The sequence below is a fragment of the Gilliamella sp. Gris1-4 genome (assembly GCF_001690335.1).
Taxonomy (GTDB): Bacteria; Pseudomonadota; Gammaproteobacteria; order Enterobacterales; family Orbaceae; genus Gilliamella; species Gilliamella apicola_P.
Window position 1 is genome coordinate 1 of the sequence record NZ_LZHA01000047.1, and the last position, 57,671, is coordinate 57,671.

Consider the following 57,671-nt stretch of genomic DNA (forward strand, 5'->3'; position numbering starts at 1 on the left):
GCGCGGGGGTGGTTATGGTGCTTGAGAGGATAATATAACAAAGAACAAAGCCCCCGCGTAAGTTGGGGCGTTTTCCTTAGGGTTGCGCTGTGGCGCTTTAAAGCGGTGGTCTATTTTTAGTACGGCAAGGTTTCGGACGTTTTGACCTTTGGTGAACAAAATAGCTACAGTGACAACGTCCGATTTAGGGGATTTTTTGCGAAATCCCCTAAAAACCCCTCGCAAGGCTACAGAATGTGGCCTACGGCAATACTCGTATCATCCTGATACTCGCCTCTACGAGGCCATCTTCGCTATGCTCAGATGTTCAAATTTATTCCATGTCTAACGCCGTAACAAGACAGATAACATAACCTTAAGTGGCTTTTATAAGTCACTTTTTTATAAAAAACACTGCAAAAATCTCAAAAAATCACCTAGGTAGACTATTGATTTTATTGAATTTTTTATTTTGCCGTTTTCAAGCTAAATCAATCACTTACACAACCTAAGCAAAGCACCAACATAAAACAAACCAACAAAACCACGAACAGCGCCCTAATAACAACAAATTAACCGCTCTAAACCCTTTTTTTAGCGAAAATTTAAAATCAACATATTAAAAAACAGCTTAAAAAAAGGGTTTTCAAAGATGAAATTGTTGTTTATCTTTATACAGTAAGATTTATCAAATCTTGAGTTCTACCTTAACGCCGTGTAGGCGGTTTAGAAATCATTGTTACGACGAATAAACGCATTTATACGCCTTAACGCCGTATAGGCGGCAATAAAAATAGAATTAATCATATAATTACAAAAAAAACAATCGGCTGTACTGTCTGACTTACTCCGGCGTCAGAATGTGCCGACAACAGAGCGAGGTTAGCATGCCAAACAGGGATGGTTGGCGAGGCTATGCTTCGCTGGGAGCGAATCATAGCCGGTGCGTTAAGACCGAGCGCCGGCGTCGGGGCAGCCGAAGGCCACATTCTGCAGCCAAAGCGAGGGTTGTTAGGGAATTCGCTTTAATTCCCTGACTCGGACGTGGGCACGATAGCTATTTTGTTCACAAAAAGCCCAAACGTCCGAAACCACCGCACTCAATTTATTCTATTCACAAAAACAAAAAAAGTCCTTATTTTTCGCTAAAAAATCGGTCAGGAAAAGTATTATTTTAACAATACTGACTATTTCTTATCATTAAACTTGACAATAAATCAGCAACTGTTGATAATAGCGCCGTTTTTTTAACCTGAATTTTTTATTATAGCGAGGTGGCAAAATGCCTGTAGTTAACACTTTATCTTAATGCCGACTTGGTATCTTCTATCATATTGTCTTTTGCTTAGTATTATCTAAGCCCCTTCGTTGCAATTCAATCTATAGATTTTTGCCTTGTCGGTTTTCCCTTATTTTTTTTGGAGAAAACATTATGACAATGGAATCTTATATTCAAAATTTAGAATTAATTAAATATCCACGAACACCGCACCTAGAAAGCTCACGCTTACAGTTTGGTGATAGTGAACATGGACAACGTCCTTATAAGCAATTAGCTGGTCAATATATTGTTATTGAAGAAAAACTTGACGGTGCAAACTGTGCTATCAGTTTTTCAGCTAGTGGTGAGCTGTTGCTTCAATCTCGAGGACATTACTTAATAGGTGGTTCACGAGAACGCCAATTCAACCTTTTAAAGCATTGGGCTTGCGTGCATGAATATTGGTTACTTGAGCGTTTAGAAGATCGCTATATCCTTTATGGTGAATGGTTACACAAAAAACATGCTATTTTTTATGATGCTTTACCGCACTATTTTTGTGAGTTTGATATTTGGGATAGACAACAAAACTGTTTTTTATCTACCCTAAAGCGACATCAATTATTAGCTGGTGGTCCTGTTTTATCGGTACCTGTGTTATTTGCAGGAATTGCACCTTCTAAATTGAGCGATTTATTGGCGTTAGTCAAACCATCTTTGGCTAAAACTGCTAATTGGCGTACTTGCTTTGAACAAATCGTGATGCGTGAAAAGCTTGACTTAAGCAAAGCTTGGCAACAATGCGATAACTCTGACTTGATGGAAGGGTTATATCTTAAAATCGAATCGGAAGAACAAACCATTGATCGCTTAAAATGGGTTAGGCAGGATTTTGTTCAGGCCATTTTAGATGCAGGGCAACACCATAGTGAACAGCCTTTTATTCCAAACCAGTTGGCTCAAGGTGTTGAGTTATATACACCTCAATTAACAGTAAATTGGAATAATGGATGCCTAAAAGGGGGTAAATTATGAATTACCAAGTACTAAAACAACAAATAGCAAGCACGTTGGCAACAGATGATTTTAGCCCATGGTTAACCTGTATTCCTGAATTGAATAGTTTGATAATAACGCCACAAGATCCCTCGCATCATGGAGAGGGAAACGTTTGGGTTCATACGCAAATGGTTGTGCGTGCATTATTAACGCAAGAAGAGTTTACCAACGCAACAGAAGATGAGCAGTTTGTATTATTTATGACTGCTTTATTACATGATATCGCTAAGCCAGAAACCACCGTTATAGATGAGTTGACAGGTAAAATTACACAACCACGGCATTCCAAAAAAGGCGAGATCCGTAGTCGTATATTACTATGGCGAATGGGGGTGCCATTTGATTTGCGGGAACAAATCTGCCGAATCATTAGTGTACATCAAGTGCCTTTTTTTGCTTTAAGTGATGAGGGAAGAAATAAATCACCCGAATATTTAATTCACTGCTTATCGTGGCAATTGCCTATTTGGATGTTGTGTTTGCAAGCTAAAGCAGATATGGAAGGTCGTATTTGTGCTGATAAACGCCGAGCGCTTGATGAAGTTGAACTCTTTAGGCAATTGGCACTTGAAGAAGGGTGTTTATATCGCCCTCGTCAATTTGTTGATGATTATACTCGTATCCAATATTTTCGAGGTAGTAATGTATTACCCGATTATGCATTATATCCTCAAGAAGGATCTAAGGTGATTATGCTAGCTGGTTTACCTGCATCGGGTAAAAATAGTTGGGTGAGTAAACATTATCCAACATGGGATGTTGCTTCTTATGATGATGCTAGATCTGAGCTAAAACTAAAGCACGGTGAAAACGAAGGGCTGGTTATTCAGTTTGTGTTAGCGAAGGTTAAACAGTGGTTAAGAACAAAACAACCTTTTATTTGGAATGCGACCCACTTATCGCAAGAGATGCGTCAAAAAGCACTCGATTTACTTTATGCTTATCATGCGAATGTGGAAATTGTCTATCTTGAACAACCAGAAAAAGAGTTGTATCGCCGTAATTCAGCACGAGATACTACGTTGCCAAATAAAGCAATTCAGCGGTTATTAAATAAATGGGAAGTTCCATTACCGACTGAAGCACATAAGGTGAGTTATTTTATTAATCAATAATTATTACTCATCTTTGGTTATATTAATTGGGGCCGATATTAAAGCCCCAAAATTAATTGGAGAATAGTGTTAAATATTAAATTCTGTTATTTTTAATTACTTTTTATATCAATAAATCTTATCTTTTTATTGTCTTGTTTTATCCATTATATTGAGACAAAAACCAAGTAATCGCAATTAAATCCGCTGAGCCGCCAGGGCTTAAATTACGTTTTATTAATTCACTATCAAGATGATATAAATTTTCTCGTACTTTGGGATTGATTACGCCACCTTGTTTGATGAGTTTTTTCGCTTGTTCTTGGACAAAGGTCAAGCCATCAAGTCCACCTCGTGAAACTACATTAGTGTCTTGATTAAAAGCAAGTAAATGTAACATCGCTTGTAATAAGCAAGTTTCTTCATCATAGCCGTTCTTTTGCATTTGTTGAAAGATAGGCAGTGAGATATTTCTAACTGTTGCATAACCTGATTCTGCTTCTCCTCTTGCTCCTGTAAGGTTATGGAGTTTAAATAGCTTTTCACCAACAGAATTTGTTAGATTATTTTGTTTTAGCTCGCTTTGAACAATGCCTTGGCAAATGGATGAAACTCCGTTACAAATGCTTTGTATATTGATTGGTAAGTTTAATTGCTCTAACTTGCCAATAGCGCCGAGCAGCAAACCAAAGGCAAATATCCCGCCTTTATGAGTATTAACTTGATTGGTGGCTTTAAACATCGCTTGTTCGCAATTAATACCAATTGGTCTAATGCCAGCTAAAAAAAGTTGATTTTTATGCAAAGCTGATGTTTTACCATATTGGTAAAAACGTTCAAACCAGACACAAATAGCACTAATACTTTGAATAAAGGTTTGGAAATCCATATCACGATGTGCTCCACTATTATTCATATCAACTAATCCGGGTTTTGGTGATAAGCAAATTTCTTTGATTAATGCTTTAGTTGCTAATTGCGCAGGTAAACATCGGTTAGGGTCATTATTGAGTTGTAATTCTAATAATGCTACTTGCTGAGAATAATCACTCATTACTATTGGTTACCTATAGGGATTCGATTTAATTAATTTGCATGATGCTATGATGAAACACCAAGCCACTCTTTTAAATGGATTGGTGTGTGATAAAACTAATAATCGTTATGTGTTGATACAGCTAGTACTTCCCGATTTCCATTATGGCTTGGGGCGCTAATAATGCCTTCTACTTCCATTTGTTCGACAATTCGGGCTGCTCGGTTGTAGCCAATTCTAAATTTTCGTTGTACGCTAGAGATAGAAGCTCTTCGTGTTTCTATGACAAAAGTAACAACTTGGTCAAATAATGGATCAAGTTCTTCATCTGACGAGTTGGAATTGCCATTTTCGCTATCATCGGTCGCAACTGTGACATTTTCAACGTATTTTGGTGTGCCACGTGCTTTCCAATCTTGCACAACAGCATGCACTTCTTCATCACGCACAAATGCACCGTGAACACGAATTGGAATGGAGCTATTAGGGGCTAAATAAAGCATATCTCCCATACCAAGTAATGATTCTGCTCCCATTTGATCTAAAATAGTGCGAGAATCAATTTTGCTTGATACTGTAAAAGCGATACGAGTTGGTATATTCGCTTTGATTAATCCCGTAATGACATCCACCGATGGACGTTGTGTGGCTAAAACTAGATGAATACCTGCTGCTCGCGCTTTTTGAGCAAGCCGTGCAATTAGTTCTTCGACTTTTTTACCGACAGCCATAATCAAATCAGCAAATTCATCGACCATAACCACAATATATGGTAATTTTTCGAGTGTCGGCATATTAAGATCCATACTATCAGTTGGTTTCCAAAGTGGATCGGGAATTGGTCTGCCCATTTGTTCTGCTAGTTTTATTTTTTCGTTATAACCAGCAATATTACGCACACCTAATGCTGACATTAGACGATAGCGTCGTTCCATTTCGTTAACACACCAATTTAATGCATTAGCGGCATCTTTCATATCAGTAACCACTTGTGTTAATAAATGTGGTATTCCTTCATAAATAGATAACTCTAGCATTTTGGGGTCAATCATAATAAACCTGACATCTTCAGGTTGCGATTTATATAAAATGCTTAAAATCATCGCATTAACACCAACTGATTTACCCGAGCCAGTAGTACCAGCAACAAGTAAATGAGGCATTTTAGCAAGATCAGCAACCACTGATTGCCCAGCGATATCTTTTCCTAATACGACAGTTAACGGCGATTGAGCATCTTTAAATTGAGGGCTGTCTAAGACTTCTCTAAAATAGACTGTTTGACGATTTTTATTGGGCAATTCTATACCTACATAAGGTTTTCCCGGAATAACTTCAACTACACGAACCGATGGCATTGATAATGATCGTGCTAAGTCACGATCTAGCGTTGAAATTCGTGCCGCTTTGATACCCGGTGCAAGTTCAATTTCAAATCGAGTAATCACAGGTCCCAGTAAATAATCAACCACTTTAGCCTTAACTCGATAATCCGATAAACTTTTTTCAATCAGTTCCGACATTGCGTTTAAGGCACCATGATCGACTTCGATTCGAGCTGTTGGTGGCGCAGTTAATAAGTTCAGTGACGGTAGTGGCGTAGTCGGTTTAGGTAACGGTTTATCATTACGTCTTAATAACGGATGAATTAAGCTATCTTCGTCATTTTCATTAAAATGATTATGTTGAATATCTTCAACACGATCTTCTTCAGGATAGATATCGTCAATAATTGGATTTGCTTTTTTTAGCGCTTCAGTGTCAACATATTCTAGTTGCTCTACGTCTGCTTTCACTTCTTTTATTTCAGTTTCAGTTTCAGTTTCAGTTTCAGTTTCAGTTTCAGTCTCTGTATCTGTTATGTTTTCTATATCTTCTATAGATGCAGTGTCTTTTGTACTTGTAATAACCTGTGGTTCTTGAATAAATGGTTGTTTGGTTTCAGTTGTTTCTATAGCTGAAATGCCGATGGATGATTCAAACGGTGTTTGTTCATTAGTAAAATTAATTTTGGGTTCGTTGTGTAATGATGTAAACAGTGTTTTACTTGGTGAATCTGAAATTGTGTATTTTTCTGATTCATCAAATGGTAATTTTTCTTCTGATTTTTGTGTTTGTATTACCTGTTTTATTTGTTCTATTGATGAAGACAAGGTTTGCTCTTGATCTGGAGTAGCTTTGTTTCCATTCATGTTTTGAATAATTGATTCAAGGCGAGATAAAATCTCGTTAGGATCGAGCTCTTTATTTGGTGGATTATCACTTGTTAGAGGCGCTGTTGTTGACTGTGGTACTTGAGTATCTTTGTGGGGTGATTTGATTAATTCATCGGTTGTTTTTATTGAGATTGTTTTATCGTCAGTCGATATGATGGTATTTGCAGTCTGATTTTGAGTTGTTTCAACACTAGAGATAGTATTTGATGTTGGAATGATATTGGTATCATCATCTGATTTTTTATCTAGTTTTGTATCAAAAGGTATTGTAAATTGAGGATCTTTTATTTCCTCATTAGTCTGTGCTATTGGTTTTTCGTTTAGTGAATCTGGTTGTTTAAGTTTATTGGCTGTACGAGGCTTAATTAACCATCTAATCGGTAGTAGTAAAATCATGACAAAAGCACCTAATTTTTCAATTAGATTCAACCATGATAATCCAGTTAATAATGTGACACAGGCCAAGCAAGTTGCAAGAAGAATTAAGGATAAAGTAATACTATCTATAATTGGTAAAAGGCTTTCGATGACAATCGCACCTAAATAACCGCCCGCTTCAAATTGTTCAGAATCAGCAATATTTAAAGCAAAAAATCCTGTAGCACTAAATATAAATGCTAACACACCAATAATCCGAAATGAAAGACTAAAGTAGTTTATAGGATCATTAGCATGTTTATAAAAATAAACGATTGACTGTAAACAAATAAAAATAGCGATAAAAGGTAGGCTATAAGCAATAAAGCCTAAAAATTGAAAAAGAACGTCACAGATGTATGCACCAATATAACCGCCAAAATTACTAATAGGGTAGTGCCAAGCCGTACGAGACCAACCGGGATCGGATGGATCGTAACTGAACTGTGATAGAAATAAACAAACAGATAAACCTATTATTGTTAGTAGAATCAATTGAGTGATGATCTGTTTTTTTGTCATTTTGGGCTTTTTCAAACAAGTACCTAAAAACTATTGCTATTAAAATAGCTAGTATTTTATCATAAATTGTGCTTGCTCACAGAGCCAATACCGTCTAAAACGCAATTTATTGTTGGGTTATTATGCAACAGGAAGTAGGCTAGTTTTAAATCTTATACCATTTTGTACATATCGTTGTGCATTAGTGATATTTGCTGTAATGTCAGCTTTAGTTAATTTGCGGATAATTTTTGCGGGTGATCCCATAATTAAACAACCTTCTTTATAAGGTATGGTGTGTGTTACTAGCGAGTTGGCGCCAACAAGGCAATTTTTTGCAATTTTAGCATTGTTTAATATAGTACTACCCATACCAATTAATACATTATCTTCAATGGTGCAACTATGCAGGATAACATTATGCCCAATAGTGACATTCTCGCCAATAATGCAAGGGATATTTGTTTCAATATGGATGGTAGTGTTATCTTGCACATTGCTATTTTTACCAATATGTATGGGAGCAATATCACCGCGTAAAACAGCGTTGAACCAAATAGAAACACCTTCTTGTAAAACGACATCACCAATGATATCAGCAGATTTTGCGATAAAACAATTTTGATGAATTTGTGGATGTAAATCACCTAGTTGATAGATCATAATTATTACCTTTTATTATTTTTGACACTCAAAAATAAGCTCACAGAAATAAAATTACATAACACCATAGAGCCAACCATTAGCCACTCTGTTGTATTATTGACCGTTATGGATTGTGCAGTTGGAGTTGATACCAATAATGATAATAATATGCCTATTGCTCCAGCGATTGCAAAACGAATTGTACCGGCAAGAGATGAGGCTGTACCTGCAATATAGGGATAAAAGTCTAAAACGATTGCCATACTATTTCCACCAATGGTTGACATACAACCAATATATCCTGCAATACAAATAACAAGATAGGCAAATCCGAGATTAAATAATGTTACGATGGTAAGGCCTATTGCCATAACAAATTGGACCAAAAGACCGAACTGCGTCATTTTAATCGAACCAACATGTTTAACAAAACGGCTATTTAATGTATTCATAAACACCATAACTATTATATTGAATGCAAAGTAGTAGCCAAAATTAGTTGATGCAACACCGTACCGTGTAGATTCATATATACAAAAGGTCCTAAGCTTAAAAATGAAAATAATCCAGCTCCAGAAAATGCACCTAACATCATATAAGTTAATACTTGGCGATGCCTGAACAGTGTAATAAAATTACTTAAAATACGAATTAAACTGAATTTATCGCATTTTGTTTTTGTAAGTGTTTCAGGAATAAATGCGATCACTAGACCAAAGCAAGTCAAAGCAATTAGGCTAATAGTGTAGAAATTGGCTTGCCAATTAAACCAATATAAAATAAATCCACCAATAATTGGTGCGAGTAATGGTGCTACGTTGGATATCAGCATGACAAACGACATCATTTTAGAAAATTCGTCACGATCACGATAAATATCTTTCATTAACGCATTAATGACTATTGCTGTAGCCGCTGCCGCAATGCCATGGAAAAAGCGAGCTGTAATTAATTGATTAATATTGTTGGCAATACCACAGCTTAACGCCGCAACTATAAAAATAATTAGACCCAAAATGAGAACATTACGACGGCCATAACTATCTGTGAGTGGTCCAAATAAAAGTTGTCCAACAGAAAATCCTAATAAATAGCAACTAATTGTTAGCTGTACCGTGCCATCGGTTACATTAAAGTCGCGTGCAATAGTTGGCATACTAGGTAAATACATATCTATGGATAAAGGCATCAACATAGAAAGTAATCCAAGGATAAAAATAAGCGCTTGTTTGGAAACTTTAATATCACTTAAACAATCTTGAGTTGGCACGTCATACTTCCTTCAAATTTTTTAAAATGCACCTAAAAATATGTCATATAAATGAGATAAAATTATTTAAAAAATATTTATTTATCTATCTAAATGGAAAGTTGCTATTAAGATTAATGTAAATTATATGTGTCAATTAAACGAGTCGATTTCATCTTGTGTAAGTGGTCGATATTCACCTTCAGGTATATCAAGAATTATCTTACCTATTTGTTTGCGATGCAATTCAACAACATGGTTATTGACTGCTGCAAACATGCGTTTAACTTGATGATATCGTCCTTCACTAATAGTTAATTCAGCGTGAAAGTCATCAATAATATTTAATTCAGCTGGTTTGGTAAGTGATTTCTCATTTTTTAATTGGATACCATTTTTAAATATATCAATCAGTTCAATACATAATGGCTGTTCAACCGTGACGGCATAGACTTTTTCGCAATGATGTTTGGGTGATGTAATACGGTGTGACCACTTACCATCATCAGTAAGTAGAACAAGTCCTGTAGTATCAAGATCAAGTCTACCTGCTGCATGCAATTTTTCAGGCATCGGTTCATCAATAAAATAAAGTATAGTAGGGTGGTCAGGATCGTCAGTCGAGCAGACATAGCCTTGCGGTTTGTTGAGCATGAAATAGCGTTGAGCTGTAACTTGCTCAATTTGGTAACCATCATATTGAATAATCTGCTCTGGCGATAATTGATAAGCACCTGATTTTATAATTTCACCATCGACAGTCACTTTTTTAGCTTTGAGTTCTTTGGTTACAATAGTGCGGCTAGCGCCTAAGTGATGAGCGAGAAATTTATCTAATCGCATAATTTAAACAATATCCTTGTATTACTCTAGAGGTGTATATATATCAAAACGGTGATTTTTAGTTTTAATTTCGGCCGTTGGTTTTTGATTAGCTAAAAACGGTGCATAATCGGGTCTTTTCACTACAATCCGTCTTTTTGCTAATTTTCTTGCTGGTTCTAATAGGCTATCTGCATCATTATCACTGCCCACTAATTGTTGAAAAATGCGCATCTCTTTTTTGACAAGCGCACTTTTTTGTCGATGTGGGAACATTGGATCGAGATAAATAACATCAGGTTTTTCAGGGTAAGTACTCAATCCCTCAATGCTTGAATGATAAATTAAACGTAAATGTTGCTCAATCCAACTACCGATTTTGGGATCTTGGTAGGCACGCTGCAAGCCATCTTCTAGCAATGCAGCAACAATAGGATGCCTTTCAAACATAGTGACATGGCAACCGATTGATGCTAAAACAAATGCATCTCGACCAAGACCTGCTGTGGTATCAAGAACTGTAGGTAAATACTCGCCTTTGATACCTACTGCTTTAGCAATCGTTTCGCCACGTCCACCACCAAATTGGCGACGATGAGCCATTGTTCCAGAAACAAAGTTTACGCATATTGCCCCTAGTTTTGGTTCGTCAGTTTTTTGTAACTCAAGTTGATTGTTTTGGGTAACAAGAGCGAATGGAAGATCAGCATGTGTGGATAACCACTGCTCAGCTAATAATTTTAGCTGAGCAAAGTTAGAATTAGTGGATACCATAATGACGAAGTAATGCTTCAAGTTGAGGTTCACGCCCTCGGAAGTTTTTAAATAATGTCATAGGCTCATCGCTACCACCTTGTGACAAGATGTTATCAAGAAATGCATTGCCTGTTTTAGCGTTGAAAATACCTTCTTCTTCAAAACGTGAAAATGCATCAGCAGATAATACTTCTGCCCATAAATAGCTATAATAACCTGCAGCATAACCACCAGCAAAGATATGGCTAAATGCGTGTGGAAATCTTCCCCATTCAACGGCAGGAACAACGGCAACTTGCTTTCTTATTTCAGCCAATGTATTTAAAATATCAGGATCTTTTTGGGTATGTAATTTAAAGTCAAAAAGACCAAATTCCAATTGGCGTAAAATAAATAGTGCTGCTTGATAGTTTTTAGCATCTAGCATCTTTTCTAACATATCAGTTGGTAGCTGTTCACCAGTTTGATAATGCCCAGATATGAATGCAAGCGCTTCAGGCTGCCAGCACCAGTTTTCTAAAAATTGACTTGGTAATTCAACAGCATCCCATGGCACCCCATTAATACCAGAAACTGACGAAGTATCAATTTCGGTTAACATGTGGTGTAAACCATGACCAAATTCATGGAAAAGGGTTGTGACTTCGTCGTGTGTAAATAGTGCTGGTTTATCACCAACAGGGCGATTGAAGTTACAAGTTAAATAGGCAACGGGTTTTTGTACATGACCATCAGCAAAACGCATACGACCAATACAATCATCCATCCAAGCGCCGCCACGCTTATGTTCACGTGCATATAAATCAAGATAGAAACTACCTTTTAACTCACCATTTGCGGCAAATAGATCATAAAATTTAACTTCAGGATCCCAAACTTCAACGCCTTGTCGCTCTTTGGCTGTAATACCAAAAATGCGATGCACTACTTCAAATAAACCATTAATAACTCGTTGTTGAGGGAAATAAGGACGCAATTCTTCATCGTTGATAGCGTACAAATGCTGTTTTTGCTTTTCACTATAATAAGCTATATCCCATGGTTTGATGTCACTTGCGCCAAAAAACTCATAAGCATAACGTTTAAGATCTGCTAACTCTTTTTCACCTTGAGGTTTAGCTTTAGTTGCTAAATTAGTCAAAAATTCAATCACTTGGGTGGTTGAGCTTGCCATTTTTGTTGCTAATGATTTATTAGCATAATTATCGAAGCCTAGTAATAGTGCAAGCTCATTACGAAGCGTTAAGATTTGTTTGATAATTTTAGAGTTATCCCACTTACCTGCGTTTGGTCCTTGATCTGACGCACGAGTATTATAGGCTTGGTAAAGTTCAAATCGTAAATCACGATTATCACAGTAGGTCATGACGGGAAGATAACTTGGTATATCTAAGGTTAGTAACCAACCCTCTTTATCTTTTAATTTAGCCTGTTCTTTTGCGGCAGAAAGCGCACTTTCAGGCATGCCAGATAGTTCTTTGATATCGGTAATTAATTTTGACCATCCCATGGTGGCATCGAGCACATTGTTACTATATTTTGAGGATAATTCTGATAATTTTGCGACAATTTCACCGTAACGTTTCTGTTTGTCATCGGGTAAGCCAATTCCAGATAATTCAAAATCACGTAGTGCATTATCAATCACTTTTTTCTGTGCTTTGGTTAAAGTAGCATATTGTTCGCTTTCTTTGAGTTGCTTATAAGCTTGATATAAAGGTCTATGTTGCCCAACCCATGTACTGTACTCAGATAGTAATGGCAGACAAGCTTCATAAGCTTCACGTAATTCAGGGCTATTTTTAACTGAGTTAAGATGACTAACTGGAGACCAAGCTCGTCCAAATTTTTCGTCTGCTTCATCAATTGGTTGAATTAAGTTATCCCAAGTATATTGGCTATTTTGCTTTAATACTGCTTCAATGGTATTTCTGCAGTTTTTTAAAGTTTCTTGTATAGCAGGCAAAACATGTTCGGGTTTAATTTGTGAAAAAAGGGGTAATGGTGCATCTGTTAATAATGGATTAGTCATGTAGCGATACCTTTATACAAATGGTGTTGTCTATTGATACAACATAATATGGTGGCGAAAACAATTAATTCAAGGGATTATCATGCTAAGAAATGGTTATAACCCCATAAGTTTGCGTTCACGTTGCCATTCAGTGGGGGTATAAGTCTTTATAGAAAGCGCATGAATACGGTTATCATTAATAAATTCAGCCAAAGGGGCATAGATTGCTTGTTGTTTTTTCACTCGATTTAAATCGGCAAATAATTCTCCTACAGCAATAACTTGGAAATGGCTTCCATCATCGGTTAGGACATGTACATCATCAAGTTCAAGCGAATTTTTTAATTTGTTTATAATTTCTTGTTTATCCATTATTCATACTCATCATTAATGTAAATTATGGGGGAGATTTTTTGTTAAAAAGTTTCCGGTAACTATGTGTTTCAGTATAAAAATTAACATTTTTTAAATATTAATTACAGGTTGTAGATCATACAATGTAATTAATGTTTGTAGCTGAGGATTAATACCTTTGAGCTTTACATGATATTTATTGCAAAAATAAATTAAAGTTGCGAGCCCTGAAGAATCAACCCGAATAAGTTGCGCAACATCAATGCATTTTACACCATTTAAAATAGTATTTTGTGTTGACCACAAATCGTTTAAAGAGTGAACATCAAGTTCACCCTGTAAAGATAATATTTCTTGTTGTTTTTCTGTTTTTATTCGCGACATTATGGCTAGCCTTTTGGTTTAGCGTTTGGGTCAATATTGCGATTTGAAAGATCAATTAATTGTTTAGTTAATGCGTCAATACCATCTTGACGTAAAATTGTAGACCACTCATTTTGCTTGGTGGTGATCATGCTGACGCCTTCTGCAACTAAGTCATAAGCTTTCCATTCGCCAGTGACAGAGTTTTTACGCCATTGGAAATCAATTCGCAATGGTTGTTGGTTTTTATTAGGTTGGTTTAATAAAACACGAATAGAGATAAGCGTTTTGCCAGTTAAATCTTTTGGCGATTCAACCTGATAAGTTTGGCCATTATACATAGATAATGCTTGAGCAAAAGTTTGTACCAAATAGTTTTCAAAAGCAGCGAAATAAGCTTTACGTTGCGCATCTGTAGCACTTTTATAATAATTACCTAAAATTAATGCGCCAGCATACTTTACTTGTACATAAGGTAATAAATCTGTTCTTACGATCTCTTTTAGTTTGTTAGGGTTTGATTTTAATGTCGCAGATTGTGCATTCATGGTGCTAAAAATCTTATTAGCAGCAATTTCCATCTCTTTATAAGGATCATTTTCAGCAAACGCATTAGCACTAAATATTAAAGCTAATGCAAAAAAAATAGTGTGTTTAAATCTGGTTAACATAGTAACAAAACTCCTTAATTTTCATTTATATCTTGTGTATTTTGTTTCTTATTTTTATCATCGGTCGAACCTCCAGTACTATAAAGGAATTGACCAATTAAGTCTTCAATAACCATTGCTGGTTTAGTGTTGTATATTACAAAACCATCATGAAAATAAGCTGGTTCATGATTATTTGTTGGCAAGTTGTTGCTTGTACCTTCGCTATCCAATGAATCAAGTTCTAATTCAGTACTTTTATCAAGTCCAAAGTTAATATCAATAAATTGTTCACCTAATAAACCTGATGTTTTAATTGAAAGCGAACTTGAAACTGGAATTTGATTGTATTGTGCATCAATATCTATTGTTACATAGGGTTTATATACATCAAGATCTGATGATTTTAGAGTTATATTACTGACTCGACCAATCACAACGCCACCGATTTTGATTGGAGAGCGTGCTTTTAGTCCGCCAATATTATCAAATACAGCATAAACTCGATATGAATTATGACTAGCAAATGATGTTGGATCAGTTACACGAAAACATAAAAAAAGTACCGAGCAAATGACCAGTACCATAAATAATCCAACTGTGATTTCAACTTTACGACTCATGTTTAATGACCTCAATGACTAAACATTAATGCGGTTAAAATAAAATCTAACCCCAAAATTACTAATGATGAATAAACAACAGTGCTTGTTGTTGCTCGACTAATTCCTTCTGATGTTGGTACACAATCATAACCATTGAAAAGAGCAATCCAAGTGCTAGCAATGGCAAATGCAAAGCTTTTTACAAAACAGTTACCTAGATCATGCCACCAATCAACATTACTTTGAATAGATGACCAAAAAAAGCCCGCATCAATACCTTTCCAATCAACACCTACAATAACACCACCTAAAATACCAACGGTAACAAAAATTGCAGTTAAAAATGGCATACTGAAAAAACCAGCCCAAAAACGAGGTGCAATAATACGTCGTAATGGATCAATTGCCATCATTTCCATACTTGATAGTTGCTCAGTTGCTTTCATTAAGCCGATTTCAGCCGTTAATGCAGAGCCAGCACGACCTGCAAACAGCAAACCAGCAACAACAGGACCTAACTCACGAAGTAGAGCAAGGGCTACCATCATTCCAAGGCTGGCTTCAGCACCAAAAGTGGTCAGAATAAAATAACCTTGTAAGGCCAAAACCATGCCAATAAAAAGACCAGAAACAATAATAATAGTGAGTGATTGTACACCAACAAAATAAAATTGCTTAATGAGTAATGGGAATTGTTTATTAAATTGTGGCTTACCAATTAATGCCCTAAAGAGCATCACACCAGAACGACCAATCATCGCAATGATATCAATAAACCATTGTCCTAATTTTGCCAGTAAATTTAACATTATTTTGTACCTCTGCTTAGGTCTAATTTGTAATCTTCAGCAGGATAATGAAAAGGTACTGGACCATCAGCCAACCCGTCAAGGAATTGTTTTACTCGTAAATCATCATTATCACGTAATTGTTGTGATGTACCACCTGCAATAATATGTTGTTCGGCTACAATGTAAGCATAATCTGCAATACTGAGCACTTCGGTCACGTCATGGCTAACAACGATACAGGTTAATCCTAATGATTGGTTTATTTCAGATATCAGTTTAACAATAACACCCATGGATATAGGATCTTGCCCAGCAAAAGGTTCATCAAACATAATTAAATCGGGATCAAGCGCAATGGCTCTAGCTAATGCTGCTCGCCTTGCCATACCACCAGATAGTTCCGATGGCATCATTTGAGCTGCACCACGTAAACCAACAGCTTGTAATTTCATTAAGACTAAATTATGCAATATAGGTTCAGGTAATTTGAAGTGCTCACGTAGTGGGTAAGCAACATTATCAAACACAGTTAGATCGGTAAATAAAGCTCCCGATTGAAATAACATGCTAATGCGTTTGCGTACTTCATAAAGTCGGGAGCGAGACATGCTTGGAATGTCTTCACCATCGAATAAAATTTTTCCTGACTGGGGTTTTAATTGACCACCAATGAGCCTTAGTAGTGTGGTTTTACCAATTCCTGAAGGTCCCATGATTGCTGTCACTTTTCCTTTCGGGACATTCAAACTCATATTTTTATAAATAGGCCTTGTTCCACGATAAAAAGACATATCGTGAATTTCAACCAAATTTTGTTGTAATGCGTTTGTCACATTGATTTCCTAGATTTCTAGAATGGTAAAATTTTGCTTATTTTACTTGATATTTGTAAATAAAGAAATCAATTAAACGTTTTGCCTATTTGTGTATAACTGCTCAATAAATAGTTTTTATACTCGATGGCTGATTTTTATAGGCAAACAGAGGTTTTACGTAAAATATCTTATTAGAGAGATAAAAGATAATTAAGGCTATTTTTCTAAATAATAAATGGGGAAAGTTATATTTTAGCTCCCCCCATTTTTTACTGATCATGCATAACTAAAAGTGATTATGTGTTTTATTCATGCCGTGCTTTACGAGCTAAATAATTACCAGTGCTTTGAATAAATTGTATAGCAATAACTAATATCACCACGCAGATATAAGTAACAGTATTATCAAAACGTTGATACCCGTATGACACAGCTAAATCGCCAATACCGCCAGCACCAATAGCACCAGCCATCGCTGTAGCACCAATTAAACCTATAGTAGCAGTTGTAAGCGTTAAAATTAAAGAGCTAAATGCCTCTGGTAACATAAAATACCAAATAATTTGTATTGGCGTCGCTCCCATTGATTGAGCCGCTTCAATAATACCACTATTCACGTCAAGTAATGAATTTTCAACTAATCTAGCAATGTAAGGAGCAACATAAAATGTTAACGGAACAATCGCTGCTATAGTGCCAATAGAGCTATTTACAATGACCTTTGTTAAAGGTTGGATAGCAACTAATAAAATAATAAAAGGCAATGAGCGAACTATATTAATAATCGGATTGATAATACGAAACACTCGACTATTTTCTAATAGTCCATAAGGTCTTGTTGTAACTAAGCAAATACCAAGTGGAATTCCGATTAATGAACCTAAAATTAAGGAGAAAACTACCATAATTAGGGTGTCATAGAATGCTTGAACAAATTGTTCAGTGGTTACTGATGTTGCAAAGCAAGAGGCCAAATAGTCAATTATAGTATTAAATATTTCCATTTTTACTCATCTCCCAATGTTTAATTTCAGTGACTTGTACACCGCGCTCACGTAAGTAATGTACTGATTCTTTGATATTACTATCGTTACCTTTTAGTTGAACAAACATACTACCTAAAACCGTTTTTTCGATTTCTGACATATGGGCAAACAAAATATTGACGATAACTTTTTGTTGCAGTATAAGTGAATTTATCACGGGTTCTGACGCAGATCGTCCTAAGAATTCGAGCTTAAATAATTTAATATTTTCTTTTTTACCTTCTATTTCTAACAAATTTTCGACAACACCATTTGGAATTTGATTGTTGATCACTGAGCTAACAAAATTTTGAGTAGTTTGGTGTTTTGGTTGTCCAAATACGTCAAGTACGTTACCTTGTTCTATAATCTTGCCTTTTTCCATTACTGCAACTTTATGGCAAATTTGTTCAATTACATGCATTTCGTGAGTGATTAACACGACTGTTATTTTATATTTTTCATTGATTTTTTTGATTAAATCTAAAATAGCTTGAGTGGTTTGTGGATCAAGTGCTGAAGTTGCTTCATCACATAGTAAAATATCAGGATCGTTGGCTAAAGCTCGGGCGATACCAATGCGCTGTTTTTGCCCACCAGAAAGCTCTTTGGGATAGCTGTTGGCTTTATCACTTAATCCAACAAATTCCAAAAGTTCATAGACTTTTTGTTTAATCGAATGTTTATCTTTTTTGATTAAAATTAAAGGAATAGCAATATTTTCAAATACGGTTTTTGATTCAAGCAAATTAAAATGCTGAAAAATCATACCAATTTTTTGACGGGTTTGACGTAATTCGTTACTAGATAATTGATTTAATAGTTTATTTTGAATAATGACATTGCCTTGTGTTGGTTTTTCAAGAAAGTTAATTAAGCGCACTAAGGTACTTTTACCTGCGCCGCTGTAACCAATAATGCCGTAAATATCACCTTTACTGATGGTTAAATTAATATCGTTTAAAGCTTGTGTTGTGACGCCATTTCTTTCATATTGTTTTGAGACATGTTCAAATTTAATCATTGTTCATCACCTATTTATTTTGTTCTAGTTGAATAAGTGCTTGCTTAGGCAATTTGGCTGAATCATTTATTGCAGGTGTTTATATGGCATATTCAACGATTGACAATAATTGATATATCTAACGGTATCACAGGTTAAATTGTTGCTCTAATAATCGTTTTTTATATCTTATTCCATATAGTTATAAGATAGAATTACTTGGAATAAATGAATGCTTTTTTCTGTGTTAGAGTGTATTTAATGCTTATAGCTTATAGAGGATAGCTGAAATGAAAAATGCGTTTATCAAACAAAAAATATTTAAATACATATCAGTCGTTTTAGTTGCTAGTTCAGTGTTTTTGACTATTGGTTGTGATAATTCGTCTAAACCAGTCGATAATCAGACAAAAAAAGAAATTAGCATGGGCGTATCACCAGGTCCATATAACGATCTTTTTAATGATGCTGTTAAACCCATACTTGAATCAGAGGGTTATAAGGTTAAATTAGTGAATTTTCCGCATTTACTTGAATCAGATGTAGCTTTAAGTGAAGGTAGTATTGATTTAACCGTTGCACAGCACACAGCTTATATGAATGTGTTTAATGCCCAGCGTAAAGCAAATTTAAAATCGGTTGTGCATGTACCATCGGTACCTGCGGCAATATTTTCAAATAAGTTCACCTCATTAACGCAAGTTTTTTCAGGAGCAAAAGTTGCTATTCCACAAGATGCTTCTAATGCAGCTCGTTCATATAATCTACTAGAAAAAGCTGGTTGGATAAAATTAAAAAATAATACAAATCCTATTATTGTTAGTAAAAATGATATTGCTCAAAATATTGCAGGTATTGAAATTATTGAAATGGATTCGGCCAATATTCCTAGAGTGCTTAATGAATTAGATTTTGCGGTAATTCCAGGTAGCATTGTTTATTCTGCTAATATTGACTCGAACAAAGCATTACTTTCTGAAACCATCATTCCTGATTTGGAAATTATGGTTGTAGTGAATGAAGGAAACGAAAATAGTCGATGGGCTCAAGATGTGAAGCGTATTTATCAATCTCAACAATTTAAAGATTATATGAAAACGCATAACCAAAATGGTTATTGGGTGATGCCTCAAGAATAAGCATAGCAAGGTAAAGTAATGAAGAAAAGCCCGTTTGATAACGGGCATTTTAGTATCGTGCCATCTGTTTATCAATTGTTAGCGCCCAAGCATCAATCCCTCCTGTAAGATTATAGAGAAAGTTAGGATCAAATCCGTTTTCTGCTAAATAATGAGCAACAGTTAGGCTACGTCTGCCGTGATGACAATAAATAACAATATCGATTTCATCTGGGATTTTATCTAGATATAAAGGGATCATATTCATTGGAATATGAGTTGCGTTGCCAATACTGCAAATGGCTATTTCATTGGGTTCTCGTACATCGAGTAGAAATAGATTATCTTGCTGATTTAATTTTTGTGCAAGTTCTGTGGGAGTGATTTCTTTTATTGTCATTATTTAAAACTTATTAAAGTGCTTGTAAAAAAGTTTCAGGAAACTCTACGTTTTAGTATAAAATTTCAACTTCAATTTTAAATTTATTAATAGCATCCTACAACGATATTGCAGAATGCTATTTCCTACTTAGGCTTCTAGTGCCTTGTTAATTTTCTCAAATAAATCTTTAGATAAATTTTCAATTTTTAGCAATGCCTCAAGTGCTTTTTGCATCTGCTTTTGACGCTTTTTGTCATAACGTTTTAATCGAATTAGAGGATCGATAAGCCTTGCTGCAACTTGCGGATTTTTTTGGTTTAACTCAGTGAGAATTTCAACTAAAAATTGATAACCACTGCCATCTTCAGCGTGAAATGCCACAGGGTTATTATTTACAAATGCTCCAATTAATGCACGAATCCGATTTGGGTTACTGAGTGTAAATGAGCGGTGAGTTAATAATTTTTTCACGGTAGCAAGAACATTCTTTTCTGGGCTTGTTGCGTTTAGTGCTAACCATTTGTCCATAACAAGTCCATCTTGATGCCATTTGTCATCAAAGTTAGCCAATAACTCAGTTCGACAATCAAGTTCAGCTTTTACAGCAACACTCAAGGCGGCTAAACAATCAGTCATATTATTTGCTTGATAATATTGTTGGTTAACCAATGTATTGGCGTGCGAATTATCATCGGCATGAGCTAATAAAGTTAAACAACAGTTTTTAAGTGACCGCTTAGCAATGTCATTATGTTTAATTTGATATTGTGATGTTTTATTGTGGTGATAAACGGCTAATAATTCATCATAAAATTCGTTTGCAAAATTAGTTAACAAAAATAGACGCACTTGATGAATTGCGATTGGATCAACCACAGTAAATAAATTCGCCAACTCGTTTTCAGATGGCAAGGTTAATATTTGTGCAATAAGGAAAGGGTCAGTTTTTTCTGATAACAATACGGCTCTAAATGCATCTAATACTGAATCAGGCAACATTAAATTTTGATTTTCTTGATAATTTTCCACATTCAAGCGAACATATTTTGCTAATAACATTTGAGCTGCATCGTAACGGCTAAATGCGTTAGTAGCGTGTTGCATTAAGAAAATAAGATCATTATCTTGATAATCATAAGTTAACTTAACAGGTGCTGAAAAATCACGTAATACTGAAATAATCGGTTTTTGAGTTACGTTATCAAAGATAAATTGTTGTTTGTTTTGTATTAAATTTAAAACATGGTGAACAGATTTTCCTTGGTATTGTAGTGGAATTATTTCACCATTATGTTGATATAACTCGATATCAAGTGGGATATGCAAAGCTTGTTTTTGTGCTTGATCTTGAGTAGCTGGCGTATATTGTTCTACTGTTAAAGTATATTGTCGATTTTTCTCGTCATAATTATCGGTAATGGTTAGTTCAGGTGTTCCTGATTGGCTATACCATAATTTAAATTGAGTTAAATCAATACCTGAGGCATCTTGCATGGCTGCAACAAAATCATCACAAGTTGCGGCACTACCATCATGGCGTTTAAAATAAAGTTTCATCCCTGATTGGAATTTATCTTCTCCTAATAAAGTATGCATCATTCGAATAACTTCAGCGCCTTTTTCGTACACGGTGACTGTGTAAAAGTTATTCATTTCTATTACTTGTTCAGGGCGAATCGGGTGAGACATTGGGCTAGCATCTTCGGCAAATTGAACGGTGCGCAAAAGTTTGACATCCTCAATGCGTTTTACTGCACGAGATCCCATATCAGCGCTAAATTCCTGATCTCGAAATACAGTTAATCCTTCTTTTAAACTAAGTTGGAACCAGTCGCGACAGGTTACCCGATTACCAGTCCAGTTGTGAAAATATTCATGACCAATTACACCTTCAATACCTAGATAGTCATCATCTGTTGCTGTTTGTGGTTTGGCAAGCACATATTTTGAATTAAAGATATTTAATCCTTTGTTTTCCATTGCTCCCATATTGAAAAAATCAACCGCTACAATCATAAAGATATCTAAGTCGTATTCAAGCCCAAAGCGTGTTTCGTCCCAACGCATGGCATTTTTTAAGCTTGTCATAGCCCACTGCGAACGATCTAAATTACCTTTATCAACGTAAATTTCTAAATCAACTTTCCGCTTTGATTGCGTGATAAACTGATCTTTTAAAATATCAAAATCACCAGCAACTAATGCAAATAAGTAAGCCGGTTTCGGAAAAGGATCTTGCCATTGTACCCAATGACGTCCATCTGCAAGCTCGCCTTGCGCTATGCGATTACCGTTCGAAAGTAGATAAGGATAATGTTGTTTATTCGCGGTAATACGTGTTGAAAAGCGAGCAAGAACGTCAGGTCTGTCAAGATAATAGGTAATATGGCGGAATCCTTCTGCTTCACATTGAGTACAGAGCGCTTCGCCTGATACATATAATCCTTCAAGTGCTGTATTGTCAATTGGTTTGATTTCGTTAACAATCGTTAATGTAAATTCTGCTGGAACACGCTGAATGATTAAACCAGCTTTTGTGAGCTGATAATCATGCCATGGTTGTTCGTCAATATTAACAGAAATCAATTTAAGATCTTCACCATCTAAAATTAAATTGTCCGCTTCATTATTTTTCTTAACAACACGGCTACGAGCTGTGACGGTTGTTATTTCGGGAGCTAAATCAAAATCAAGATCAATGTCGGTAATGGTAAAATCGGGTGATTTATAATCAAGACGATTTTTGGCAATAGGCTGCGATTCAGGTGTTTTTATATTCATGTTGTTATGACCTTTTGGTTTGAAATCAATTTATATTTTATACTGATCGATATTATAGTCGATTAAAAACAATCTTATTACATAATTAATCTATATCTTCATTATTATTCTGCTATAATCTTTGAAATTTTTATTTAAAGCAATAGCACTAAATTTACATGTTACCAGCAATAATTACATCAATATTAGATACTGATGCTTATAAGTTGCATATGCAGCAAGCTGTATTTCATTACTACCCAGAGGTAACTGTCGTTGCGCAGTTTCGTTGTCGTAGTGATGATTTATTGGGACAATATATTGATGAAATAATACATCAAGTGAAATTAATGGAATCATTAGCGCTGTCTGATGATGAATTTAACTATTTATCAAATATTTCCTTTTTTAAATCTGACTATTTAAATTGGCTTAAAAAATGGCGTTTCAATAGTGATTTGCTCACTATAAAAAATGAAGATGGAGTGCTTTCTATTACAATTGAAGGTAAATGGCTAGATGTTATTCTATGGGAAGTGCCATTACTTGCCGTTATCAGTGAAATTGTTCATAAAGATCGTTCACCTAATATTGGAGTTTCTGAGGCACTAGCTCGGCTAAAAGATAAATTGGCGTTGTTTAATGAAAAAACAGCTAATATGGATATGTCGGGCTTTAATTTAATGGATTTTGGTACACGTAGGCGTTATTCGTTTGCGGTGCAAGAGGCAGTTGTCAGTTATTTGAAAACACACTTTCATAACTTTCATAGTACTAGCAATTATTTACTGGCTTATCGTTTAGGGCTTACTCCTGTTGGAACCCAAGCACACGAGTGGTTTCAAGCTCACCAACGTTTAAGTGCTAATCTTCAAGATTGCCAAAGAAATGCTCTTCAAGTTTGGTTAGATGAATATCCTCATGACTTAGGAATAGCATTAACAGATTGTATTACAATGGATGCATTTTTACGTGATTTTGATTTGCATTTTGCTTCCCATTATCAAGGGCTTCGTCATGATTCAGGTGATTCAATTCAATGGGGTGAAAAAGCAATTGCTCATTATCAGCAATTGGGCATAGATCCACAAACTAAACTTTTGGTTTTTTCTGATAGCTTAAATTTTGATAAGGCGATTAAAATCTATCAACATTTTAATCATCGCGTAAAATTATCTTTTGGCGTCGGCGGTTTTTTAGCTTGTGATATTCCATCTAAAGATGCCAATACCAAAGCATTGAACATTGTGCTTAAATTAACGGAATGTAATAATCAATCTGTGGCTAAACTATCAGATAGTCCAGGTAAAACGATATCTCAGGATTTAGATTTTATTGATGAATTAAAACGAACTTTTAGTGTTAAACAATGATAATAATTCATGTTTAACTTATTATTAATATTAGAAACTAAAAATTAGTAATAAGAAACAAGTTATTCAAGAATTCCATTTCGTTATGGGATAGTCTTTAGAATATATCTGTATTACTTTAAATATTACTTAAACAAATTAATGTAGAGATGGATAATTAAATGACTTCAGTTGCACCTATTGTTGATGTGTTACAAGGCAAAATTGCTGTTGGTAGCACTATTTCAGTTCAAGGCTGGGTAAGAACTCGCCGTGATTCTAAAGCAGGTATTTCATTTTTAGCTGTTTACGATGGTTCCTGCTTTGATCCTATTCAAGCTGTTATTGAAAATAATTTACCTAATTATGAACAAGAAATCTTGCGTCTAACAGCTGGTTGTTCCGTTAAAGTCACTGGTAAAGTAGTGGAGTCACCAGGTCAAGGTCAAAAATATGAATTACAAGCAACGCAAGTTGAAGTGTATGGCTTTGTTGACGATCCCGAAACTTACCCAATGGCAGCAAAGCGCCATTCAATTGAATATCTTCGTGAAGTGGCTCACTTGCGTGCAAGAACCAATATTGTTGGTGCGATAACGCGTGTACGCCATACGCTTGCGCAAGCAATTCATCAGTTTTTTAATGATCGTGGCTTTTATTGGCTATCAACTCCTATTATTACCGCATCAGATACTGAAGGGGCGGGCGAAATGTTCCGCGTTTCAACACTTGATATGCTAAATCTGCCTAAATCTGATAATGGTAAAGTTGATTTTGATAAAGATTTCTTTGGTAAAGAAGCTTTTTTAACCGTTTCTGGACAATTAAACGCTGAAACTTATGCTTGTGCACTTTCTAAAGTTTATACTTTTGGTCCAACATTTAGAGCAGAGAACTCAAATACTACTCGCCATTTAGCTGAGTTTTGGATGATGGAGCCTGAAGTAGCGTTTGCTGATCTAGATGATAACGCTAAGCTTGCTGAAGATATGTTGAAATATGTGTTTAAAGAAGTGCTAGAAAAACGTGCTGATGATATGCAATTTTTTACCCAGCATGTCGATAAAGAAGCAATTAATCGTCTTGAAAACTTTATTAATGCTGATTTTGCTCAAGTGGATTACACTGATGCTATCACTATATTACAAAATTGTGATGCTAAATTTGAAAACCCAGTCAGCTGGGGAATTGATTTAGCTTCAGAACATGAACGTTATTTAGCTGAACAACATTTTAAAGCACCAGTGGTAGTAAAAAACTATCCGAAAGATATTAAAGCGTTTTATATGCGTATGAATGATGACGGTAAAACGGTAGCGGCAATGGATGTTTTAGCGCCAGGAATTGGTGAAATCATTGGTGGATCTCAGCGTGAAGAGCGTTTAGATATGTTGGATAAGCGCATGGAAGAATTGGGACTCAAAAAAGAAGATTATTGGTGGTATCGTGATTTACGTCGATACGGTACTGTGCCGCATTCTGGTTTTGGTCTTGGTTTTGAACGTTTAATTGTTTATGTAACAGGTGTTCAAAATGTGCGCGATGTTATCCCATTCCCAAGAACACCGCGTAATGCAAACTTTTAGGTTGATTAAAATCCCTAACAAGAATTTATTGAAAGTTACAGCTGGTAGATATTCATCTGTTTTAGTTTAAAAAATAATCAAACAGGATTAAAATTAGACTTAGACACTAAATTTAATGAAAAGTTCGCTTGATTTTAAAAAAAATTTATACATAATTTACACTACTGTAAAAAGTAGAAAAATAATAGATAAAAATATTATTTTTTGGATGAATAATTATTGTACGAAAATTGACACTAAACTTATGAAAGTGTCTTTTTAAAAAATAACCATGAGGGTAAAAAATGAAACGTAATCTATTAGCAATCGCTATCCCTGCGCTTTTAGTCGCAGCTGGTGCAAATGCATCTATCGAAGTTTGGAACAAAGATGGTAATAAAGTTGACTTTTACGGTCGAGTAAAAGCAGCTAACAACATCACTGATCGTGGTCAAAAAGACGAAGGTGATGATACTTCAGCTCGTTTAGGTATGTCAGGCCAAACTCAAATCACTGATAGCGTAACTGGTTATGGCCGTTGGGAATATGAAGCGAAAGCGGGTAAAGATTCTAGCAACGAAGTACGTTATGCATTTGCTGGCTTAAACTTTGGTGATGCTGGTTCATTCGACTATGGTCGTAATGACGGTGTGTTAAAAGCAATTACTGCTTATACTGACGTATTACCACAATTTGGTGGTGATGCAGCAAACAACGATTGGAACGTACTTTCAGCTCGTACTAAAGCTGTTGCAACTTACCGTAATAATAACTTCTTCGGTTTAACTGATGATATCAGCTTTGCATTACAATATGCTGATAATGGTGATAACTCAAATGATTTTAAAGAGGATGCAGTCAGAGGTGAATCTCGTGAAGCTTATGGTGCAAACGTTCAATGGAACATCTTTGACACTGGTTTAACTGCTGGTGCTGGTTATGCACAAACTTCAAACAGCGATAATCGTCAAAGTACTTGGGCTGGTGGTCTTAAATATGATAACTATAATCTATATTTAGCAGCTAACTACTTCCAAAGTAAGTTTAAAGACGTAGTTGAATATTCATGGCCTAATGGTTATACAAAAAATGCTGATGGTAAAGTTAGAGGCTTTGAATTAGTAGCTCAATATGGTATTGATTTAGAAGTGGGTCGTATCACTCCATCTTTAGCTTATGTTCAACATAAAGTTAAAGCTGATTCAGTTCATTTCACTGATAATAATGTTCATTACCGTGGTCATGGATTTAATTCACCTGTAGCTAAATACGTATCTTTAGGTGCAACTTACGATCTAAACAAAAACTTCAGTACAATTGTTGAATACAAATTCAACTTGTTAGATCGTGATGATTACGGTGCTTATAAAAACACCAAAAATTCACACGGTCACGGTAGCAAACCAGGTACTAAAGACGTGTTAGGTGTTGGTTTAATTTATCAATTCTAATCTCTTAATATCTTATAAAAAGGCACTTAGTTGCCTTTTTTTTCGCCTCTTAAATTCATTCCTATCTAAAAAACATTTTATGTCTAAAAAAAATTATAATAAGTATTAAAATATTCGAAAATTCGCAGAATAAATCAAAATTTCATTGTTAAATAAGCAATCTATACAATAGAGTCAGTGTTTATCAGGCAAAAATGACTATCACAGTAATAATATAATTGCTAATTATTAGCAGTTATTTGTTAAACCAGAGCAAAGTAATTTGCATCTTTAATAATATAAAATACCTTTGAGGGTAAAAAATGAAACGTAATCTATTAACAATCGCTATTCCTGCACTTTTAATTGCAGGTACAGCAAACGCTTCTATTGAAGTGTGGAATAAAGATGGTAATAAAGTTGACTTTTATGGTCGTGTTTACGCATTAAACTATATTACTGATCGTAATAATCAAACGGGTGAAGGTGACAAAACCACTGCACGTTTAGGTATGTCAGGTCAAACACAAGTGACAGACAGCGTAACTGGCTATGGTCGTTGGGAGTATGAAGCAAAGACAGGTAAAAATGCTGATAATGAAACTCGTTATGCATTTGCTGGTTTAAACTTTGGTGATTTTGGTTCATTCGACTATGGTCGCAATGATGGTGTATTAAAAACATTAACATCTTACACTGACGTTTTACCAGAATTTGGTGGTGATGCTTCTGATAATGATCTTTATGCATTAACAGCTCGTACTAAAGCCGTTGCAACCTACCGTAATTCAGATTTCTTTGGCTTAGTGAATGGTTTACGTTTTGCCGTTCAATATGCGGATAACGGAGATAACAGCTCAACGCGTCATTTCGGTAATTATACTCTTAATGATAAACGCAATAGTGCTGAAGCATGGGGTTCAGTTGTTGATTGGGATGTGCTTGATACTGGTTTATCTGTTGGTGCTGGTTATGCACAAACTGGTGGTCATAAAGATGCTAAAGCATGGTCAGCTGGTATCAAATATGATAACGACAACCTTTATTTAGCTGCGTTATATATTCAAGGCAAGCAAAAATATGGTTGGGATAATGCCTCAACTACTCATAGCGCTGATGATTTAAAAACCAAAGGCTATGAATTAGTTGCTCAATATGGTATTGACTTTGAAGTGGGTCGCTTAACGCCATCTGTTGCTTATATCCAACATAAAGTTAAGGATGCATCTAGTTATTCAAGTGATGCAGGGCTTAAAGGTAATGATTTAGCTAAATATGTTGATGTTGGTTTAACTTATGACTTTAACAAAAACCTACAAGCTATTATCGATTATAAAATTAACTTGTTAGATAAAGATGATATCGGTGCACGCCGTGCTTTATATGAAGATGGTTCATTTACTAAATCACAAATCAAGGGCACAACAAAAGACACAGTAGCACTTGGTTTAATTTACCAATTCTAATTGATTGTATCTTTATTTTTAAAAGGCACTTCGGTGCCTTTTTTTATTATCTATTATCAATTAAATAACCCTTGCGCTTTGATTAATACTCTGTTAAAAATTAAAAAGAATATAATAATGAATTAGGATACGATGATGCTATATACCACACGTAAATTACTGGCTAAAAAAAATATTGCTTTAGTTGCTCACGATCACTTGAAAGATTCTTTATTAAATTGGTGTAAAAAAAATCGTGAAGAGCTTTCTCGTCATAATTTATGTGGCACGGGCACTACTGGAACATTAATAAAGCAAGAAACAGGATTAAATATCACGCCAATGTTAAGTGGTCCGATGGGGGGAGATCAGCAGATAGGTGCATTAATTGCAGAAGGTAAAATTGATATCTTAATCTTTTTTTGGGATCCACTTAATGCTGTACCTCATGATCCAGATGTGAAAGCGTTGTTACGATTATCTACTGTTTGGAATATTCCAGTTGCCACTAATCAAGCCACAGCCAATGCATTAATTCAGTCCTCTATTTTTACGCAAGAAGTTGATATTGAAATTCCTGATTATCAAAACTATTTAACTCAAAGAGTTAAATAAATGCCAATACCATCTCAAATTCGTAAAACAGGTCGGCAAATACTTTTACTTGATAATCTGTTTATTGTCTTGGGTTTTTATGTTGTGTTTCCGCTTGTTTCAACCCACTTTGTTAGTCAAGTTGGTTGGAGTGCACTTTTTGTTGGTTTTGCGTTAGGATTTCGGCAATTTGTTCAACAAGGTTTTGGTATTATTGGTGGTGCTATTGCTGATCGATTTGGTGCTAAACCAATGATTGTTGCTGGCATGTTTTTACGTTGTGTTGGTTTTATTTCTATGGCGATTGCTAGTGAGCCTTGGTTATTATTACTTTCTTGCTTACTTTCAGCGTTAGGCGGACTACTATTTGATCCGCCTCGTATGGGACTGACTATTAAATTTACTCGTCCACATGAGCGAGGTAAGTTCATATCACTGTTAATGATACAAGATAATGCCGGAGCTGTAATAGGGGCTCTTATTGGTGGAATTTTAATTGATTATGACTTCCATTTAGTATGCTGGTGTGGTGCTTTTATTTTTTTCTTATGTGGAATTTTTAATTTTTTCTTCCTGCCAGCTTACCATATTGCTATTGGCAAAGCGCCTATTATTAATGGTATGAAAATGGTTATCAAAGATAAAAAGTTCACCCGCTATGTTCTTACGTTAACTGGTTATTATGTACTATGGGTGCAAATAATGTTGATGTTACCTTTAACAATCACAAACGTGTCAGGTAGCCCAAGTTATGTAAAATGGATGTATGCTATACAAGCTTCTATTTCTCTCGTACTGCTTTATCCACTTGCTCGATGGAGCGAAAAATATTTCAGATTAGATCAGCGCCTTAAATTTGGTCTATTTTTAATGTCATTTGCTTTTATTATTATTGGTTTTACATCACAATTAATCGTACTATTATCACTTATTGCACTGTTTTACTTTGGTGCAATTATTGCTGAACCAGCCCGTGAAACCTTGTCGACTGTATTAAGTAATCCCAAAGCAAAAGGTAGTTATATGGGATTTAGCCGTTTAGGGCTTGCGCTTGGTGGATTTATTGGTTATACCGGTGCAGGTTGGTTATATGATATTGCTATACAAATAGGATTTCCGCACCTTCCATGGATTGTGCTTACTACAATTGGACTATTAACTTTAAGTTATTTACATCATCAATTTAAAAATGAGTCGCCAATGCATCCTATTAAAATGCGGAAGATTGGCTAATTTCGCCATCTTTAAATAAAATCGCTTCGCCAGTATTAAGTTTTTGCCATATCTCATTTGAAGTTAATGGTAAGGTTGAAATGATAGTAACAATATCATTGGGTGTTGTATGTTTTTGAAAATCAATTTCTACATCTTCGTCCAGTAATTTTGCTTTGCCAAATGGTGCTTTACGGGTTATCCAATGCAAATTCGTTGTGCAATAGGCAAACACATATTGCCCATCAGAAAGTAGCATATTGAATATGCCTAGTTGGCTTAATTGATCGGCACATTGCTTAATAAAATTAAATAGCTCAAGATCATCGACAGTTTTTTGCGAATATTTTTGCTGTAATTGATTAATTAAATAGCAAAAGGCAAATTCGCTATCGGTTTCTCCAACAGGTTGAAAAAGCCCTGTATCTAAATTTTGGTAATTGGTTAATTGTCCATTGTGGGCAAAAGTCCAATTTTTACCCCAGAGTTCGCGGGTGAATGGGTGGGTATTTTCTAGTGCGACACCGCCTCGATTTGCTTGTCGAATATGAGCAATCACAGCTTTAGATTTGATGGGATATTCTTTCACCATTTTAGCAATAGGCGAATAGCTACAAGGCTCTGGATCTTTAAATGTTCGGCAACCTTTTCCTTCGTAGAAAGTAATTCCCCAACCATCTTTATGAGGACCTTTGTCCCCACCTCGTTTTATTAGGCTTGTAAAACTAAAACAAATATCGGTTGGTACATTGGCGCTCATACCCAATAATTCGCACATATTATTTAGCCATCTCTTTTTCAATTAACAGAATAAGAATATGAATAACTTTGATGTGGATTTCTTGCACACGATCGGCATAACCAAAATGCGGAACACGAATATCAACATCAGCAAGTCCATTCATCTTACCACCATCTTTACCAGTTAACGTAATAATTTTCATCCCTTTTTGTTTTGCTGCTTCAATAGCCTTAAGCACGTTAGCTGAGTTCCCTGAAGTAGAGATACCTAAAAGTACATCACCTTTCTGGCCTACACCCTCAACATAACGTGAAAAAATAGAATCAAATCCAAAATCATTACCAACACACGAAATGTGACTTACATCTGATATGGCAATCGCTGGATAAGCAGGGCGATTATCACGATAGCGACCAGTTAATTCTTCAGCAAAATGCATAGCATCACAATGAGAGCCACCATTACCACATGATAAAACTTTACCACTATGTTTAAACGAATCAGCAATTAAAATAGCAGCTTTTTGGATTTGTTGGAGATTTTTATCGTCTGAAACAAAATTAGTTAATACGTCAATAGCTTGGTTTAATTCATCACGAATATTGTCAATATACACAGGTATTTCTCCATCAATAATAAATAAATTTATAGACTATTGTAATTTGTTCAAAATAGCTTGCAAGCGATAAAATAAAATTCCTTATTTTGACAAAAGATTTTAGAAAGTATGCTGTTAAGTGTAAAAATAAGGATTGAAATAAAAATAAATTAAAATTATTTCTAATCATAATGGTTGAAATAACAACAAAATTTAAATTAATTTTAAACTTAACAAATAATACATTTGCAATAGTTAAATTCTTTGCGTTTATTTTAAATAATATATTGGGTAGAACTTGGTCGTAACGCCATTTGCCAATAGGATAAGTCTTTAATTCGTGATACAATTTACTAAGTATTTTTTCACGCAAAACAGAGTGAAATGGCATTTAAAATAAAATTAATAAGGAATTAATATGCAAACGATTGAAGGTAAAGTTGCTGCACCAAAAGCTAAAGTTGCAATTGTAGTGGCACGTTTTAATCATTTTATTAATGATAGCCTAGTAAATGGTGCAATTGATGCATTGACACGTATTGGACAAGTTGATGATAAAAATATCACTGTTATTTGGGTTCCCGGTGCTTATGAAATTCCTCTAGCTGTTAAAGTTGCTGCACAGTCCAAAAAATATGATGCCGTTGTGGCGTTAGGTACCGTAATTCGTGGTAGTACAGCGCATTTTGATTTTGTTGCTGGTGAATCAAGCTCTGGATTATTAAGTACAAGTTTAGACAACACTATTCCAGTAGGATTTGGTATTTTAACCACCGAAAGTATAGAACAAGCAATTGAACGTGCAGGCACTAAGGCAGGCAATAAAGGAGCTGAAGCTGCATTAACTGCGCTGGAAATGCTAAATATTATTAAAGCAATTAAGGAGTAATTTTGTGGCATTAGTTAATCCTCGTCGTCGAGCAAGAGAATGTGCGGTACAAGCCATTTACTCTTGGCAAGTTTCCAGAAACGATCTGGCTGATGTTGAGACAAGTTTTATTACAGAACAAGATATGAAAGGCGTCGATTCTAAGTATTTTCGTGAATTATTAAATGGTGTAGCAAAAAATACTACCGAATTAGATGATAAAATGACGCCTTATCTCACTGAACGATCTGTTGATGAATTAGGACAAATTGAATTAGCGATACTTAGAATCGCACTGTATGAATTAATGAAACGTCAAGATGTGCCCTATAAAGTGGTAATTAATGAAGCCATTGATTTAACAAAAACCTTCGGTGCTGCTGACAGCCATAAATTTGTTAATGGCGTATTAGATAAAATAGCCCCAACCATTCGTACGCGATAACCGATTAATTGTGAGATTGATATGAACGACAATACCGAAAAAAATAAACCATCTATTTTTTACGCAAAAAATAGTGAATCTAAAAAGCATTCTCGCTCGGCTATTGAAAAGCCTTCTCGATGGAAAGACAAACGTAAAGATGATTCATCTCAGTTGAAATCTAAACGAGATCGTCATGATCGTATTGAAACATTCAAACCTCGAAATGATAAATCTGAGTTTGCAAAAAAGCGTTTTAATGTTGAACTTAATCAATCTCAATCATCTATCGATAATGATTCACCATGGCAAAAAAAGGTTCGTGATAATGAGCAAGTACCTACTTTTGGCTATGATGGCTATCGCCAACGTAAAGAAGAAACTTTAGTTTATAGTGAAAATAGCTGTAAAGCAGTTTTCAAACATCGACGCACAGCTATTGTTAAACTATTTATTACCCAAGAGATGACTTACCAGTTTAAAGATCTAATAGACTGGTTAGTCAAACAACGGTTAGGTTATGATGTTATCTCTAGTGAGCAAATTAGTAAAATAACTCAAACTCAACACCATGGCGGTGTCTGCCTAATTGTAAAAAAACGTGTTCCACTTACCTTATTGGATTATTTAGAAAATAATAGTAATAAAGATCATGATTGTATTTTAGCTATTGATGATGTTCATAATCCCCATAATTTAGGTGGCTTAATTCGTAGTGCTGCTTTTTATGGTGTTAATGGCGTTATATTACGTCAAACGAATTTACTTGATAGTGGCGCTGCCATGCGTGTGGCAGAAGGTGGTATTGAGGCTGTTGAATCAATTAAAAGTGATGATTTTGTTGCTTCACTTGATATGCTCAAACAGCGTGGTTACCAAGTTGTTGCGTTATTACCGTGTCAGGCAAAATCCATTGCATCAACTGAATTGCATAAAATCAAGTTTGATAAAAAAGTTGCGTTAGTTATATTTCAACAAATTAATATAAAACTTATTAATTATGCTAATGTTGTTGTCCATTTAAAGGGCAATGATAACATGCCGGCATTAAATATTTCGGTTGCAACGGGTATTTTATTATCTAATTTACAAAAATAATAAAATATTATTTTATCTTTATTATCAACTATTTGGATGGTAAAAGTTATTTTACTAATTGGTAGAATATATCAAATAGCATGATTTGATTAGAAATTGCTTTTTTTTTCTGTAAATTGTTATTAGTTATTGTGTATTTTGGTAATGGTTATGACTTTAAAGCATAAAGTTGGTTTAATTTTCGGGAAGTTTTATCCTTTACATTGTGGTCATATTTATTTGATTGAAAAAGCAATGAGCCAAGTTGATGTATTACATATCATATTGGGCTGTGAGGTATCACGTGATAAGCAGCTATTTGATAAAAGCCGCTTACCCAAACAACCACAAGTTAGCGACCGTTTTTCATGGTTAAAAGAGACGTTCAAAGATCGCCACAATATTCATATCCATGTACTTGATGAAGCTGGTATTGAATTTTATCCCAATGGTTGGCAAGATTGGAGCTACCGCGTTAAGCAAATTCTTTCCGAACATAAAATTAAGCCTAATGTCGTATTTACTAGTGAACCGCAAGATGTCAAAAATCATGAACTCTATTTTGGCTGTCCGGTAATTATTGTCGATGCCAATCGAGATTTTATGAACATCAGCGCAACACAAATCCGTGAAAATCCTTATAAAAATTGGTCTTTTATTGCACAAGCAGCAAAACCTTTTTTTGTTAAAAAAGTAGCTATTGTTGGTCAAAATAGATTCCGTGATTTACCTATTCAACTTGCTAATATTTATAATACTCAATATGTACCTAATGGTTATATTAATTATATTGAGCGAGAAATCTTAACTCAACATAACAAGCGTTATTTGAGTGAATCTGATTTTATGAAAATTGCGATGTTACATGTAGAACGGATTTCAAAAGCTATTGAAATCGCTAATAAGGTCGTTTTTACCTCAATTGATTTTGAAACACTAGCACAGTACTACCATCAATTATTTCAAAAAGATAATGAAATTTTAAAAGCCTTTAAGGACAGTTATCATTTTGATTTAGTCATTCACGAAAAAGATTTAATCCCAAAATCTTCACGGCTGGAACATTTTGAAACAATCACAAAAGAGGTTGAAGCATTATTGATTTAGTTCATCACATTTATTGAGGCTTATGTTAAAATAAGTCAAATATTTGTGATAGGTAAATTTTTATGTCTCAATCTTCTGACAAACAAGACGATACAAATCAAGAAAAAATTGATTTTGGTTACAAACAAGTTCCCAAACAAGAAAAAGTAAAACGTGTTGCTGAAGTATTTCATTCTGTTGCTGATAAATATGATGTTATGAATGATCTAATGTCATTTGGCATACATCGTATTTGGAAAAAAATTACCATTGAATATAGTAGCGTGCGTAAAGGTCAAAAAGTTTTAGATTTGGCAGGAGGCACTGGTGATTTAACGGCAAAATTCTCGCAACTTGTTGGTGATGATGGATTGGTTGTGTTAGCTGATATTAACGAATCGATGTTAAAAGTGGGGCGAGATAAGCTACGTGACAAAGGCTTATTTAAAAACATTGAATATGTACAAGCTAATGCCGAGGAATTACCTTTTGCAGATAACTATTTCGATTGTATTACTATTTCATTTGGATTACGTAATGTCACCGACAAAGAAAAAGCATTACGATCCATGTGGCGAGTATTAAAACCTGGCGGGCGTTTATTAATTCTTGAATTCTCTAAACCGCAATATCAAATTCTGAATAAAGCGTATGATCTATACTCATTTACCATGTTACCATTGATGGGGAAAATAGTGGCAAATGATTCTGAAAGTTACCGTTATTTAGCTGAATCTATCCGTATGCATCCTGATCAAAATACATTGAAAAAAATGATGGAAGATGCAGGATTTGTCGATGTGAAATATCACAATATGACTGGTGGTATAGTTGCGTTACATACTGGCTTTAAATTTTGATGCGATGAATAATAATGACATTTTTTAGACTGTTTAAGATATTAACTGTATTTCGAGCTTATCAATTAAATGAATTGTTGCCAAAACATCGTTCATCAAAATGGTTGCGTACTTTAATATTTTGTATGTTTTGGGTTAGAGCTAAAGCAAAACATCAAGAAATCGGTGAACGTTTACAACTAGCGTTACAAGAACTAGGTCCAGTTTGGGTGAAAATTGGACAAATGATCTCAACTCGACGAGACATTTTACCAAAACACATAGCCGATGCTTTGGCAAAATTACAAGACCAAGTTAACCCTTTTGACGGTAAAATTGCCAAACAATTAATTGAGTCAGCTTTAGAGCAGTCAATTGATTATTATTTTGCAGATTTTGACGAAAAACCACTAGCATCAGCATCAATAGCTCAGGTTCATACGGCGGTATTAAAACATAGTCAAGCTGAAGTGGTTATCAAAGTCTTACGTCCTAATATTTTACAGGTTATCCAAGCTGATATTGGCTTGATGTATTGGGTGGCTAAACAATTTACTAAACGAATCGAATCAGGCGAAAAATTACGAGCTGTTGAAATAGTGCATGATTATGAAATGACACTATTAAAAGAGTTAGATTTGCAAAAAGAAGCTTACAATACGGTTAGATTGCGTGACAATTTTATCAATAGCGACATTTTATATATTCCTTATGTTTACCAAGATTTATGCCGAAAAAATGTGATGGTTGAAGAGCGTATTAAAGGGATTCCCATTGCAGATATCAATCAGTTAAAGCAAAATAATGTTGATATGAAATTACTTGCAGAACGAGGAGTACAAGCTTTCTTTACCCAAGTGTTTCGCGATAACTTTTTTCATGCTGACATGCATCCAGGTAACATTTTTGTTGATATTACTGAACCACAAAATCCACGTTATATTGGTATTGATTGTGCCATTGTTGGTATATTAAGTGCTGATGATCAACGCTATCTTGCAGAAAATTTCTTAGCATTTTTCAATCGAGATTATCGAAAAATAGCCGAAACCTATATTGCATCAGGCTGGGTACCAGCAACAACGGATGTTATTGCACTTGAAATGGCAATGCGCAATGTATGTGAGCCCGCATTTTCAAAACCACTTTCTGAAATCTCATTTTCACAGATTTTACTACAATTATTTCAAGTTGCACGTCAATTTGACATGGATATCCAACCCCAACTAACCTTACTTGAAAAAACACTATTTTATATTGAAGGACTGGGTCGTCAGCTCTATCCAGAACTTGATTTGTGGCAAACAGCAAAGCCGTTTCTAGAAAAGTGGTATCGAGATAAATATAGCGCTAAAAAGATACTACAACAAGCTTGGGAATCGCTACCTCAATGGCGAGTTATGTTGCCACAGTTACCAGAAAAATTAAATGATTATGAACGAATCTCCAAACAGATGAATATTCAGTTACAGCAAATCAATCAAGAACTACAGCGTAGTAAAAAACGTGAACGAAATTTATACACAATAATTGCGCTATTTTTTGCATTATGCATTATTATATTGATTGTGAATTAAGGACTGGGCACCAAGCTAGTTATTTGGGGAAATCATAATTTATGTGTATAATTTAGTTATTAATCTACTGGAGATAATTATCATGATGCCAAGCTTGCCTCAACTCCTCATATTAGTTGCAGTTGTTGTATTATTATTTGGAACAAAAAAATTACGAACATTAGGCTCCGATCTTGGCGCATCAATTAAAGGCTTAAAAAAAGCAATGAATGATGATGACGGCCACGACCAAAAAGAGCACGACAATTTACAAAAAGTCGAAAATATTGACTCATCAGAAACTAACAATACAGATACTAACAATAGCAAAAAAGAGTAACCCGTGTTCGACATCAGCTTTGGTCAGTTATTATTGGTATTAATTATTGGTCTGGTGGTTTTAGGACCAGAACGATTACCTATTGCCATAAAAACAGTTGCAGGATGGATAAAAGTACTCCGCCGAATGTCTGCTACTGTACAGTTAGAATTAAATAAAGAACTTAAGCTACAAGAGTTACAAGACAGTCTAAAAAAGGCTGAACAAAGTGGTTTAACAACACTTACGCCAGAGATTCAAGAATCAATTGATAATTTAAAGCGCGTAACAGAATCATTGCAAAACGAAATCGACTCAGCAACGAGAATTGATTCTCAAACTCACTCAGATAAAAATAAATCATGACCGACGACGCTACACAACCATTAATTGGACATCTTGTTGAACTTAGAACACGGCTTCTACGCTCTATTATCTGCATTTTGCTGGTATTAGCCTGCTTACTCTATTTTTCCAATGATATTTATCATATCGTGGCAAATCCGCTTATCAGCCAATTACCTCAAGGTAGTAGCATGATAGCAACAGATATTGCAGCACCATTTTTTACCCCAATTAAGCTAACTGCGGTGGTGGCAATATTTATCTCAATTCCTTACATACTGTATCAAGTTTGGGGATTTATCGCACCAGCGCTATATCAACATGAAAAACGTCTAGTAATGCCGTTAATTGTATCAAGCACAATTCTCTTTTATCTCGGTATCGCATTTGCTTACTTTGTAGTGTTTCCACTAGCATTTTACTTTTTTATTCACACTGCACCTATTGATGTAGCTATCAATACTGATATTACAAAATATCTTGATTTTGTAATGACACTCTTTATTGTTTTTGGGGTTGCTTTCGAAGTGCCCGTTGCCATTATACTACTTTGTTGGACAGGAATAACTACACCTAAAAGTCTACGAAAAAAGCGCCCTTATATAATTGTTGGAGTGTTTGCCGTTGCAATGTTTGTTACGCCACCCGATGTATTTTCACAAATATTACTAGCTGTACCTATCTGTTTACTGTTTGAAATCGGCACTTTTTTTGCCCGTTTTTATCAACCACGAAAAAATGACAAAACAGAAGATAACGACAGTTATGAATCTGATAAAGATAGTTAACAGATAAAAGATGAATTAACTGAATAATTAAGGATAACAAGTCATAATGAAGACATCATTACCTGATTTTAATTGTGCCAATGTATTAGTTGTAGGCGATATTATGTTAGATCGCTATTGGTATGGAGGAACTAATCGGATATCCCCCGAAGCGCCAGTACCTGTAGTCAAAATTGACTCTTTAGAAGAGCGACCAGGTGGTGCGGCTAATGTTGCTATGAATATTACATCGCTTTGTGGTAACGCACGACTAATTGGATTAACAGGTATTGATGAACCAGCTAAAATTCTTGATGAACAGCTAAGTAAACACAAAGTTCAATGTGATTTTGTCTCTGTTTCAACACACCCAACCATAACTAAACTACGAGTCCTATCACGCAATCAACAATTGATCCGTATTGATTTTGAAGAAGGATTTGGCAATGTTGATGCAACTCCTATTCTTGAGCGTATTCAAACAGCATTGTCGACGCATAAAGTATTGGTTCTGTCTGACTATGCTAAAGGTGCATTATCAGCAGTTCAAGCAATGATTAAGCTTGCTAATCAAGCAAATGTACCAATTCTAGTTGATCCTAAAGGGACTGATTTTGAACGTTACCGCGGTGCAACAATCTTAACCCCTAATATGTCAGAGTTTGAGGCGGTAGTTGGTCATTGTCAAAGTGAAGATGAAATCATAGAAAAAGGCCACCAACTGATTAAACAGTACCAACTAAAAGCGCTATTGGTTACACGAAGCGAAAAAGGCATGACATTGCTTCAATTAGATAAACCAACTTATCATCTACCGACTCAAGCTAAAGAAGTATTTGATGTAACAGGTGCTGGCGATACTGTAATTGCCACATTAGCTGCAGCTTTAGCCGCAGGGCAATCTTTAGAGGAAAGCTGTTTCTTAGCCAATGCGGCAGCGGGTGTTGTTGTTGGTAAACTTGGCACTTCAACAGTATCACAAGTAGAGTTAAGTAATGCCATTCGAGCACGTGCCGATGACGGATTTGGTGTAATGACAGAAGAAGAACTTAAAGAAGAAGTTCAAAAAGCACGGCTGCGTGGTGAAAAAATTGTCATGACCAATGGTTGCTTTGATATTTTACACGCAGGACATGTTTCTTACCTTGCTAATGCGCGTAAACTTGGTGATCGTCTAATAGTTGCTGTGAACAGCGATGCCTCGGTTAAGCAGTTAAAAGGTGAATCAAGACCAATAAACCCACTTATGCAACGAATGATTGTATTAGGTGCACTTGATTCAGTTGATTGGGTCGTGCCATTTGAGGAAGAAACACCACAACGATTAATAGCCACTATTTTACCCGATGTATTAGTCAAAGGTGGCGATTATAAACCTGAAAATATAGCAGGCGGTAAAGAAGTTATTGCTGCTGGTGGAACTGTTAAAGTGCTCAATTTTGAAGATGGATGTTCAACAACCAACATTATTAATGCAATAAAAACACGCTAAGCTAAATAATCACAAATAAAATCGGCTACTTTGAAATAAGTAGCCGATTGGCTTTTCAACTCTTAATAACCTTAGTTAATCCTTGTTTAAGATAAAAATCAGTAAAAAAATTAATACACTTTAATCAATCGTTAATAACTATTGTTAAATTTCAAAATTAATACTTTTTTTATTGTGATCTTTATGCAAAGCTAATAAGCAAATAACGAAAAAGAGTATTAAGGATATCTTATGACCAAACATTATGATTACATTGCCATTGGTGGTGGTAGTGGAGGGATAGCATCAATTAATCGAGCTGCGTCCTATGGAAAAAAATGTGCCATTATTGAAGCCAAATTATTAGGTGGAACCTGTGTTAATGTTGGTTGTGTACCCAAAAAAGTAATGTGGTATGGTGCTCAAATTGCAGAAGCTATTAAACATTATGGTCCTGATTACGGTTTTGATACCACTATTAATCAATTCAATTGGGATAAATTAATTGCTAGTCGAACTGCTTATATTGATCGCATTCATCAGTCTTACGATCGGGTACTTACTAATAACAAAGTTGATGTCATTCATGGCTATGCAAAATTTGTTGACTCTCACACCGTTGAGGTAAATGGCGAACACTATAGTGCTGATCATATTTTAATTGCTGTTGGCGGAAAACCAAGCACTCCCAATATTCCAGGTGCGCAATATGGCATTACTTCAGATGGCTTTTTTGCTCTAAAATCCTTACCAAAACGTGTGGCAGTTGTTGGCGCAGGTTATATTGCTTGCGAAATAGCAAGCGTATTACACGCTTTGGGCGCACAAACACATCAATTTGTTCGCAATGCTACACCACTACGATCTTTTGATCCGCTTATTGTTGAAACCTTAATGGAAGTTATTGCTACTGAAGGACAACAATTACATACTTTTGCGGTTCCAAAATCGGTAATTAAAAATAGTGATAATTCACTAACATTAAACCTCGAAAATGGCGAAAGTTACACAGTTGATTGTTTAATTTGGGCGATTGGACGTGATCCAGCAACAAATGACATGAATTTACAGGCGGCAGGAATTGCGGTTGATAATAAAGGTTTTGTTATCGTCGACAAATACCAAAACACCAATGTCCCAGGCATCTATTCTGTCGGTGATGATATTACAGGCGCTATAGCGTTAACACCTGTTGCAGTTGCCGCAGGGCGCCGCTTATCAGAAAGGTTATTTAACAATAAACCTGATGAACATTTAGATTACAGTAATATTCCGACCGTCGTATTTACTCATCCTGCAATTGGTACAGTAGGATTGACTGAACCAGAAGCAATACAGCAGTATGGTGAAGAAAACGTAAAAGTGTATAAATCAACATTTACAGCAATGTACACCGCAGTAACACAGCATCGACAACCTTGTCGAATGAAATTAGTATGCGTGGGGAAAGATGAAAAAATTATTGGTATTCATGGTATTGGTTACGGAATGGACGAAATGTTACAAGGCTTTGCAGTAGCGCTTAAAATGGGAGCAACTAAAAAAGACTTTGATAATACGGTGGCTATCCACCCAACTGCTGCCGAAGAGTTTGTTACCATGCGTTAAAAACAACCGATATTAGTAATAAAAAAGCAGGCTATTAGTCCTGCTTTTTTATTAATATTTTTATAATTAATGTTTTTATTATTTAGGCTTTTATCGATTAATGATTTGCATCACTTTGCCAGCCATTTTTAGCTAAAGGAAAGAAACCGACCCCAACCGCAATTAACGCTACAAAAGAGATGTAAATACCAGCACCAAGATAACTATATTGCCCTAATAAATGTTCAGGGCTTAATAGATAAATGGTTAATGTTGGTGTAAATGCACTAAATAGCGCATAGGCTAAATTATACGAAAATGACAAACCCGAATAACGAATCGCAGGAGGGAAAGCTCTTGTACCAACTATTGCTGTCATTGCAACAGAACCAATAAATAGCCCAAATACAGCCCAAAGCGAATAAAGTTTAGTTAAGGACATATCTGGCGACAAAGAGCTATAAAATACAATGCTCATAATAGCAAGTCCGCCCCAGTTAATTAGCATTGTTTTGGTTGTACCTATTTTATCTTCTAACCAACCAAAAATAATGCAACCGATAGTCAAAGTTAGTGCGGCAATACAACCACCAATACGCCAATCAAGATTAGCAAAATGGTACATGCCACCTACAATACGACCCGGTGTAATCAAAATACCCACCATAATTGCCGTCGACAACGACCAAGTCAAAAGAGCCACAATTAGGCAAGCTGTTTTATGTTTTTGAAGCACGGTAACGACAGGAATATTCTTTTCAATTGCTTTGCGTGCCGCTAACTCTTTAAAGATAGGTGTTTCAGATAAAAATCGACGTAAATAAACCGAAATAACGCCAAAAATACCACCAATAATAAACGGAATACGCCAAGCATAATCTAAAATATTTACGGTGGTAAAACAAAGATCAATAATGATAGTCACAATAAAGCCAAGTAAAATACCGCCAGTAATACCTGAAGTTAACGTACCGATACCTAAACCATAACGTTGTTTTGGCACATGTTCAGCAATGAACACCCAAGCTCCTGGCATTTCACCACCAATTGCGGCACCTTGAAGCATACGCATTACTAATAATAACAGAGGTGCAAAAATACCAATCACTTCATAAGTTGGTAAAACACCAATGATAAATGTAGGTAATGCCATCATAGCCACGCTTAAGGTAAACATTCGCTTACGTCCCACTTTATCACCAAAGTGCGCCATAATAATGCCACCAACAGGACGAACCAAATAACCAGCAGCAAAAATACCCCATGCAAATAAATCTAACGTTAATGGCGATAAAAAATGCGGTAAAAATAGTGGTTTTACAATGGTATCGATGTAAAGCGCATAAATAACAAAATCATAAAATTCTAATGTACCACCCAAAGAGGACAAAACTAACGTTTTAAAATCCTGCCGATTTAATGGTCGAGCACTAGGCTGCCATTCCGCGTTAATTACAGACTGACTCATGGAAAAACCTTATTATTAAATTAAGTTAGAAAATAAAAAATCTATCTTTTATTGATTTAAGTTAAAAACGTGGGATTCATTCTGCCACAAAAAAAAGGCTTTTTTTTCATCATAAAAAAATTTAATGCATGTAACAAAACTACTTATTTGATTTATAATTCAACTAATCGAAGCTTAAAAAATATAAATCACGATAAAGCATAATCAATAATAAATAAATTAGATAAAATTTGATGACAAATAACAACAAAGTACGCTGTAGTTGGGTTTTGGATGACCCAATATACATTCATTACCACGATAACGAATGGGGCAACCCCCAATATGATAGCCTTAAACTATTTGAAAAAATTTGCCTTGAAGGGCAACAAGCGGGATTATCGTGGATCACTGTTCTAAAAAAACGCGATGAATATCGACGTTGCTTTTTTAATTTCGACCCACACAAAATTATTCAGCTAACGCCTGAAAATATTGAACATCTTTTAAAAAATAAAGGACTAATTCGTAATCGTTTAAAGCTAAATAGCATTGTAAAAAATGCTCATGCTTATTTAAACATGCAAAAAAGTGGTGAAGATTTCTCGCAATTTATCTGGTCGTTTGTTGATAATAAACCAATTATTAACCATTTTAATGATAAAAGCGAAGTTCCCGTAAGTACTGATATATCAGAAAAAATGTCAAAAGCGCTAAAAAACAAAGGTTTTATATTTGTTGGTTCTACCATCTGTTATGCTTTTATGCAGTCCATGGGATTAGTTAACGATCATTTTGAAAATTGTTATAAAAAATAAAGGAAAAAATGGATGATAGTAAAATCAATAAAGTATGGTATAGCCTTAATATTAGCCTATTTCATTATTGCTAACATTGCGATTTATATTTCTTCGATGCAAAAACCAATAAAAAATGCCGATACCTTGGTCATATTGGGAGCCCAAGTGATTAACACACCAGCCATAGCTTCTTCGACCTTAGCCGAGCGTTTAAATATTGCCATAAATTATTTACAAAATAACCCACAAACCAAAGTTGTTGTTTGTGGCGGACAGGGAAAAAACGAATCTGCAACTGAAGCTAGTGTAATGGCCCAATATTTAATTGAAAAAGGGATCGATGCTAATCGAATTTATCAAGAAGACAAATCAACCCGAACAGCCCAACAATTTATCTATGCAAATCGGATATTACCTTTAGGCAAAACGGTTGTGGTAACCAATGATTTTCATTTATTGCGATCGCTAATGCTAGCTAAACGTTCAGGAATTAACGAAGTATCAGGCTTAGCCGCGCCATTAGATTTGACTAAAAGAGATAAATATATCGCATTAATAAGAGAACCCCTAGCACTAGCAAATTCTTGGTTATTTGACCATCCAAGCGATAGTAAAACCTCTAAAAACCAATTACCAAGTCAACCATCTAACTAAAATCATCGGCACATTACGGCAAAAGCACGGGTAACTACTGTTTTTGCCGTGCGTCCATGATATCATTAACTATTAAAATTTAAATCAGCTACAGATAAATATGAAATCAGACACAATTGTTGCACAAGCAACACCACCAGGTCGTGGTGGCGTAGGTATATTGCGCATTTCTGGACCCCAAGCCCAAGCCGTGGCTCAGGCAGTATTAGGACAAATACCCAAACCAAGGTATGCGCATTATCTTCCTTTTTTAGCTACTGATGGTTCAATCTTAGATGAAGGTATTGCGCTGTTTTTCCCAAATCCACACTCTTTTACAGGCGAAGATGTACTTGAATTACAAGGGCACGGTGGTCCAGTTATTTTGGATCTACTTTTAAAGCGTATATTAGAACTTCCTAACATCCGTATTGCAAAGCCGGGAGAGTTTTCAGAGCGTGCATTTTTAAATGACAAGCTAGATCTGGCCCAAGCCGAAGCTATTGCTGATTTGATTGATGCTAGCTCAGAACAAGCGGCAAAATCAGCAATATCATCTTTGCAAGGAGTATTTTCTAAAAAAGTGAATGCATTGGTTGAATCCTTAATTCATTTACGCATATTTACTGAGGCAGCAATCGACTTTCCTGAAGAAGAAATTGACTTTTTATCTGACGGCAAAATAGAAGCACAGCTTAACCAAGTCATAACTCGTTTAAGCGAAGTTCGCCAAGAAGCTAAACAAGGATCACTGTTACGAGAAGGCATGAAAGTAGTCATAGCTGGGCGTCCTAATGCAGGAAAATCAAGCTTACTAAATGCATTAGCTGGGCGTGAGGCTGCCATTGTGACCGATATCGCAGGCACCACGCGTGATGTACTGCGTGAACATATCCATATTGATGGCATGCCACTACACATTATTGATACCGCAGGTTTACGAGAAGCTAGTGACGAAGTGGAACGAATTGGTATAGAACGTGCTTGGCAAGAAATTGAGCAAGCTGATCGTGTATTATTTATGGTTGACAGCACAACCACAACAGAAACCAACCCAGAAAAACTATGGCCTGAGTTTATTGAACGCTTACCTAAAAATATGCCAGTAACCGTAATTCGTAATAAAGCCGATTTAACAGGTGAAAAGCTAGGATATAGCGAAGTAAACGGCTACTCACTCATTCAACTTTCGGCACGAACAGGCGAAGGCGTTACCTTATTGCGCGAACACCTAAAACAGGCCATGGGCTTTACTAGTAGCACTGAAGGTGGATTCTTAGCCCGACGCCGCCACCTTCAAGCACTTGAAAAGGCAGCCGAGCACTTAAATAATGGTAAACACCAACTAGTCACCTTCCATGCTGGTGAATTGCTCGCTGAAGAGCTAAGATTAGCGCAAGAATCCTTAAGCGAAATCACAGGAGAATTTACTTCTGATGATTTATTAAGCCGTATATTCAGTTCGTTTTGTATTGGTAAGTAGTAAATTTTATGCTAAACGGAGTCTAGCGGAATATTGCTTATTTTTGCTCGGTAAGATTTCGGACGTTATCACTGATGCATTTGTTTTTGCAAAAGTTAAAACGTCCGAAACTAACTAAACCAAATCCTTATAACTGCTTAATTTAATTAAAACAAAAACTTCAATAAAATCAATGCTCTACCGGAGCAATTTTAGGCCTTTAAAAAGCACCTACTCCACCAGTCCCAAAAAACACCCAACCGCTACGCCCCATAAAAAACGCCACTCCCCAAAAAAAACCAAAGCAACGCACTTAACCCGCTAACAAATCTTTACAATAAACCAACAAAAAAAGTGGCGGATTATTTATCATCAAGTTATAATTTTTAAGCTTATTCAGGCAAGGAATCGCTCAAAAATCAGGCGAATGGATATAAAAGTTCAGAAAAAACAATAAATTACTTGACAAGGAAATAAAAATACATTACCATGGTTGGCATCTGGCATCTGGCCTGCCAAACCTATGCCCTAAATCTTATTGATTCGCACGGTAGCCAAAGTAGGGCGCCACAGTTATTTTCATCATCGAAGTCATTTCGCGTAGCGGAATCGACGCCGTCATCGGGGTCTTTACTGGCGATGCTGTCGGCGGATTCTTCGACAACATCTTCGGTCACATCATCGGCCATATATTCGGCAAAATTATCGTCGATATCCAAGTGGTTATCAAAATCGGCATTGTTCTTTACGCCGTTGTTGTTATTGTCATATACGCAGGATACAGAGGCGTTAACGGTAAATACAACCAATACTATTCACGGTAGTGGGCCGTATTTAACGTTCGATGGTGGGCGAACTAAGGCAACTAATACAGACACATTTTTGGCAATCGAGTTGCCAGATGGAAGACGTATCACTCAGTCAACAAACACATCAAGTGTTACAAATCCGATAAGGTTACCAAGTGGAAATTATACATTTAATGATATTTATACGGTATTGCCATCGGGAACAACATCTATTAGTTTAAATAGTCTAATCAGCCAAGGGAAGTGGGGAGATGATGATGGGGATGGACAGGGTACAAATGGTGTTACTGCATCAGGGAGTATATCGTTAGTAATAAAGGATAAAGATGGCGCTACGGTTAGTCGTAGTGATGCAATAAATCTATGTAAAGCGCCTTATAAGGTCACTTTAGATAGTACAGGGGGAAGTTTAACTACACAGTATGGAGTGCCAAATAGTAGTCGTTTTTACGGAGGGACGGTGGATTATTATATCACTTTGCCGTCACAGCCGGTTATTTGTTCGGTCAGGCCGAATTTGTACTTTGGCGGCACAGGTGTTAGAGTTTTCTTTCCATGGAACAGTCACCCAGACGACCCACATTATGCCGGTCCATCTAACATATGGAATCCAAATAAGGGCTTTTTAACTCAATCAACAAACCCATCATCTTACGAGTTAAACTTTCCTACTACAGGTTTAGATGGATTGTATTTTGATTTGGACATAGGGGGTATTGACGCAAGTCAGTTGAATTGGACAGTTAACACAAGTGGTAGTCTAGGTGCAACGGTGAGATGGACAAGGCCGTTAACAGGGACATTCACATCCCCAGATAACCGTACTATCCAAGCTGATGAATGGATTAGAGATAAATCCAAGAATGTAACACGGGTAACATTAACAGGTCCTAGGGCAAGTAGTAGTCAGATAAGCTCAAGTAATCCTGGTTCACTTACACGTCCATCTTTGCCACAGACCTTCGAGTTGGTCGGTAGGGATAGTAATGGTAATGAGGTTCGGTATGGTTTTAAGTTAAGGCAGTGGTTCGTCAATCGGGATAATCAACTTAAAATTTATAGTAACCAATTAGCATGGTGTAATAGTTTGGGTTATCGAATGCCACAGGTAAGGGATTTAGTCAATTCAAACTATAGCAATTCAGGCGCAGCCCCTCGTTCATCAGTTAATGCTTACATGCGTCACATAGGGGCAGGATTTTTCACGGAGTGGGGCATCATGTTCAACTACGCTGATGCGGGCTTCGTCTTCGACTACTGGACGAGCAACGCAGTAGGTGGCAACCGGTTCGCTGTCACCTCGGACCGCGGCGAGGTCCGCAGCTACATAGCTTCTCTCGACAGTGCTTACGCTGTTTGCACCGCACCTTAGTTCTTAGCGTTTAGTTCTTAATCCTTAGGGCGTGGGGGTGGTTATGGTGCTTGAGAGGACAATATAACAAAGAATCAAGCCCCCGCGTAAGTTGGGGCGTTTCCCTTAGGGTTGCGCTGTGGCGCTTTAAAGCGGTAGTCTATTTTTAGTACGGCAAGGTTTCGGACGTGGGCACTGTAGCTATTTTTATCACCCAAAGCCCAAACGTCCGAAACCACCGCACCCAACCCACTCTATCCACCAACAAAAAAACTATTTTGATAAAAAATCTCTCCGGTAGATCATTGATTTTATTGAAGTTTTTATTTTACCGTTTTCAAACAAAATCAATCACTTACACAACCTAAGCAAAGCGCCGACATAAAACAAATCAACAAAACCTTAAGTGGTTTTTATAAATTATTTTTTTAAATCAAAGTATCAATTTGAAGCTACAACATCTATTGTTTTTATCGTCATAGGAACCCAACAAATATCCACCTATTGTGGATAGTGCGTTTATTCAAGAGTTAAAAAACTATTTCAGCCAATAGCAGAGCGCACTGTGCCCGAAGGGGATATCGCTTAGGTTTTATTTTTTAGAAGGTTATATTTTAGGGTTGATTGTTTTCTGTGATTAGATTGTTGATATTACTACTTGAAAGAAGATGGCGGAAGCGCAGAGATTCGAACTCTGGGAGGGTCGCCCCTCGCCGGTTTTCAAGACCGGTGCTTTCAACCGCTCAGCCACACTTCCGCAATGGCTGTGAATATTAAAGTAGACTTGCTTATTTGTAAATAGCTATTTTAATTTTTTTTATCGTTTGCTTTAAATTTCATCAAATTTTGAAGAAATTAAACAAACAATAACGTATTCGTCTGCAAAATTAGTGTTGGATTTTGATTAATTGAGTATAATACAACGCAAATAAAATAACGTACTTTGAAAAAATGTTAGAGCAGATAGAAACTGATGAGAAAGGCTATTTAAAAAATTGGCAGGATTGGACTGTTGATTTAGTTCCAGAATTGGCAGCCAAAGAGTCCATTGAATTAACCGATGCCCATTGGGAGGTTATTTTATTTGTTCGTGATTTTTACTTAGAATATAAAACCTCACCAGCTATTCGAGCTTTAGTCAAAGCAATGGAAAAAAAGTTTGGTGCAGAAAAGGGCAATAGTCGTTATTTGTATAAATTATTTCCAGACGGTCCTGCTAAACAAGCAACTAAACTTGCAGGCTTACCAAAACCAGTTAAATGTATATAGATAAAGGATAATACTAAATTCATGAGAAGATGGAAGCTACCTTTATTGTTATTAGCTGTATTGGGTTATCTGCAATATTCTTTATGGTATGGCAAAAATAATGTGTACGATTATCAAGATAATGTAGAAATGTTAGTCAGTTTGCGTGCCGATAATGAGAAGTTAAAGACTCGTAACGAACAGATGTTTGCTGAAATTAACGATTTGCAACGTGGCTATGAGGCAATAGAAGAGCGTGCTCGTAGTCATTTGGGTATGGTTAAACCTGATGAATATTTTTATCGAATTATAATTGATTCGGATACTAAAAAACGATAATGCATAACTTGAATAATCTTAATGATATCATTGCTATTGTACCGGCAGCAGGAGTTGGTTGCCGTATGAATAGTCAAATCCCTAAACAATATCTAAAAGTTGGTTCGAAGACCGTTTTAGAACATACTCTAAATAAATTATTAACGCATCCTCAAATCGCTCAAGTTATTGTTGTGATTAGCTCAGAAGATAATATATTTAATACCCTTTCAATTGCTCAGCACGATAAGATTAAAGTTGCTTTAGGTGGCAAAACTCGAGCTGATTCTGTTTTAGCCGGATTAAAATTGCTAAATGATGAACAGTGGGCTTTAGTTCATGATGCGGCAAGACCTTGTGTGACTCATTGTGATATTACTCGGCTGATTGAAACAGTAACAACTAAAAAACAAGGCGGTATATTAGCCACTCGTGTTAGTGATACGATTAAGCGAGCTTGTCAAAATAATGATACCATTATTGATTATTCTGAAGATCGGACTTATTTATGGGGCGCTGCTACTCCTCAACTGTTTAATGCTGGCGAACTAAAATCATGTTTGCAACAAGCTCTAAATGATCATGTTTCCATCACTGACGAAGCTTCAGCCATTGAGTATTGTGGTGGGCATCCTTTATTAATTGAGTGTCGTGGGGATAATATAAAAATAACCCGTCCTGAAGATTTAGCATTGGCTACTTTTTATTTAACTAAGCAGATTCCAAATAGGTAAAAGTATGAGAATAGGTCATGGATTTGATGTTCATAAGTTTGGTGGAGAGGGTCCTATAACTCTTGCTGGGGTAAAAATTCCTTATCAATATGGCCTTGTTGCTCACTCTGATGGTGATGTTGTGTTACATGCAATAACCGATGCTTTAATTGGCGCATTGGCATTAGGTGACATCGGTAAGCTATTTCCTGATACAGATCCTAAATATAAAGGTATAGATAGTCGAATATTATTGAAAGAGGTGTATACCCTTGTTCAAGCTAAAGGTTATGAATTAGTTAATTTAGATACTACTATTATTGCCCAAGAACCTAAAATGCGACCGCATGTTGATCAAATGCGAGTTAATATAGCAGAAGATCTGAAAGTTCATTTTGAACAAATTAGTGTAAAAGCAACAACAACTGAACAATTAGGCTTTACTGGGCGTAAAGAAGGCATTGCTTGCCAAGCGGTAGTGTTATTAAGTAAAAAATCCGAAACAGTTTAAATTATACAATAGGCAATAATAGTGTTAGCACAACTTAATTATTTATATGGCAAACCGACCACTAAAGGACAATACAAGCAACAATACGAAGATTTTAATGTGACAGAAGATCTTGGCTTTGAGTTGACTGGTGAAGGCGAACATGTTTTAGTTTTTTTGCAAAAACGTGATTGTAATACCATTTTCGTGGCTGAGCAGTTGGCTAAATATGTGGGAATTTCAACCAAGCTAGTAAGTTATGCTGGTTTGAAAGATCGCCAAGCGGTGACTGAGCAGTGGTTCAGTTTACATATGCCAGGTCAACAAACACCAGACTTTTCTGCATTTAATTTGGCGGGTTGTAAAATATTAAAAGTCACACGGCATAATAAAAAATTAAAAATTGGCGCATTAAAAGGTAATTATTTTAAAATAATTTTAAAATCGTTAAATAGTCAATCTGAAATTGAATCTAAATTAGCATTAATCAAACAGCATGGCGTGCCTAATTATTTTGGTGAGCAGCGTTTTGGTCGTGATGAAAATAATATTACTCAGGCTATAAAATGGGCCAATGGCGAAATTTCGGTTAAGGATCGAAAAAAACGTAGCTTTTATCTTTCCGCGGCGCGAAGTGCGATTTTTAATAATATTGTCAGTCAACGCATTACCCAAAGTTTGCATCAAACCGTGCTCAATGGCGATATATTACAATTAGCGCATCGTGGTAGCTGGTTTATTGCTCAAGCAGACGAACTAGTTCAGTTACAAATGCGTTTAGAACAAGGCGAGATCAATATTACTGCACCAATGGTGGGGGATTCACCACTAGGTACATTATTTGATACGCTGGAGTTTGAGCAAAAATGTTTAGAAAGTTGGTCTGAATTTAATGATCTATTTAAAAAAGAGCGAGTAGAAACAGCAAGACGGTCAATATTGTTACGAGCAGAGCAGCTTAATTGGCAATGGTTAGATGAGCATAGTCTCGAACTCAATTTTTATTTGCCATCAGGTTGTTATGCAACAAGTGTGATACGTGAACTAATAATAGAAAATGAGTAGCCCAAATGCAAAATCTAAAAATGCAATCCCTAATTAAATTCTTACGGCAACAAGGAATAAAAGACGAGCGCGTTTTAGATGCTATTGCGTCAATTCCTCGTGAACATTTTGTTGATGAGGCGCTTTCGCATCAAGCTTACGATAATCGTCCATTGCCAATAGGAAGCGGTCAAACTATTTCTCAGCCTTATATCGTAGCAAAGATGACTGAACTATTAAAATTAGAGCCTAATTCAAAAGTACTTGAAATTGGAACAGGGTCGGGATATCAAACGGCTGTTTTAGCAAAGTTAGTCGAAAATGTCTGCTCGGTAGAACGAATAAAAAGTCTACAATGGAATACTAAACGCCGTTTAAAGCAACTTGATATTCATAACATTGCAACACGCCATGGTGATGGTTGGTTAGGTTGGCCTGAGCGTGGACCATTTGATGGCATCATTGTTACAGCCGCCGCATCTGAAGTGCCACAAAGCTTACTAGAACAGTTAGCCGATAAAGGACGTTTAGTTATTCCTGTTGGCGAAAATAAACAGGTTTTACAATTAATTGAGCGTGATGGAGATAATTTTGTAGCTAAAAATATGGGCGAGGTTATATTCGTGCCTTTGGTTAAAGGGGATGTTGAATAATTAGACTGCATCTCAAATAAAAAAATAGAAAATAAAGCACTTATTTTCTATTTTTATATTTAAATATAGTCTTTCCTGAAACTTTTTAAGCAAATTTGGATATTTACTCTGGTTGCTCAGAGCGTTTCCATTCACAAATTCCATAAATGGCATTAAACAGATAAATTAAATATTGTGTTGCGATAATGATATTGTCGGTATAGATATTTAAACCAATTACCAGTACATTTAATATAACCCATAAATACCAGTTAAACGCATATCGCATCATCAATAATAATTGAGCAACAATACCTAGACCAAATATAAAACAGTTAGTTATGAGCTGGTAGGTTGTATTGGTTGCACCAATTTTATCCGTTAAATAAATATTAATAAAAGCGGCAATAATAAGAAATATGATTGTATATAAAAATGTGGTTTCATTGAGTGAGCGAACTTTAACGTTTTTATTATTATCAAGGTTCTTTTGCCAAGTGAATAAACCATAGATGTGTGAACAAAAATAGTAGACAGGCGGTAGTCCTGCACCAATATTGCCGCCAAGAACATTTGCACAACATTCTGCAACTACGGCAAACATACCTAATACATTTCCCATGTTTTTACGTTTTGCTAATAAGATAACGCATAGCAGACCGCAAAAAGCGCCTATGTAAGAAGTAGCATAGCGTAAATCAAATTCAGTAAATGGGTCAGTGTATAAAAATGCTAGTGTTACACATAATATACAAAAAAATGGATAGAATTTATTACGTCCAATTAAAATGGCAAGATTGCTTAATTTATTCATAATTTATTACTCTTCATCATTAATAAGTTGATTAACTAGTTCAATGCAGCGTAAATAACGTTCTTCGTAATCGGGCGATTCTATTTCTATATATTTGATATTATTTTTTTCTAATAACGTTATTAATAGTTTTTGAAAATCTTTACGTTGTTTTGGACTGCCTAAATGACGTAAACCATCAGCGACCCATGGCGTGTTATTGCCGAGTAAAATTACTAAATCAAAACGATAGTTATTGATCATAGCTTGTAAAAATGGATGTTCTTTACCTTCATATTTTTTACAAAAAGCTTGAGTTGTCACAAAATCGGTATCAATAAACGAAACTTTATTGGCATGTTTTATGGCAAAATCGATATATTGTGCATGCCCTAATGCGATTTTATCGTAGTCAGCATACTGTAATGCGCGTTCGTCCCCGCCAAGTTGAGAAAATACATAATCCCGACCATATTCCCATGCACTGGTTGTGTTAAATACGTTTGCTAGTTTATTAACTAAAGTTGATTTACCACTAGATTCTCCCCCTAAAATGGCAACGGTTCTAACAAAAAAAGGTCTAACTTCGGTTGGAATGTATTGCCAGTTTTTCAGCGGTGCTTGACGGATTTGAGTACCACTTATTTGCATAAATTGTCGTTTTGGATCAATTAAGACAGTTTCTAGATCAAACAAATCTTTATACATAGCGACATCTTGCGGTTCACTTGAGTAAACATAATCTGGTTTTATGCCTTTTTCTTGAAATAGTTTCTTTACTCGTTCACTCCACTCATGCCAGCCATTTGGGTAAGCTGGAATGCCGTCTTCTTCTAATAATTCAATGTGGATATTTTTTTGATATTTAAAAGTTTGCAGTAGCCAACGAATTCTATCATTAATAGTTGGTTGGCGAGACATAGCACTTTGTTTAAAAAGCGCTTCGTCGCGTTGAGTATCAGAACAAAGAATAACATATAACTCATCAACCTGACTAATTGCTCGTTGAATAAGATAAATATGCCCAGTATGTAAAGGATAAAATTTGCCAAAAATCACACCCACTTTTTTATTTTTGGTTGGTTCTTCAATTTGTAAATATTGATGGAGTGATTGTAATTTTTGTGCACTTGGATTTTTAATTTTATCATTAATGAGTTGACTAAGATAACCTTTAGTCATTTGGCAAGCATCGGCTACAGTCTGTAAAGATATATTCTTACGTTTGATTGCTTTTTTTAGATAACTGAAGTTACTCATATAGTCCCCTTATTTTGTTTTTTATTTTAAACAAAATATAAATCATTTTTATTTTTTGTTCAATATATTAAACGTAAAATAATTTATTTTTTTTACAACTATGTTAAAATTAATAGCAATTAAACAGATAAAATAACGACTCTATTACCATTGTTAAAGAGAATTATGTGCCGTTTAACTTATAACATAATTATATTTAAATAGTTATGAATTAGTTTTTACTTCAAAGGAAATATATGAAAATTCAGAAATTAGCTTTTTTAATTGCATTTGCTTCTAGCAGTGTTTTTGCAAACAATAATGTAACACTTAATAAAGTCACGCTTTTTTTGCAAGGTGCAGAATTACAAGGGCAATCAACGGTGTCGTTAACCAAAGGGGAAAATGAAATTTTATTGACAGGAATTGCTGATGGTGTCAAAACTAATTCAATTAATGTGGGATTTGGTAATAATGCTAATGTAAAAGTATTGTCAACGTCATTAGATGATAGTTATGAAGGTGATAATAAAGAAAGTGAAGATATTAAGCCTTTACTTAATGAGTTAAAACAGTTACAAGAAAAATTTGATACCACTGAAGTGCAATTAAAAGCCGTATCTGAACAAGTTAACCTTTTACAAGGCAATCGTTTGGAGCAATTAGTTAAAAATGCAAATGATAATTTTAATGAGATGAAAAATACTTTGGATTTTGTCAAGAGCAATTTAGTTTCGACATTAAACGAACAAAACAGACTCCAAAAAGAAGTCAATCAAATAGAAGAGCAAATAGCACAATGCCAAGATAAGATCGATAAACAGAAAGCTTTGATAAAAAACACAACCAATGCAATTATCGTGAAAATTTATTCTGATAAAGATGTTACACTGCCAGTTACCTTGTCCTATGTTACGAATAAAGCTGGTTGGGCGCCGGTTTATGATGTACGTGTTACTGATGTCAGTGCTCCGTTACAACTAACATATAAAGCCGATATTTATCAAAATAGTGGTTTAGATTGGCAAAATATTGATTTCAGTTTATCAACTTCTAAGCCAAGTGAAGGCATAACTGCTCCAGATTTAGCTCCTTGGTATATTGACATGTATACTGAAAAAGGTGGGTTCTTTTTCACTAAGAGTGAGAAAGATTACGATGAAATCAGTGCAAGAAAGTCAAGATCAGTTTACGCTAATGATGATAATGCATTAACCAATACATTGGGTATTAATACCCGTTTTGAGGTTAAATTACCTTATACCATTAAATCCAATAGTAAGAATAATATCCTTACATTACAAGATAAAGAAGTTCAAGCAGAATATCATTATATTGCTATTCCTAAATTAGATAACAGTGTGTACTTACAAGCACAAATTATTGATTGGGATAAGCTTAATCTTTTACCAGGAAGGTCGACAGTCTTTTTTAATGGTAATTATGTTGGCGAAAGCTTTATTACCACTAAAGATCTAAAAGAGACACTCGATATATCTTTAGGAAAAGATAAAAATATTTTTATTTCACGTGACCGTAATGTTAATGAAACATCAAAACCTTCGTTATTTGGTAATGATATTTCACAAAAATATGCTTATACCATTGATGTAAAAAATGCCAAAACACTGCCTATTGATATTGTTGTTTATGATCAACTACCAACGATAGTCAATAAATCAGTTTCACTTGATGATGCAAAATATGACGGTGCAAGCTACAATAAAGAAACAGGCGAATTAGCATGGAAATTTAAGTTAAACCCAAGTGAAAATAAAAATCTTAACTTAAGTTTTAAACTGACTTATCCAAAAGATAAAGTTAACGATATAATTGGTTTATAAGTTAATAACAGAAATAGAATATGTTAAACGAGTGGTTAAACCAATTTAAACAAGATAGCCAAAGTAGTTTGCTTGATATTCATTTGGCAACGTTTTTGACGAATAAAGCAATGTTAAATGATGATATTACTATCAAACGTTTTAGTTTTTTGGTTCTATCACTAAGTAAAGAGGTTAGATCGGGTCATGTTTGTCTAGATCTTGCTTATTTAGATGCATCAACGATTGAATCACAGCTTTGGTTACAATTAGATTCGCCAAATGTGCAAGATTGGAAAATTGCTCTTGAACAAGCTTATGATAGTCAGGTTGTAAGTGATGGAACAAATTTGTCTCCGCTTATTTTTATTGAAAATAAACTTTATTTTCAAAGAATGTGGTCAGATGAACAAAATGTAGCTCAATATTTCAATCATACAGCTTTAGATAAAGAACTTAGCTACAATACTGATTTAACCACTGTACTTAATCAACTTTTTATTCAGAACCAAACCGAAATCGATTGGCAAAAAGTAGCAGTTGCTGCTGCGTTAACTCGCAAAGTTGCTATTATTTCTGGTGGACCAGGTACAGGTAAAACAACCACTGTTGCCAAAATTTTAGCCGGAATTTTGTTAACCAATCCGCATGCTCGAATTATTACATCGGCACCTACA

General features: G+C 35.5%; 53 protein-coding genes, 1 tRNA gene and 2 pseudogenes (1 of these 56 running past the window's edge). 32 read left to right on the top strand and 24 right to left on the bottom strand.

Annotation, left to right across the window (positions count from 1 at the left end; translation table 11 throughout):
• The first annotated feature begins 1,411 nt into the window (after window positions 1-1,411).
• Window positions 1,412-2,275, top strand: a complete 864-nt coding sequence (locus tag A9G31_RS06130; RefSeq protein WP_176700363.1) for an RNA ligase family protein — start codon at window positions 1,412-1,414, stop codon at window positions 2,273-2,275.
• Window positions 2,272-3,414 carry an AAA family ATPase gene (locus A9G31_RS06135; RefSeq protein WP_065560905.1) on the top strand — a complete coding sequence of 381 codons (1,143 nt, stop codon included), beginning with the start codon at window positions 2,272-2,274 and terminating at the stop codon, window positions 3,412-3,414. Before A9G31_RS06130 ends, A9G31_RS06135 begins: the two co-directional genes overlap by 4 nt.
• Window positions 3,415-3,553: 139 nt before the next feature.
• On the opposite strand, the gene citG is transcribed toward A9G31_RS06135, so the two are convergent.
• The 15 genes and pseudogenes from citG to A9G31_RS06210 all read right to left on the bottom strand — a co-directional run bounded on the left by citG (window position 3,554) and on the right by A9G31_RS06210 (window position 18,676).
• Entirely contained in the window at window positions 3,554-4,447 is an 894-nt protein-coding gene (citG, locus tag A9G31_RS06140; RefSeq protein WP_081299364.1) for a triphosphoribosyl-dephospho-CoA synthase CitG, read from the bottom strand.
• Between the two features lie 98 nt (window positions 4,448-4,545).
• Window positions 4,546-7,584 (bottom strand): DNA translocase FtsK 4TM domain-containing protein, encoded by a 3,039-nt coding sequence (locus tag A9G31_RS12200; protein ID WP_081299365.1) that lies wholly within the window; start codon window positions 7,582-7,584, stop codon window positions 4,546-4,548.
• 120 nt (window positions 7,585-7,704) lie between these two features.
• Complete coding sequence (locus tag A9G31_RS06150) at window positions 7,705-8,226, bottom strand: gamma carbonic anhydrase family protein (RefSeq protein WP_065560906.1); 522 nt, start codon at window positions 8,224-8,226, stop codon at window positions 7,705-7,707.
• 5 nt (window positions 8,227-8,231) lie between these two features.
• A pseudogene (locus A9G31_RS12205) lies at window positions 8,232-9,403 on the bottom strand (Bcr/CflA family multidrug efflux MFS transporter).
• A gap of 207 nt (window positions 9,404-9,610) precedes the next feature.
• Window positions 9,611-10,300, bottom strand: coding sequence for a 16S rRNA pseudouridine(516) synthase RsuA (gene rsuA, locus A9G31_RS06160; RefSeq protein ID WP_065560907.1), 690 nt, complete (start codon window positions 10,298-10,300; stop codon window positions 9,611-9,613).
• A 21-nt stretch (window positions 10,301-10,321) separates the two neighbouring features.
• Window positions 10,322-11,053, bottom strand: a complete 732-nt coding sequence (locus A9G31_RS06165) for a class I SAM-dependent methyltransferase (protein WP_065560908.1) — start codon at window positions 11,051-11,053, stop codon at window positions 10,322-10,324.
• A complete protein-coding gene (gene prlC, locus A9G31_RS06170; RefSeq protein ID WP_065560909.1) occupies window positions 11,040-13,067 on the bottom strand; it encodes an oligopeptidase A in 2,028 nt (675 codons plus the stop codon). The genes A9G31_RS06165 and prlC overlap by 14 nt, the downstream gene beginning before the upstream one ends.
• Before the next feature lie 96 nt (window positions 13,068-13,163).
• Window positions 13,164-13,421, bottom strand: a complete 258-nt coding sequence (locus A9G31_RS06175) for a BolA family protein (RefSeq protein ID WP_065560910.1) — start codon at window positions 13,419-13,421, stop codon at window positions 13,164-13,166.
• Window positions 13,422-13,514: 93 nt separating this feature from the next.
• Window positions 13,515-13,787 (bottom strand): STAS domain-containing protein, encoded by a 273-nt coding sequence (locus tag A9G31_RS06180; protein ID WP_065560911.1) that lies wholly within the window; start codon window positions 13,785-13,787, stop codon window positions 13,515-13,517.
• 5 nt (window positions 13,788-13,792) lie between these two features.
• Window positions 13,793-14,437 (bottom strand): phospholipid-binding protein MlaC, encoded by a 645-nt coding sequence (gene mlaC, locus A9G31_RS06185; RefSeq protein ID WP_065560912.1) that lies wholly within the window; start codon window positions 14,435-14,437, stop codon window positions 13,793-13,795.
• A 14-nt stretch (window positions 14,438-14,451) separates the two neighbouring features.
• Window positions 14,452-15,039, bottom strand: a complete 588-nt coding sequence (mlaD, locus tag A9G31_RS06190) for an outer membrane lipid asymmetry maintenance protein MlaD (RefSeq protein ID WP_065560913.1) — start codon at window positions 15,037-15,039, stop codon at window positions 14,452-14,454.
• Window positions 15,040-15,050: 11 nt separating this feature from the next.
• On the bottom strand, window positions 15,051-15,830 hold the full coding sequence (mlaE, locus tag A9G31_RS06195; protein ID WP_141671397.1) for a lipid asymmetry maintenance ABC transporter permease subunit MlaE: 780 nt from the start codon (window positions 15,828-15,830) through the stop codon (window positions 15,051-15,053).
• Window positions 15,830-16,645: a phospholipid ABC transporter ATP-binding protein MlaF gene (mlaF, locus tag A9G31_RS06200; protein WP_218056394.1), complete on the bottom strand. Its 816-nt coding sequence runs from the start codon at window positions 16,643-16,645 to the stop codon at window positions 15,830-15,832. Before mlaF ends, mlaE begins: the two co-directional genes overlap by 1 nt.
• A gap of 287 nt (window positions 16,646-16,932) precedes the next feature.
• Window positions 16,933-17,532 (bottom strand): methionine ABC transporter permease, encoded by a 600-nt coding sequence (locus tag A9G31_RS06205; protein ID WP_411630747.1) that lies wholly within the window; start codon window positions 17,530-17,532, stop codon window positions 16,933-16,935.
• Window positions 17,533-17,617: 85 nt separating this feature from the next.
• Entirely contained in the window at window positions 17,618-18,676 is a 1,059-nt protein-coding gene (locus tag A9G31_RS06210) for a methionine ABC transporter ATP-binding protein (RefSeq protein WP_065560915.1), read from the bottom strand.
• Between the two features lie 269 nt (window positions 18,677-18,945).
• Here A9G31_RS06210 and A9G31_RS06215 point away from each other — a divergent pair, with 269 nt between their 5' ends.
• Window positions 18,946-19,794 carry a MetQ/NlpA family ABC transporter substrate-binding protein gene (locus tag A9G31_RS06215; RefSeq protein WP_141671398.1) on the top strand — a complete coding sequence of 283 codons (849 nt, stop codon included), beginning with the start codon at window positions 18,946-18,948 and terminating at the stop codon, window positions 19,792-19,794.
• 49 nt (window positions 19,795-19,843) lie between these two features.
• Here A9G31_RS06215 and A9G31_RS06220 read toward each other — a convergent pair whose 3' ends face one another.
• Together A9G31_RS06220 and pepN are read right to left on the bottom strand one after the other, a co-directional pair.
• Window positions 19,844-20,173, bottom strand: coding sequence for a rhodanese-like domain-containing protein (locus A9G31_RS06220; RefSeq protein WP_065560916.1), 330 nt, complete (start codon window positions 20,171-20,173; stop codon window positions 19,844-19,846).
• Between the two features lie 129 nt (window positions 20,174-20,302).
• On the bottom strand, window positions 20,303-22,936 hold the full coding sequence (gene pepN, locus A9G31_RS06225; protein ID WP_065560917.1) for an aminopeptidase N: 2,634 nt from the start codon (window positions 22,934-22,936) through the stop codon (window positions 20,303-20,305).
• Between the two features lie 158 nt (window positions 22,937-23,094).
• Between pepN and pncB the strand changes: the two genes are divergently transcribed.
• From pncB to mdtH, 6 genes are all read left to right on the top strand, one after another.
• Entirely contained in the window at window positions 23,095-24,288 is a 1,194-nt protein-coding gene (gene pncB, locus A9G31_RS06230; RefSeq protein ID WP_065560918.1) for a nicotinate phosphoribosyltransferase, read from the top strand.
• A gap of 161 nt (window positions 24,289-24,449) precedes the next feature.
• The gene (asnS, locus tag A9G31_RS06235) at window positions 24,450-25,853 is read left to right on the top strand and encodes an asparagine--tRNA ligase (protein ID WP_065560919.1); all 1,404 of its coding nucleotides are present in this window, start codon (window positions 24,450-24,452) and stop codon (window positions 25,851-25,853) included.
• A 284-nt stretch (window positions 25,854-26,137) separates the two neighbouring features.
• Window positions 26,138-27,283 carry a porin gene (locus tag A9G31_RS06240; RefSeq protein WP_065560920.1) on the top strand — a complete coding sequence of 382 codons (1,146 nt, stop codon included), beginning with the start codon at window positions 26,138-26,140 and terminating at the stop codon, window positions 27,281-27,283.
• Between the two features lie 302 nt (window positions 27,284-27,585).
• Window positions 27,586-28,728, top strand: coding sequence for a porin (locus A9G31_RS06245; RefSeq protein WP_065560921.1), 1,143 nt, complete (start codon window positions 27,586-27,588; stop codon window positions 28,726-28,728).
• Window positions 28,729-28,863: 135 nt separating this feature from the next.
• Window positions 28,864-29,322, top strand: coding sequence for a methylglyoxal synthase (locus tag A9G31_RS06250; protein ID WP_065560922.1), 459 nt, complete (start codon window positions 28,864-28,866; stop codon window positions 29,320-29,322).
• On the top strand, window positions 29,323-30,534 hold the full coding sequence (mdtH, locus tag A9G31_RS06255; RefSeq protein WP_065560923.1) for a multidrug efflux MFS transporter MdtH: 1,212 nt from the start codon (window positions 29,323-29,325) through the stop codon (window positions 30,532-30,534).
• Here mdtH and A9G31_RS06260 read toward each other — a convergent pair.
• Window positions 30,512-31,291: a class II glutamine amidotransferase gene (locus tag A9G31_RS06260; protein WP_065560924.1), complete on the bottom strand. Its 780-nt coding sequence runs from the start codon at window positions 31,289-31,291 to the stop codon at window positions 30,512-30,514. The two genes, mdtH and A9G31_RS06260, sit on opposite strands and share 23 nt — an antisense overlap.
• Window position 31,292: 1 nt before the next feature.
• The gene (lpcA, locus tag A9G31_RS06265; protein ID WP_065560925.1) at window positions 31,293-31,871 is read right to left on the bottom strand and encodes a D-sedoheptulose 7-phosphate isomerase; all 579 of its coding nucleotides are present in this window, start codon (window positions 31,869-31,871) and stop codon (window positions 31,293-31,295) included.
• A gap of 400 nt (window positions 31,872-32,271) precedes the next feature.
• Here lpcA and ribH point away from each other — a divergent pair, with 400 nt between their 5' ends.
• The 11 genes and pseudogenes from ribH to gorA all read left to right on the top strand — a co-directional run bounded on the left by ribH (window position 32,272) and on the right by gorA (window position 42,213).
• Window positions 32,272-32,742, top strand: a complete 471-nt coding sequence (gene ribH, locus A9G31_RS06275) for a 6,7-dimethyl-8-ribityllumazine synthase (RefSeq protein ID WP_034911536.1) — start codon at window positions 32,272-32,274, stop codon at window positions 32,740-32,742.
• Window positions 32,743-32,746: 4 nt separating this feature from the next.
• Window positions 32,747-33,166 (top strand): transcription antitermination factor NusB, encoded by a 420-nt coding sequence (gene nusB / locus A9G31_RS06280; RefSeq protein WP_065560927.1) that lies wholly within the window; start codon window positions 32,747-32,749, stop codon window positions 33,164-33,166.
• A 21-nt stretch (window positions 33,167-33,187) separates the two neighbouring features.
• The gene (locus A9G31_RS06285; RefSeq protein ID WP_065560928.1) at window positions 33,188-34,243 is read left to right on the top strand and encodes a TrmH family RNA methyltransferase; all 1,056 of its coding nucleotides are present in this window, start codon (window positions 33,188-33,190) and stop codon (window positions 34,241-34,243) included.
• Between the two features lie 150 nt (window positions 34,244-34,393).
• Window positions 34,394-35,329, top strand: coding sequence for a multifunctional transcriptional regulator/nicotinamide-nucleotide adenylyltransferase/ribosylnicotinamide kinase NadR (nadR, locus tag A9G31_RS06290; RefSeq protein WP_065560929.1), 936 nt, complete (start codon window positions 34,394-34,396; stop codon window positions 35,327-35,329).
• Window positions 35,330-35,391: 62 nt separating this feature from the next.
• Complete coding sequence (gene ubiE / locus A9G31_RS06295; protein WP_034911549.1) at window positions 35,392-36,168, top strand: bifunctional demethylmenaquinone methyltransferase/2-methoxy-6-polyprenyl-1,4-benzoquinol methylase UbiE; 777 nt, start codon at window positions 35,392-35,394, stop codon at window positions 36,166-36,168.
• 14 nt (window positions 36,169-36,182) lie between these two features.
• On the top strand, window positions 36,183-37,724 hold the full coding sequence (gene ubiB / locus A9G31_RS06300) for a ubiquinone biosynthesis regulatory protein kinase UbiB (RefSeq protein WP_065560930.1): 1,542 nt from the start codon (window positions 36,183-36,185) through the stop codon (window positions 37,722-37,724).
• An 82-nt stretch (window positions 37,725-37,806) separates the two neighbouring features.
• A complete protein-coding gene (gene tatA / locus A9G31_RS06305) occupies window positions 37,807-38,043 on the top strand; it encodes a twin-arginine translocase TatA/TatE family subunit (RefSeq protein WP_065560931.1) in 237 nt (78 codons plus the stop codon).
• Window positions 38,044-38,046: 3 nt separating this feature from the next.
• A pseudogene (gene tatB, locus A9G31_RS06310) lies at window positions 38,047-38,325 on the top strand (Sec-independent protein translocase protein TatB); the annotation flags it as partial.
• A 59-nt stretch (window positions 38,326-38,384) separates the two neighbouring features.
• On the top strand, window positions 38,385-39,155 hold the full coding sequence (gene tatC, locus A9G31_RS06315) for a twin-arginine translocase subunit TatC (RefSeq protein WP_065560933.1): 771 nt from the start codon (window positions 38,385-38,387) through the stop codon (window positions 39,153-39,155).
• A gap of 46 nt (window positions 39,156-39,201) precedes the next feature.
• Window positions 39,202-40,626 carry a bifunctional D-glycero-beta-D-manno-heptose-7-phosphate kinase/D-glycero-beta-D-manno-heptose 1-phosphate adenylyltransferase HldE gene (gene hldE, locus A9G31_RS06320; protein ID WP_065560934.1) on the top strand — a complete coding sequence of 475 codons (1,425 nt, stop codon included), beginning with the start codon at window positions 39,202-39,204 and terminating at the stop codon, window positions 40,624-40,626.
• A gap of 231 nt (window positions 40,627-40,857) precedes the next feature.
• Entirely contained in the window at window positions 40,858-42,213 is a 1,356-nt protein-coding gene (gorA, locus tag A9G31_RS06325) for a glutathione-disulfide reductase (RefSeq protein ID WP_065560935.1), read from the top strand.
• A 97-nt stretch (window positions 42,214-42,310) separates the two neighbouring features.
• On the opposite strand, the gene A9G31_RS06330 is transcribed toward gorA, so the two are convergent.
• Window positions 42,311-43,660 (bottom strand): MFS transporter, encoded by a 1,350-nt coding sequence (locus A9G31_RS06330; RefSeq protein WP_065560936.1) that lies wholly within the window; start codon window positions 43,658-43,660, stop codon window positions 42,311-42,313.
• Window positions 43,661-43,893: 233 nt separating this feature from the next.
• Here A9G31_RS06330 and A9G31_RS06335 point away from each other — a divergent pair, with 233 nt between their 5' ends.
• The 3 genes from A9G31_RS06335 (at window position 43,894) to mnmE (ending at window position 46,555) form a co-directional block, all read left to right on the top strand.
• The gene (locus A9G31_RS06335) at window positions 43,894-44,457 is read left to right on the top strand and encodes a DNA-3-methyladenine glycosylase I (RefSeq protein WP_065560937.1); all 564 of its coding nucleotides are present in this window, start codon (window positions 43,894-43,896) and stop codon (window positions 44,455-44,457) included.
• Between the two features lie 12 nt (window positions 44,458-44,469).
• Complete coding sequence (locus A9G31_RS06340; RefSeq protein WP_065560938.1) at window positions 44,470-45,093, top strand: YdcF family protein; 624 nt, start codon at window positions 44,470-44,472, stop codon at window positions 45,091-45,093.
• A gap of 100 nt (window positions 45,094-45,193) precedes the next feature.
• Window positions 45,194-46,555: a tRNA uridine-5-carboxymethylaminomethyl(34) synthesis GTPase MnmE gene (mnmE, locus tag A9G31_RS06345; RefSeq protein WP_065560939.1), complete on the top strand. Its 1,362-nt coding sequence runs from the start codon at window positions 45,194-45,196 to the stop codon at window positions 46,553-46,555.
• A gap of 500 nt (window positions 46,556-47,055) precedes the next feature.
• On the opposite strand, the gene A9G31_RS11620 is transcribed toward mnmE, so the two are convergent.
• A complete protein-coding gene (locus A9G31_RS11620; protein WP_065560424.1) occupies window positions 47,056-47,253 on the bottom strand; it encodes a hypothetical protein in 198 nt (65 codons plus the stop codon).
• A gap of 43 nt (window positions 47,254-47,296) precedes the next feature.
• Here A9G31_RS11620 and A9G31_RS06350 point away from each other — a divergent pair, with 43 nt between their 5' ends.
• Window positions 47,297-48,715, top strand: a complete 1,419-nt coding sequence (locus A9G31_RS06350; protein ID WP_065560940.1) for a hypothetical protein — start codon at window positions 47,297-47,299, stop codon at window positions 48,713-48,715.
• Between the two features lie 648 nt (window positions 48,716-49,363).
• On the opposite strand, the gene A9G31_RS06355 is transcribed toward A9G31_RS06350, so the two are convergent.
• A tRNA-Ser gene (locus A9G31_RS06355) sits at window positions 49,364-49,451 on the bottom strand.
• A 194-nt stretch (window positions 49,452-49,645) separates the two neighbouring features.
• Between A9G31_RS06355 and A9G31_RS06360 the strand changes: the two genes are divergently transcribed.
• The 6 genes from A9G31_RS06360 to A9G31_RS06385 are packed head-to-tail and all read left to right on the top strand — an operon-like array spanning window position 49,646 to window position 53,160.
• Window positions 49,646-49,963, top strand: a complete 318-nt coding sequence (locus A9G31_RS06360) for a TusE/DsrC/DsvC family sulfur relay protein (RefSeq protein ID WP_065560941.1) — start codon at window positions 49,646-49,648, stop codon at window positions 49,961-49,963.
• 21 nt (window positions 49,964-49,984) lie between these two features.
• A complete protein-coding gene (gene ftsB / locus A9G31_RS06365) occupies window positions 49,985-50,281 on the top strand; it encodes a cell division protein FtsB (protein WP_034910028.1) in 297 nt (98 codons plus the stop codon).
• The gene (ispD, locus tag A9G31_RS06370) at window positions 50,281-50,994 is read left to right on the top strand and encodes a 2-C-methyl-D-erythritol 4-phosphate cytidylyltransferase (protein ID WP_065560942.1); all 714 of its coding nucleotides are present in this window, start codon (window positions 50,281-50,283) and stop codon (window positions 50,992-50,994) included. The genes ftsB and ispD overlap by 1 nt, the downstream gene beginning before the upstream one ends.
• Window positions 50,995-50,998: 4 nt before the next feature.
• Entirely contained in the window at window positions 50,999-51,484 is a 486-nt protein-coding gene (gene ispF / locus A9G31_RS06375) for a 2-C-methyl-D-erythritol 2,4-cyclodiphosphate synthase (RefSeq protein ID WP_034910022.1), read from the top strand.
• Window positions 51,485-51,502: 18 nt separating this feature from the next.
• Window positions 51,503-52,528: a tRNA pseudouridine(13) synthase TruD gene (truD, locus tag A9G31_RS06380; protein WP_065560943.1), complete on the top strand. Its 1,026-nt coding sequence runs from the start codon at window positions 51,503-51,505 to the stop codon at window positions 52,526-52,528.
• Window positions 52,529-52,533: 5 nt separating this feature from the next.
• Entirely contained in the window at window positions 52,534-53,160 is a 627-nt protein-coding gene (locus A9G31_RS06385; RefSeq protein ID WP_065560944.1) for a protein-L-isoaspartate(D-aspartate) O-methyltransferase, read from the top strand.
• 103 nt (window positions 53,161-53,263) lie between these two features.
• On the opposite strand, the gene pnuC is transcribed toward A9G31_RS06385, so the two are convergent.
• Both pnuC and nadR (A9G31_RS06395) read right to left on the bottom strand, forming a co-directional pair.
• The gene (pnuC, locus tag A9G31_RS06390; RefSeq protein ID WP_065560945.1) at window positions 53,264-53,953 is read right to left on the bottom strand and encodes a nicotinamide riboside transporter PnuC; all 690 of its coding nucleotides are present in this window, start codon (window positions 53,951-53,953) and stop codon (window positions 53,264-53,266) included.
• Between the two features lie 6 nt (window positions 53,954-53,959).
• A complete protein-coding gene (nadR, locus tag A9G31_RS06395) occupies window positions 53,960-55,192 on the bottom strand; it encodes a multifunctional transcriptional regulator/nicotinamide-nucleotide adenylyltransferase/ribosylnicotinamide kinase NadR (RefSeq protein ID WP_065560946.1) in 1,233 nt (410 codons plus the stop codon).
• A 236-nt stretch (window positions 55,193-55,428) separates the two neighbouring features.
• Here nadR (A9G31_RS06395) and A9G31_RS06400 point away from each other — a divergent pair, with 236 nt between their 5' ends.
• Both A9G31_RS06400 and recD read left to right on the top strand, forming a co-directional pair.
• Window positions 55,429-57,015 (top strand): DUF4139 domain-containing protein, encoded by a 1,587-nt coding sequence (locus A9G31_RS06400; RefSeq protein WP_065560947.1) that lies wholly within the window; start codon window positions 55,429-55,431, stop codon window positions 57,013-57,015.
• 20 nt (window positions 57,016-57,035) lie between these two features.
• Window positions 57,036-57,671 carry the 5' portion of an exodeoxyribonuclease V subunit alpha gene (gene recD / locus A9G31_RS06405; protein WP_065560948.1) on the top strand. 1,215 nt of this gene lie beyond the right edge of the window, so the window shows 636 of its 1,851 coding nt (coding positions 1-636); it begins with the start codon at window positions 57,036-57,038; its stop codon lies off the right edge, out of view.

What these genes read in the sequence shown, in the direction of transcription:
- A9G31_RS06130 (WP_176700363.1), top strand. Translation starts at nt 1,412, where the DNA reads ATGACAATGGAATCTTATATTCAAAATTTAGAATTAATTAAATATCCA.
- A9G31_RS06135 (WP_065560905.1), top strand. Translation starts at nt 2,272, where the DNA reads ATGAATTACCAAGTACTAAAACAACAAATAGCAAGCACGTTGGCAACA.
- citG (WP_081299364.1), bottom strand. Translation starts at nt 4,447, where the DNA reads ATGAGTGATTATTCTCAGCAAGTAGCATTATTAGAATTACAACTCAAT.
- A9G31_RS12200 (WP_081299365.1), bottom strand. Translation starts at nt 7,584, where the DNA reads ATGACAAAAAAACAGATCATCACTCAATTGATTCTACTAACAATAATA.
- A9G31_RS06150 (WP_065560906.1), bottom strand. Translation starts at nt 8,226, where the DNA reads ATGATCTATCAACTAGGTGATTTACATCCACAAATTCATCAAAATTGT.
- rsuA (WP_065560907.1), bottom strand. Translation starts at nt 10,300, where the DNA reads ATGCGATTAGATAAATTTCTCGCTCATCACTTAGGCGCTAGCCGCACT.
- A9G31_RS06165 (WP_065560908.1), bottom strand. Translation starts at nt 11,053, where the DNA reads ATGGTATCCACTAATTCTAACTTTGCTCAGCTAAAATTATTAGCTGAG.
- prlC (WP_065560909.1), bottom strand. Translation starts at nt 13,067, where the DNA reads ATGACTAATCCATTATTAACAGATGCACCATTACCCCTTTTTTCACAA.
- A9G31_RS06175 (WP_065560910.1), bottom strand. Translation starts at nt 13,421, where the DNA reads ATGGATAAACAAGAAATTATAAACAAATTAAAAAATTCGCTTGAACTT.
- A9G31_RS06180 (WP_065560911.1), bottom strand. Translation starts at nt 13,787, where the DNA reads ATGTCGCGAATAAAAACAGAAAAACAACAAGAAATATTATCTTTACAG.
- mlaC (WP_065560912.1), bottom strand. Translation starts at nt 14,437, where the DNA reads ATGTTAACCAGATTTAAACACACTATTTTTTTTGCATTAGCTTTAATA.
- mlaD (WP_065560913.1), bottom strand. Translation starts at nt 15,039, where the DNA reads ATGAGTCGTAAAGTTGAAATCACAGTTGGATTATTTATGGTACTGGTC.
- mlaE (WP_141671397.1), bottom strand. Translation starts at nt 15,830, where the DNA reads ATGTTAAATTTACTGGCAAAATTAGGACAATGGTTTATTGATATCATT.
- A9G31_RS06205 (WP_411630747.1), bottom strand. Translation starts at nt 17,532, where the DNA reads ATGGTAGTTTTCTCCTTAATTTTAGGTTCATTAATCGGAATTCCACTT.
- A9G31_RS06210 (WP_065560915.1), bottom strand. Translation starts at nt 18,676, where the DNA reads ATGATTAAATTTGAACATGTCTCAAAACAATATGAAAGAAATGGCGTC.
- A9G31_RS06215 (WP_141671398.1), top strand. Translation starts at nt 18,946, where the DNA reads ATGAAAAATGCGTTTATCAAACAAAAAATATTTAAATACATATCAGTC.
- A9G31_RS06220 (WP_065560916.1), bottom strand. Translation starts at nt 20,173, where the DNA reads ATGACAATAAAAGAAATCACTCCCACAGAACTTGCACAAAAATTAAAT.
- pepN (WP_065560917.1), bottom strand. Translation starts at nt 22,936, where the DNA reads ATGAATATAAAAACACCTGAATCGCAGCCTATTGCCAAAAATCGTCTT.
- pncB (WP_065560918.1), top strand. Translation starts at nt 23,095, where the DNA reads ATGTTACCAGCAATAATTACATCAATATTAGATACTGATGCTTATAAG.
- asnS (WP_065560919.1), top strand. Translation starts at nt 24,450, where the DNA reads ATGACTTCAGTTGCACCTATTGTTGATGTGTTACAAGGCAAAATTGCT.
- A9G31_RS06240 (WP_065560920.1), top strand. Translation starts at nt 26,138, where the DNA reads ATGAAACGTAATCTATTAGCAATCGCTATCCCTGCGCTTTTAGTCGCA.
- A9G31_RS06245 (WP_065560921.1), top strand. Translation starts at nt 27,586, where the DNA reads ATGAAACGTAATCTATTAACAATCGCTATTCCTGCACTTTTAATTGCA.
- A9G31_RS06250 (WP_065560922.1), top strand. Translation starts at nt 28,864, where the DNA reads ATGCTATATACCACACGTAAATTACTGGCTAAAAAAAATATTGCTTTA.
- mdtH (WP_065560923.1), top strand. Translation starts at nt 29,323, where the DNA reads ATGCCAATACCATCTCAAATTCGTAAAACAGGTCGGCAAATACTTTTA.
- A9G31_RS06260 (WP_065560924.1), bottom strand. Translation starts at nt 31,291, where the DNA reads ATGTGCGAATTATTGGGTATGAGCGCCAATGTACCAACCGATATTTGT.
- ribH (WP_034911536.1), top strand. Translation starts at nt 32,272, where the DNA reads ATGCAAACGATTGAAGGTAAAGTTGCTGCACCAAAAGCTAAAGTTGCA.
- A9G31_RS06285 (WP_065560928.1), top strand. Translation starts at nt 33,188, where the DNA reads ATGAACGACAATACCGAAAAAAATAAACCATCTATTTTTTACGCAAAA.
- nadR (WP_065560929.1), top strand. Translation starts at nt 34,394, where the DNA reads ATGACTTTAAAGCATAAAGTTGGTTTAATTTTCGGGAAGTTTTATCCT.
- ubiE (WP_034911549.1), top strand. Translation starts at nt 35,392, where the DNA reads ATGTCTCAATCTTCTGACAAACAAGACGATACAAATCAAGAAAAAATT.
- ubiB (WP_065560930.1), top strand. Translation starts at nt 36,183, where the DNA reads ATGACATTTTTTAGACTGTTTAAGATATTAACTGTATTTCGAGCTTAT.
- tatA (WP_065560931.1), top strand. Translation starts at nt 37,807, where the DNA reads ATGATGCCAAGCTTGCCTCAACTCCTCATATTAGTTGCAGTTGTTGTA.
- tatC (WP_065560933.1), top strand. Translation starts at nt 38,385, where the DNA reads ATGACCGACGACGCTACACAACCATTAATTGGACATCTTGTTGAACTT.
- hldE (WP_065560934.1), top strand. Translation starts at nt 39,202, where the DNA reads ATGAAGACATCATTACCTGATTTTAATTGTGCCAATGTATTAGTTGTA.
- gorA (WP_065560935.1), top strand. Translation starts at nt 40,858, where the DNA reads ATGACCAAACATTATGATTACATTGCCATTGGTGGTGGTAGTGGAGGG.
- A9G31_RS06330 (WP_065560936.1), bottom strand. Translation starts at nt 43,660, where the DNA reads ATGAGTCAGTCTGTAATTAACGCGGAATGGCAGCCTAGTGCTCGACCA.
- A9G31_RS06335 (WP_065560937.1), top strand. Translation starts at nt 43,894, where the DNA reads ATGACAAATAACAACAAAGTACGCTGTAGTTGGGTTTTGGATGACCCA.
- A9G31_RS06340 (WP_065560938.1), top strand. Translation starts at nt 44,470, where the DNA reads ATGATAGTAAAATCAATAAAGTATGGTATAGCCTTAATATTAGCCTAT.
- mnmE (WP_065560939.1), top strand. Translation starts at nt 45,194, where the DNA reads ATGAAATCAGACACAATTGTTGCACAAGCAACACCACCAGGTCGTGGT.
- A9G31_RS06360 (WP_065560941.1), top strand. Translation starts at nt 49,646, where the DNA reads ATGTTAGAGCAGATAGAAACTGATGAGAAAGGCTATTTAAAAAATTGG.
- ftsB (WP_034910028.1), top strand. Translation starts at nt 49,985, where the DNA reads ATGAGAAGATGGAAGCTACCTTTATTGTTATTAGCTGTATTGGGTTAT.
- ispD (WP_065560942.1), top strand. Translation starts at nt 50,281, where the DNA reads ATGCATAACTTGAATAATCTTAATGATATCATTGCTATTGTACCGGCA.
- ispF (WP_034910022.1), top strand. Translation starts at nt 50,999, where the DNA reads ATGAGAATAGGTCATGGATTTGATGTTCATAAGTTTGGTGGAGAGGGT.
- A9G31_RS06385 (WP_065560944.1), top strand. Translation starts at nt 52,534, where the DNA reads ATGCAAAATCTAAAAATGCAATCCCTAATTAAATTCTTACGGCAACAA.
- pnuC (WP_065560945.1), bottom strand. Translation starts at nt 53,953, where the DNA reads ATGAATAAATTAAGCAATCTTGCCATTTTAATTGGACGTAATAAATTC.
- nadR (WP_065560946.1), bottom strand. Translation starts at nt 55,192, where the DNA reads ATGAGTAACTTCAGTTATCTAAAAAAAGCAATCAAACGTAAGAATATA.
- A9G31_RS06400 (WP_065560947.1), top strand. Translation starts at nt 55,429, where the DNA reads ATGAAAATTCAGAAATTAGCTTTTTTAATTGCATTTGCTTCTAGCAGT.